Annotated in this window: 52 protein-coding genes and 2 rRNA genes; 15 read left to right on the plus strand and 39 right to left on the minus strand. The window is 72.5% G+C overall.

Annotated elements, in window-relative coordinates:
• Positions 1-118 precede the first annotated feature (118 nt).
• Positions 119-772, plus strand: coding sequence for an HAD family phosphatase (locus AOM46_RS24445; protein ID WP_062215010.1), 654 nt, complete (start codon positions 119-121; stop codon positions 770-772).
• Between the two features lie 470 nt (positions 773-1,242).
• Here the strand turns inward: AOM46_RS24445 and AOM46_RS24450 are convergent, their stop codons facing one another.
• The 7 genes from AOM46_RS24450 to AOM46_RS24480 form a co-directional block, all read right to left on the minus strand.
• Entirely contained in the window at positions 1,243-2,151 is a 909-nt protein-coding gene (locus AOM46_RS24450) for a pentapeptide repeat-containing protein (protein ID WP_078857165.1), read from the minus strand.
• A gap of 5 nt (positions 2,152-2,156) precedes the next feature.
• Positions 2,157-2,948, minus strand: coding sequence for an urease accessory protein UreD (locus AOM46_RS24455; protein ID WP_062215012.1), 792 nt, complete (start codon positions 2,946-2,948; stop codon positions 2,157-2,159).
• On the minus strand, positions 2,945-3,655 hold the full coding sequence (gene ureG / locus AOM46_RS24460) for an urease accessory protein UreG (RefSeq protein WP_062215014.1): 711 nt from the start codon (positions 3,653-3,655) through the stop codon (positions 2,945-2,947). The genes AOM46_RS24455 and ureG overlap by 4 nt, the downstream gene beginning before the upstream one ends.
• Before the next feature lie 39 nt (positions 3,656-3,694).
• The gene (locus AOM46_RS24465; RefSeq protein ID WP_062215016.1) at positions 3,695-4,372 is read right to left on the minus strand and encodes an urease accessory protein UreF; all 678 of its coding nucleotides are present in this window, start codon (positions 4,370-4,372) and stop codon (positions 3,695-3,697) included.
• Between the two features lie 14 nt (positions 4,373-4,386).
• The gene (locus tag AOM46_RS24470) at positions 4,387-6,120 is read right to left on the minus strand and encodes an urease subunit alpha (protein ID WP_062215018.1); all 1,734 of its coding nucleotides are present in this window, start codon (positions 6,118-6,120) and stop codon (positions 4,387-4,389) included.
• Positions 6,113-6,445 carry an urease subunit beta gene (locus AOM46_RS24475; RefSeq protein WP_062215020.1) on the minus strand — a complete coding sequence of 111 codons (333 nt, stop codon included), beginning with the start codon at positions 6,443-6,445 and terminating at the stop codon, positions 6,113-6,115. Before AOM46_RS24475 ends, AOM46_RS24470 begins: the two co-directional genes overlap by 8 nt.
• Before the next feature lie 67 nt (positions 6,446-6,512).
• The gene (locus AOM46_RS24480) at positions 6,513-6,815 is read right to left on the minus strand and encodes an urease subunit gamma (RefSeq protein WP_062215022.1); all 303 of its coding nucleotides are present in this window, start codon (positions 6,813-6,815) and stop codon (positions 6,513-6,515) included.
• 226 nt (positions 6,816-7,041) lie between these two features.
• Here AOM46_RS24480 and AOM46_RS24485 point away from each other — a divergent pair, with 226 nt between their 5' ends.
• Positions 7,042-8,070, plus strand: a complete 1,029-nt coding sequence (locus AOM46_RS24485) for an aspartate-semialdehyde dehydrogenase (RefSeq protein ID WP_062215024.1) — start codon at positions 7,042-7,044, stop codon at positions 8,068-8,070.
• A 74-nt stretch (positions 8,071-8,144) separates the two neighbouring features.
• Here AOM46_RS24485 and AOM46_RS35945 read toward each other — a convergent pair whose 3' ends face one another.
• The 4 genes from AOM46_RS35945 to AOM46_RS24505 form a co-directional block, all read right to left on the minus strand.
• Positions 8,145-8,489 (minus strand): chaplin, encoded by a 345-nt coding sequence (locus AOM46_RS35945; protein WP_062215026.1) that lies wholly within the window; start codon positions 8,487-8,489, stop codon positions 8,145-8,147.
• A gap of 125 nt (positions 8,490-8,614) precedes the next feature.
• Entirely contained in the window at positions 8,615-9,760 is a 1,146-nt protein-coding gene (locus AOM46_RS24495; RefSeq protein WP_062215028.1) for a DUF5685 family protein, read from the minus strand.
• Between the two features lie 140 nt (positions 9,761-9,900).
• Positions 9,901-10,986 carry a S1 family peptidase gene (locus tag AOM46_RS24500; RefSeq protein WP_062215030.1) on the minus strand — a complete coding sequence of 362 codons (1,086 nt, stop codon included), beginning with the start codon at positions 10,984-10,986 and terminating at the stop codon, positions 9,901-9,903.
• A gap of 500 nt (positions 10,987-11,486) precedes the next feature.
• The gene (locus AOM46_RS24505) at positions 11,487-12,404 is read right to left on the minus strand and encodes a S1 family peptidase (protein WP_062215032.1); all 918 of its coding nucleotides are present in this window, start codon (positions 12,402-12,404) and stop codon (positions 11,487-11,489) included.
• Between the two features lie 363 nt (positions 12,405-12,767).
• On the opposite strand from AOM46_RS24505, the gene AOM46_RS24510 reads away from it, so the two are divergent.
• Entirely contained in the window at positions 12,768-13,211 is a 444-nt protein-coding gene (locus AOM46_RS24510) for a cell division protein SepF (RefSeq protein WP_062215034.1), read from the plus strand.
• Between the two features lie 799 nt (positions 13,212-14,010).
• Here AOM46_RS24510 and AOM46_RS24515 read toward each other — a convergent pair.
• On the minus strand, positions 14,011-15,210 hold the full coding sequence (locus AOM46_RS24515) for an acyl-CoA dehydrogenase family protein (RefSeq protein WP_062215036.1): 1,200 nt from the start codon (positions 15,208-15,210) through the stop codon (positions 14,011-14,013).
• A 47-nt stretch (positions 15,211-15,257) separates the two neighbouring features.
• A complete protein-coding gene (locus tag AOM46_RS24520) occupies positions 15,258-16,838 on the minus strand; it encodes an MFS transporter (protein ID WP_062215039.1) in 1,581 nt (526 codons plus the stop codon).
• Between the two features lie 346 nt (positions 16,839-17,184).
• On the opposite strand from AOM46_RS24520, the gene AOM46_RS24525 reads away from it, so the two are divergent.
• A complete protein-coding gene (locus tag AOM46_RS24525; RefSeq protein WP_062215041.1) occupies positions 17,185-18,135 on the plus strand; it encodes a phosphatase PAP2 family protein in 951 nt (316 codons plus the stop codon).
• A gap of 33 nt (positions 18,136-18,168) precedes the next feature.
• Here the strand turns inward: AOM46_RS24525 and AOM46_RS24530 are convergent, their stop codons facing one another.
• Positions 18,169-18,384, minus strand: coding sequence for an I78 family peptidase inhibitor (locus AOM46_RS24530; protein WP_062215043.1), 216 nt, complete (start codon positions 18,382-18,384; stop codon positions 18,169-18,171).
• 397 nt (positions 18,385-18,781) lie between these two features.
• On the opposite strand from AOM46_RS24530, the gene AOM46_RS24535 reads away from it, so the two are divergent.
• Together AOM46_RS24535 and AOM46_RS24540 are read left to right on the plus strand one after the other, a co-directional pair.
• Complete coding sequence (locus tag AOM46_RS24535) at positions 18,782-19,564, plus strand: hypothetical protein (RefSeq protein ID WP_107080164.1); 783 nt, start codon at positions 18,782-18,784, stop codon at positions 19,562-19,564.
• A 189-nt stretch (positions 19,565-19,753) separates the two neighbouring features.
• Positions 19,754-20,008 (plus strand): hypothetical protein, encoded by a 255-nt coding sequence (locus AOM46_RS24540; protein ID WP_067226530.1) that lies wholly within the window; start codon positions 19,754-19,756, stop codon positions 20,006-20,008.
• Between the two features lie 19 nt (positions 20,009-20,027).
• Here the strand turns inward: AOM46_RS24540 and der are convergent, their stop codons facing one another.
• The 13 genes from der to AOM46_RS24605 all read right to left on the minus strand — a co-directional run bounded on the left by der (position 20,028) and on the right by AOM46_RS24605 (position 35,146).
• Positions 20,028-21,518, minus strand: a complete 1,491-nt coding sequence (gene der / locus AOM46_RS24545) for a ribosome biogenesis GTPase Der (protein WP_062215045.1) — start codon at positions 21,516-21,518, stop codon at positions 20,028-20,030.
• 147 nt (positions 21,519-21,665) lie between these two features.
• On the minus strand, positions 21,666-22,313 hold the full coding sequence (locus tag AOM46_RS24550; RefSeq protein ID WP_062215047.1) for a 1-acyl-sn-glycerol-3-phosphate acyltransferase: 648 nt from the start codon (positions 22,311-22,313) through the stop codon (positions 21,666-21,668).
• A complete protein-coding gene (gene cmk / locus AOM46_RS24555) occupies positions 22,310-23,005 on the minus strand; it encodes a (d)CMP kinase (protein WP_062215253.1) in 696 nt (231 codons plus the stop codon). Before cmk ends, AOM46_RS24550 begins: the two co-directional genes overlap by 4 nt.
• 205 nt (positions 23,006-23,210) lie before the next feature.
• Entirely contained in the window at positions 23,211-24,296 is a 1,086-nt protein-coding gene (locus AOM46_RS24560) for a prephenate dehydrogenase (RefSeq protein ID WP_062215049.1), read from the minus strand.
• Between the two features lie 57 nt (positions 24,297-24,353).
• Positions 24,354-25,511, minus strand: a complete 1,158-nt coding sequence (locus AOM46_RS24565; protein ID WP_062215051.1) for a pseudouridine synthase — start codon at positions 25,509-25,511, stop codon at positions 24,354-24,356.
• Positions 25,511-26,197 carry an SMC-Scp complex subunit ScpB gene (gene scpB, locus AOM46_RS24570; protein ID WP_062215053.1) on the minus strand — a complete coding sequence of 229 codons (687 nt, stop codon included), beginning with the start codon at positions 26,195-26,197 and terminating at the stop codon, positions 25,511-25,513. Before scpB ends, AOM46_RS24565 begins: the two co-directional genes overlap by 1 nt.
• Positions 26,194-27,243, minus strand: coding sequence for a segregation/condensation protein A (locus AOM46_RS24575; RefSeq protein WP_062215055.1), 1,050 nt, complete (start codon positions 27,241-27,243; stop codon positions 26,194-26,196). The genes scpB and AOM46_RS24575 overlap by 4 nt, the downstream gene beginning before the upstream one ends.
• Positions 27,244-27,293: 50 nt before the next feature.
• Complete coding sequence (locus tag AOM46_RS24580) at positions 27,294-27,890, minus strand: hypothetical protein (protein ID WP_078857153.1); 597 nt, start codon at positions 27,888-27,890, stop codon at positions 27,294-27,296.
• The gene (locus AOM46_RS24585; RefSeq protein ID WP_370592760.1) at positions 27,875-29,041 is read right to left on the minus strand and encodes a ParA family protein; all 1,167 of its coding nucleotides are present in this window, start codon (positions 29,039-29,041) and stop codon (positions 27,875-27,877) included. The genes AOM46_RS24580 and AOM46_RS24585 overlap by 16 nt, the downstream gene beginning before the upstream one ends.
• Before the next feature lie 351 nt (positions 29,042-29,392).
• Positions 29,393-30,505, minus strand: a complete 1,113-nt coding sequence (ald, locus tag AOM46_RS24590; RefSeq protein ID WP_062215256.1) for an alanine dehydrogenase — start codon at positions 30,503-30,505, stop codon at positions 29,393-29,395.
• 141 nt (positions 30,506-30,646) lie between these two features.
• Entirely contained in the window at positions 30,647-32,767 is a 2,121-nt protein-coding gene (locus AOM46_RS24595; protein ID WP_234313952.1) for a tetratricopeptide repeat protein, read from the minus strand.
• A 46-nt stretch (positions 32,768-32,813) separates the two neighbouring features.
• Entirely contained in the window at positions 32,814-33,458 is a 645-nt protein-coding gene (locus tag AOM46_RS24600; RefSeq protein WP_062215061.1) for an NUDIX hydrolase, read from the minus strand.
• Between the two features lie 5 nt (positions 33,459-33,463).
• The gene (locus tag AOM46_RS24605; protein ID WP_062215063.1) at positions 33,464-35,146 is read right to left on the minus strand and encodes a CTP synthase; all 1,683 of its coding nucleotides are present in this window, start codon (positions 35,144-35,146) and stop codon (positions 33,464-33,466) included.
• 361 nt (positions 35,147-35,507) lie between these two features.
• Between AOM46_RS24605 and AOM46_RS24610 the strand changes: the two genes are divergently transcribed.
• The 4 genes from AOM46_RS24610 (at position 35,508) to AOM46_RS24625 (ending at position 40,292) form a co-directional block, all read left to right on the plus strand.
• Complete coding sequence (locus AOM46_RS24610; RefSeq protein WP_062215065.1) at positions 35,508-37,313, plus strand: glycoside hydrolase family 15 protein; 1,806 nt, start codon at positions 35,508-35,510, stop codon at positions 37,311-37,313.
• A gap of 433 nt (positions 37,314-37,746) precedes the next feature.
• The gene (locus AOM46_RS24615) at positions 37,747-38,487 is read left to right on the plus strand and encodes a hypothetical protein (RefSeq protein ID WP_062215067.1); all 741 of its coding nucleotides are present in this window, start codon (positions 37,747-37,749) and stop codon (positions 38,485-38,487) included.
• 297 nt (positions 38,488-38,784) lie between these two features.
• Positions 38,785-39,243 carry a MarR family winged helix-turn-helix transcriptional regulator gene (locus AOM46_RS24620; protein WP_078857167.1) on the plus strand — a complete coding sequence of 153 codons (459 nt, stop codon included), beginning with the start codon at positions 38,785-38,787 and terminating at the stop codon, positions 39,241-39,243.
• Positions 39,244-39,356: 113 nt separating this feature from the next.
• Positions 39,357-40,292, plus strand: coding sequence for an LLM class flavin-dependent oxidoreductase (locus AOM46_RS24625; protein WP_234313953.1), 936 nt, complete (start codon positions 39,357-39,359; stop codon positions 40,290-40,292).
• A gap of 15 nt (positions 40,293-40,307) precedes the next feature.
• Here the strand turns inward: AOM46_RS24625 and AOM46_RS24630 are convergent, their stop codons facing one another.
• Positions 40,308-41,405, minus strand: coding sequence for an NAD(P)/FAD-dependent oxidoreductase (locus tag AOM46_RS24630; RefSeq protein ID WP_062215071.1), 1,098 nt, complete (start codon positions 41,403-41,405; stop codon positions 40,308-40,310).
• A 212-nt stretch (positions 41,406-41,617) separates the two neighbouring features.
• Between AOM46_RS24630 and AOM46_RS24635 the strand changes: the two genes are divergently transcribed.
• A complete protein-coding gene (locus tag AOM46_RS24635; RefSeq protein ID WP_199824055.1) occupies positions 41,618-42,643 on the plus strand; it encodes a LacI family DNA-binding transcriptional regulator in 1,026 nt (341 codons plus the stop codon).
• Positions 42,644-42,689: 46 nt separating this feature from the next.
• Here AOM46_RS24635 and AOM46_RS24640 read toward each other — a convergent pair whose 3' ends face one another.
• On the minus strand, positions 42,690-43,232 hold the full coding sequence (locus AOM46_RS24640; protein WP_062215073.1) for a DUF1707 domain-containing protein: 543 nt from the start codon (positions 43,230-43,232) through the stop codon (positions 42,690-42,692).
• Between the two features lie 100 nt (positions 43,233-43,332).
• Between AOM46_RS24640 and AOM46_RS24645 the strand changes: the two genes are divergently transcribed.
• Complete coding sequence (locus tag AOM46_RS24645; protein ID WP_199824056.1) at positions 43,333-43,686, plus strand: hypothetical protein; 354 nt, start codon at positions 43,333-43,335, stop codon at positions 43,684-43,686.
• Positions 43,687-43,698: 12 nt separating this feature from the next.
• Here AOM46_RS24645 and AOM46_RS24650 read toward each other — a convergent pair whose 3' ends face one another.
• The 6 genes from AOM46_RS24650 to AOM46_RS24675 form a co-directional block, all read right to left on the minus strand.
• A complete protein-coding gene (locus AOM46_RS24650; protein WP_062215075.1) occupies positions 43,699-44,865 on the minus strand; it encodes a glycosyltransferase family 4 protein in 1,167 nt (388 codons plus the stop codon).
• 204 nt (positions 44,866-45,069) lie between these two features.
• A complete protein-coding gene (gene recN, locus AOM46_RS24655; protein ID WP_062215085.1) occupies positions 45,070-46,860 on the minus strand; it encodes a DNA repair protein RecN in 1,791 nt (596 codons plus the stop codon).
• A 41-nt stretch (positions 46,861-46,901) separates the two neighbouring features.
• The gene (locus AOM46_RS24660) at positions 46,902-47,816 is read right to left on the minus strand and encodes an NAD kinase (protein ID WP_062215087.1); all 915 of its coding nucleotides are present in this window, start codon (positions 47,814-47,816) and stop codon (positions 46,902-46,904) included.
• Positions 47,813-48,634, minus strand: coding sequence for a TlyA family RNA methyltransferase (locus tag AOM46_RS24665; protein WP_062215089.1), 822 nt, complete (start codon positions 48,632-48,634; stop codon positions 47,813-47,815). Before AOM46_RS24665 ends, AOM46_RS24660 begins: the two co-directional genes overlap by 4 nt.
• A gap of 7 nt (positions 48,635-48,641) precedes the next feature.
• On the minus strand, positions 48,642-49,043 hold the full coding sequence (locus AOM46_RS24670; RefSeq protein ID WP_234313954.1) for a hypothetical protein: 402 nt from the start codon (positions 49,041-49,043) through the stop codon (positions 48,642-48,644).
• Between the two features lie 120 nt (positions 49,044-49,163).
• Positions 49,164-50,222, minus strand: coding sequence for an HAD hydrolase-like protein (locus AOM46_RS24675; RefSeq protein ID WP_062215270.1), 1,059 nt, complete (start codon positions 50,220-50,222; stop codon positions 49,164-49,166).
• Between the two features lie 43 nt (positions 50,223-50,265).
• On the opposite strand from AOM46_RS24675, the gene AOM46_RS24680 reads away from it, so the two are divergent.
• The 3 genes from AOM46_RS24680 to AOM46_RS24690 are packed head-to-tail and all read left to right on the plus strand — an operon-like array spanning position 50,266 to position 53,999.
• Entirely contained in the window at positions 50,266-51,558 is a 1,293-nt protein-coding gene (locus tag AOM46_RS24680; RefSeq protein ID WP_062215091.1) for a DUF1015 family protein, read from the plus strand.
• A 45-nt stretch (positions 51,559-51,603) separates the two neighbouring features.
• Positions 51,604-52,188 carry a GNAT family N-acetyltransferase gene (locus tag AOM46_RS24685; RefSeq protein WP_062215093.1) on the plus strand — a complete coding sequence of 195 codons (585 nt, stop codon included), beginning with the start codon at positions 51,604-51,606 and terminating at the stop codon, positions 52,186-52,188.
• Positions 52,185-53,999 (plus strand): IucA/IucC family siderophore biosynthesis protein, encoded by a 1,815-nt coding sequence (locus AOM46_RS24690; RefSeq protein WP_062215096.1) that lies wholly within the window; start codon positions 52,185-52,187, stop codon positions 53,997-53,999. The genes AOM46_RS24685 and AOM46_RS24690 overlap by 4 nt, the downstream gene beginning before the upstream one ends.
• Here the strand turns inward: AOM46_RS24690 and AOM46_RS34785 are convergent.
• The 4 genes from AOM46_RS34785 to AOM46_RS24710 form a co-directional block, all read right to left on the minus strand.
• The gene (locus AOM46_RS34785; protein ID WP_062215099.1) at positions 53,981-54,682 is read right to left on the minus strand and encodes a hypothetical protein; all 702 of its coding nucleotides are present in this window, start codon (positions 54,680-54,682) and stop codon (positions 53,981-53,983) included. The two genes, AOM46_RS24690 and AOM46_RS34785, sit on opposite strands and share 19 nt — an antisense overlap.
• Positions 54,622-55,290: a hypothetical protein gene (locus AOM46_RS34790; protein ID WP_199824057.1), complete on the minus strand. Its 669-nt coding sequence runs from the start codon at positions 55,288-55,290 to the stop codon at positions 54,622-54,624. The genes AOM46_RS34785 and AOM46_RS34790 overlap by 61 nt, the downstream gene beginning before the upstream one ends.
• Before the next feature lie 245 nt (positions 55,291-55,535).
• Positions 55,536-55,652: ribosomal RNA gene (rrf, locus tag AOM46_RS24705) — 5S ribosomal RNA — on the minus strand.
• Positions 55,653-55,745: 93 nt separating this feature from the next.
• Positions 55,746-56,502 (minus strand): 23S ribosomal RNA (locus AOM46_RS24710); the annotation flags it as partial.

Here is a 56,502-nt window from a genome sequence, read left to right on the forward strand (position 1 = left end):
GAAGAACCATCGCGGAATCCGACAGCGCGACAAAACTAATTTTTCGACGGGTTCCTCGTCGGTCGGTCCCCGGCCGACGCCATGCTCGCTGTCACCCGGACAGGTTAGGGTTCCTGGCGTGGCTACCCCCTTTGACCTCGTGATCTTCGACTGTGACGGCGTGCTGGTGGACAGCGAGCCGCTTGCCCTCCGGGTCTGTCTCGACCTGGGGGCCGAGCTGGGCTGGCCGCTGACCGAGGGCGAGGTGGTGGACCGCTTCCTCGGCCGCTCCGAGCGGGCGGTCCAGGAGCAGATAGCCGAGCGCCTCGGCGCGGCGAAGGCCGCCCGCTGGGGCGCGGAGTACCAGCGGCGCCTGGCGCTGCTGGTCGACGCGGAGCTGACGGAGGTGGACGGCGTCTCGGAGGCGCTGGACGCGCTCACGGTGCCGCTGAGCTGCATCGCCTCCAGCGGCGGCCACGAGAAGATGCGCCGCACGCTGGGCCGCACCGGGCTCCGCGAGCGGTTCGAGGGCCGGATCTTCAGTGCCAGCGAGGTGGCCAGGGGCAAGCCGGAGCCGGATCTCTTCCTGCACGCCGCCGAACGGATGGGGGTCGCCCCGGCGCGCTGCGCGGTGGTCGAGGACAGCCAGTACGGGGTGCGCGCGGCCCGCGCCGCCGGCATGTACGCCTTCGGCTACGCCGGCGGCCTCACCCCGGCCGACTGGCTGGCAGGACCCGACACCACCGTCTTCGACGACATGCGCAAACTCCCGTCCCTGCTCGGCGGCCACTGACCCCCCGGGGCCCAAGCCGCCCGAACGTCAAGCCGCGTGCGGCGGGCACCCCCACCCGGGGAGCGCGGACACAGCCCACCACGGGCGCCACCGACCCGCAGCCGGCAACGCCGCCGAACACGCCACCGGCGAAAGGCCGCCGACGACGCCGGCCCGCAGCCGGCGACCGGGCTCTGGCACGCGTCCGCCACTCCGTGTGCACCAGGGAACATCACCGACCGGCCCGGCGCCGCAGGCCGTCGGCCGCGCCCCTACGATCCCGGGCCGCCGGGGCCGGGGCCTTCGCGACGCGCACCGACGGCGGGCTGGACCCCGTGGAAACCCCGGGGCCGGTCGAGCCGGCGGTACGGGAAGCGGAGTCCGTCGTGGGCACCGGCGATATCGCGGCCGGCCCGCAGCCGGCGGCGGCGCCCCTGTGTCCTGGGGGCGGGCCCGGCGGCGGCCTGCGCGGAGGGGGGCGCTGGCCGTTCTCACCGGCCGGGGCGGTTGGTGGCTTCTCGGCGTCGGGGTTGGCGTGTGCGGCGGGGGCGCGTGCCGGTGGTCCAGTGGGTGGGGCGGGTCAGGCCCTCGGGGATGGTGGTGTCGGCGTCGCCCCTGGCGGCGGCGAGTTGGGGCCGGGTGACGAAGAGCGCGTCGGCGAGCCGCGCGCCGCGCAGGTCCGCGTCCCTGAGGTCGGCGCCGATCAGATCGGCCCGCCCGAGGTCGGCCTCGCGCAGATCGGCCGCGATCAGCAGCGCGCCCCGCAGGTTGGCGCCGCGCAGATCCGCCCGCCGCAACCGGGCGCCGACCAGGTCGGCGCCCCTGCCGTACCGGTCGCGGGCCGGCTGCCCGGCCCTGGCCAGTTCGCTGGCGCGCAGTAGCAGCGTGTTGGCCTCGGCCCGGTGCGCGGCCACATCGAGGGCGAGCAGCGTCTCGGCGTCCGCCGCGACCAGGCGTTCGGTGGCGGCGACGGCCTCCTGCAGCGCGGGGCGCAGCGGGCCGGCGGCGGGCAGTTCCTCGGCCTGGGTCAGGTACCAGAGCAGTTCGTGCAGGTGCCGCTGCACGGGGAAGACGGCGAACATCCGGCGCGCGGTCGCGGGATCGTCGCGCCAGTCCCGGCCGGCGAAGGTGCCTCGGGAGATCCGCTGCCCGGCGCCGAAGCAGTCGAAGACCGTGCATCCCGCGTAGCCGCTCTCCCGCAGCTCCGCGTGGATCCCGCAGCGGGAGTCGGCGCCCAGCCGGGGGCAGGGGTGGCCGGCGTCCTTGCTGTGGGCGAAGTCGGCGGAGGCGGTGAAGGGCAGCGCGACACAGCACAGGCCCTGGCAGTCCCCGCAGTCGCCCACCAGGTCGAGCCGCCGACGGGCCCCCGCCGCGACCCCTGCGGTCCGGTCCGCCGCCATGACGTTCACTTCCCCTCGGTCGCCACCGATTCTCCCAGCCGCCGCCCCGCCCCGACCGGCAGGGCGCCGGCGGCCAGCGCCCGGTGCAGGGTCAGCGCGTCGGGCGCGACCGCGCTGGTCAGGGTGGCGGGGCCGGCCAGCGGCGCGCGCACCGCGCCCTCGCCGAGCAGTCGCGGCTCGGCCGGCGGATCGTCCGACGCCGGGTCGACCACCAGCAGTTGGCCGACCGCGCGGTTCCCGTGCAGCACCGCGCCCCCGTCCCAGCCCGGCGCGTCGGGGCCGCAGCGCAGTTCCTGGTCGAGCAGCGGACGGCCGTCCCGCAGCACTGTCAGCCGGCTGCTCAGCCGTCCAGGCTCCTCGTCGGCGCGGCCCAGCACCAGGCTCTCCCGCAGCCACAGCCGGGCGGTGGGCGCCAGTTCGACGCGGGTCAGCTGGCGCAGCTCGCTGCCCGCCGCGGAGATCAGCGGCTCCGGCAGCCAGTGCAGGGTGGCGTCCGCGCCGACCCGCAGGGTGATCCGGTAGTGCGCGGGGACGGGATCGCGTCCGGGCAGCGCGATGGTGGCGGCAGCCGAGGTGACGCGCAGCGCGGCCCCCGGCAGCAGCTCGACCGTCAGCTCAAGCCGGTCCCCGCCGAGCGGCGCGCTCATCGCCCCCACCAGCGTGACCTGGCTGAACGAGGGATCGTCCGCGCGGGTGCGGCGCACGGCCAGCGGCCCGTCGCCGGCCAGCACCGGCAGCGCGCCGCCGGGCGCGGCGACGATCCTGGCGTGCGCGGCGACGCCGGCCCTGCCCGTCACACCCCGGCCCCGGCCAGCGGCGCCGACTGCCAGGCGGCGAGCCGTTCCCGCACCCAGGCGGCGATCGGCGCGACCCCGTCCTCGGCGGTCAGGGAGGTGAACACCACGGGCAGCGCGCCGCGTTGGGCCCTGGCGTCGCGGGCCATGGCGGCCAGATCGGAGCCCACATACGGGGCGAGGTCCGTCTTGTTGACCACCAGCAGATCGGCCGTGGTGATCCCGGGCCCGCCCTTGCGGGGGATGTCGTCGCCCGCCGCCACATCGATGACGAAGATCTGCGCGTCGACCAGGCCACGGGAGAAGGTGGCGGTCAGGTTGTCCCCGCCGGACTCGACCAGCACCAGATCGAGCGGTCCGGTGGCGGCCTCCAGCTCCTCGACGGCCTCCAGATTGGCCGAGATATCGTCCCTGATCGCGGTGTGCGGGCAGGCGCCGGTCTCCACCGCGCTGATCCGCTCGGCCGGCAGCACCGCCTCGCGCAGCAGGAAGTCGGCGTCCTCCCGGGTGTAGATGTCGTTGGTGACCACCGCGATGGAGAGCCGTTCGCGCAGCGCCCGGCAGAGCGCGGCGACGGTGGCGGTCTTCCCCGAGCCGACAGGTCCGCCGAGCCCGACGCGCAGCGCCCGCCGGCTGCCGTCGGGGCGGCGGGGATCGGCGGACCGGTAGGTGTGGCGCTGGGGGAAGCTCTCGGGGTGGTCGCGGTGCATGGCGAACTCCTTGACAGGTCGGGGGCGTTGGGGCGGGTCTCAGGAGGCGAAGAGGCGCACCGGCCAGTCGGCGTGCTGTTCGGCGGCGATCTCCAGCAGCGGCGCCGCGCCGGCGGGCAGCGCCTCGGCGCCCAGCGTCGGGTACGCGTCGGCGGCCCGCACCGCCCGTGCGGCGACCTCGTCCATCTCGTCGGCCAGGTCGGCGAGGGTCGCGGTGGCGTCGAAGGGGTCGAGGCCGAGCAGCCGCACCACGGCGGTGGCCGGCGCGCTGACCGCGTCATAGCAGGCGGCCAGCGCCACCTCCCCGGGGCCGAGCCCGGCGGCCCGGCCCGCGAGGCCGAGCACCACCGGCTGGTGCAGGCCGCCCGGGTGGGCGGCGGCCAGCGTGTCCCACGCCTCGGCCGGCCAGGTGGCGCGGGCCGCGCGCAGCAGCTGGCGGCCGAGCCGGCGGGCGACCGCGCGCAGCGCGGGCGACGGGGTGCGGGCGTCCGCCGCCGCGTCCAGCTCGGCCGGGTCGGCGCCGGCGTCGGCCGCGGCGGCCAGCGCGGCGGCGATCTCCCCCGCCGTGTGCAGGCGGCCCCGGCAGAACGCGGTGAGCGACGCGGGATCGCTGATCCGCCCGGCGCGCACCGCCGCCTCCGCGCCCCCGGAGTGGGCATGCGCGCCGGCCGGGAACCGGCCGTCGGCGAGCAGCAGCAGGGCGGCGCGCGCGCTCATCGTCCCCGCCCCGCTCAGAAGAGGAAGTAACGCTGGGCCATGGGCAGTTCCTCGGCCGGCTCGGGGGTGACCGGTTCGCCGTCGACGGTGACGGTGAAGCTGTCGGGGTCGACCCGCACCTCTGGCCTGGCGTCGTTGAGCCGCATGTCCGCCTTGGTCAGCCGCCGGGTGTCACGGATCGGCACCAGCGCCTTGCCGACGCCGTACCGTTCGGCCAGCCGCCGGTCCAGGCCGTCCTGCAGGGCGAGTTCGGTGACAAAGGTGACGGAGTTCCCCGCCGGCGCCCGGCCGAGCGCGCCGAACATCGGCCTGGCCAGCTGGGGTTGCGGGGTGGGGATGGACGCGTTGGCGTCGCCCATCTGGGCGTAGGCGATCTGGCCGCCCTTGAGCACCAGCAGCGGTTTGACGCCGAAGAACGCCGGCTCCCAGAGCGCCAGATCGGCCAGCTTGCCCGGTTCGACGGAGCCGATCTCGCCGTCGAGCCCCTGCGCGACCGCCGGGTTGATCGTGTATTTGGCGACATAGCGACGGGCCCGCAGATTGTCCGCCGGACCGTCGCCCGGCAGCGGGCCGCGCCGCCGCTTCATCACGTGCGCGGTCTGCCAGGTGCGCAGCACCACCTCGCCGACCCGGCCCATGGCCTGCGAGTCGGAGGAGATGATGGAGATCGCGCCCAGATCGTGCAGCACGTCCTCGGCGGCGATGGTGGACGGCCTGATCCGCGATTCGGCGAAGGCCAGGTCCTCCGGCACGGACGGGTTGAGGTGATGGCAGACCATCAGCATGTCGAGGTGCTCCTCGACGGTGTTGACGGTGTGCGGCCGGGTCGGGTTGGTGGAGCTGGGCAGCACATGCGGTTCGGAGACCACCGTGATGATGTCCGGCGCGTGCCCGCCGCCGGCGCCCTCGGTGTGGTACGCGTGGATGGTCCGGCCCGCGATGGCGGCCAGGGTGTCGCCGACGAAGCCGGCCTCGTTGAGGGTGTCGGTGTGGATGGCCAGCTGGGCGCCGGTGGCCTCGCAGACGGTGAGACAGGCGTCGATCGCCGCCGGGGTGGCGCCCCAGTCCTCGTGGATCTTGAACCCCACGGCGCCGCCCCGCAGTTGGGCGCGCATCGCGTCGGCGGAGACGGTGTTGCCCTTGCCCAGCAGGCCGATGTTGAGCGGCAGCCCGTCCAGCGCCGCCAGCATCCGCTCCAGATGCCAGGAGCCGGGCGTCACGGTGGTGGCCTTGGAGCCCTCGGCCGGCCCGGTGCCGCCGCCGACCAGGGTGGTGATGCCGGAGGCCAGCGCCTCGTCGGCGATGCCGGGCGCGATGAAGTGCACATGGGCGTCGATCCCGCCGGCGGTGACGATCCGCCCGTTCCCTGCGATCACCTCGGTCTCGGGGCCGATCACCAGATCGGGGTGGACCCCGTCCATGGTGTCCGGGTTGCCGGCCTTGCCGAGCGCGGTGATCCGGCCGTCCCTGATGCCCAGGTCCGCCTTGACGATGCCGGTGTGGTCCAGCACCACCACGCCGGTGATCACGGTGTCGGGGGTGCCCTCGGCGCGGGTGGCGCGGGACTGCCCCATGGACTCCCTGATCACCTTGCCGCCGCCGAAGACCGCCTCGTCCCCGGCCCGTCCGGGGCCGCCGCTGAGGTCGTCCTCGATCTCGATCAGCAGATCGGTGTCGGCCAGCCGCAGCCGGTCGCCCGTGGTCGGTCCGAAGAGATCCGCGTAACGCGCTCGGCTCAGCTCAGCCATGGTCTGCCTCTCTCGCGTCGTCCAGGGGGCCACCGGCCGCGCCGCGCAGCCCGGGCACCACCCGCCGGCCGGCCAGCGGGACCAGCTCCACCTCGACGGGGATGCCGGGCTCGAACCGCACGGCGGTGCCGGCCGCGATGCCGAGCCGCTGCCCCCAGGCGGCCTCGCGGTCGAACGCCAGGCCGGGGTTGGCCTCGGCGAAGTGGTAGTGCGAGCCGACCTGTACGGGCCGGTCGCCGACGTTGCGCACGGTGAGGCGGGTGACGGGGGCGCCCTCGTTCAACGGCACCGGCGTCTCCGCGAAGACGATCTCTCCTGGGATCACGTCGATCGGCCCTTCTCCCGGCCCTGGAACGGGCCCCGGTCGGATACGAAAGCCACCGTCGGCGGCGTCAGCTGATGGGCTCGTGCACGGTGACGAGCTTGGTGCCGTCCGGGAAGGTCGCCTCGACCTGCACGTCGTGGATCATCTCGGGCACCCCGTCCATCACCTCGGCCCGGGTGAGCACCCGCCGGCCGGACTCCATCAGCTCGGCGACGGTGCGGCCGTCCCTGGCGCCCTCCAGGACATGCGCGGTGATCAGCGCGATCGCCTCCGGGTGGTTGAGCCGCAGCCCACGCCCCCGGCGCCGCTCGGCCACGTCGGCGGCCACATGGATCAGCAGCCGCTCCTGCTCGTGCGGGGTCAGTTGCACGCTTCCACCTCACCGTCGTAGGGGCCCCGGACGGCCCGGCCACCTGGCTGTTGGAGGTTAGATCGAGCGCGTTACGGCGGCGTTACTTCCCTTCAGAACTTCCATCCAGAAGTAACCAGGACCCGCCGAGGAGTGTGACCAGCGTCAAACAGTTGGCTGCCACGTGTTCGACCGGGCAGGGTAGGAGGTAACGGACGGGACGTGAGCAAACGAGGTAAGGAGCCCCATGAAGATCGGGATCGTCGGAGCCACCGGGCAGGTCGGCACCGTGATGCGCGGGATTCTGTCCGAACGGAAGTTCCCGGTGGAGCGGCTTCGTCTGTTCGCCTCCGCACGGTCGGCCGGTCGCACCCTGCCCTGGCAGGACGGCGAGGTCACCGTCGAGGACGCCACCACCGCGGACTACTCGGGCCTCGACGTGGTGCTGTTCTCCGCCGGCAAGGGCACCTCCAGGGCCCTCGCCGAGAAGGTCGCGGCGGCCGGCGCCGTGGTGATCGACAACTCCTCGGCCTGGCGGATGGATCCCGAGGTGCCGCTGGTGGTCTCCGAGGTCAACCCGCACGCGGTGGCCAACCGCCCCAAGGGCATCATCGCCAATCCGAACTGCACCACCATGGCGGCCATGCCGGTGCTCAAGCCGCTGCACCGGGAGGCCGAGCTGGTGGCCCTGGTGGCCACCACCTACCAGGCCGTCTCCGGCAGCGGCCTGTCCGGGGTCGCCGAGCTGAACGGCCAGGTCAAGGCCGCCCTGGGCCAGGACCCGACGGCGCTCACCTTCGACGGCACGGCCGTGGAGTTCCCCGCCCCCGAGCAGTATGTGCGGCCCATCGCGTTCAATGTGCTGCCGATGGCCGGGTCGATCGTGGACGACGGCCTGGAGGAGACCGACGAGGAGCAGAAGCTCCGCAACGAGACCCGCAAGATCCTGGAGATCCCCGGGCTGCCGGTCTCCGGCACCTGTGTGCGGGTCCCGGTCTTCACGGGGCACTCGCTCCAGCTCAACGCCCGTTTCGCCCGCCCCCTCCCGCCCCGTCAGGCCCGTGAGCTGCTGGCCGACGCGGAGGGAGTGGCGCTCTCCGACATCCCGACCCCGCTGCAGGCCGCCGGCGGTGACGTCAGCTATGTCGGCCGGCTGCGCCGGGACGAGACGGTGGAGAACGGCCTGTCCCTCTTCGTCTCGGGCGACAACCTCCGCAAGGGCGCCGCGCTGAACGCGGTGCAGATCGCCGAGTTGGTCGCGGCCGAGCGCGGCTGACAAGCGGCGCACACGGCGAAGGCCCACCCCGCCGGGGTGGGCCTTCTTCGTTCCGTCAGATGCCGTGCGTCAGCTCACTTGTTGACGCAGGTGTTGCCGATGGCCGGGTTCAGCAGGCCGATGACGTTGATGCTGTTGCCACACACGTTGACGGGGATGCTGATCGGGACCTGGATGACGTTCCCGGAGAGCACGCCGGGCGAGCCGGCCGCGAACCCGACGGCGCCGATCTCGGTGTCGCCGTGGTGACCGCCGCCCTTCCCCTTCTTGTCGTCCTTGTCGTGCTTGTCACCCTTGTGGTGGCCCTTGTCGGAGGACTGGGGCTGGACGGGCAACTCGGAGGCGACCGCGGCCGAGCCGGCGCCGAGAACGACGGTGCAGGCAACGGCGGTGGCAGCCGCAGCGGTGCGAAGACGCATGGGTGTACCCCTCGGTAAGGAAGAACTGAACGGGAAGATCACACCCTGTTCGCCCGCTCCGACCTGGGCATTGCTCCACAAGGAGGCGTGTCGGTTGCCGGGGGGTCACGGCCGGTGGGCGCGGCTCAGCAGTCACAGGAGCAGCAGTCACAGGAGCAGCCGTTGCCGCCCTCCCCCTGCCCACAGCACCGGCAACAGTCGCAGCAGTCACAGCAGTTGCCGCAGTCCCCCTTGCGGCACCAGCCCTCGCGCCGCTTGCCGTTCCAGGGATCCTCGTACTCGCGGCGACAGCAGATCTGGCAGCTGCAGAAGAGGCCCGTCCAGACGGCGCAGCCGGCCTGCGGACCGCGCCGGACCGGGGGCGGCTCCACCGGCGCGCCGAACGCGGCCGAGGCGCCCGGCGGCGCGTGCCCGCAGCCGGCGCCGAACGTCCGGTCCACCGCCTGGGCCAGCTCGTGCACCAACAGCGCGTGCGCCAGCCGACCGTCCGTGAACTCCGCCTCGGCCAGGGCCAGTCGCACCCCGTGCACCGCGTCGTCGCAGAGCCGACGCACCTCGGGGAGCGGGGTGCCGGTGATGTCGATCGGGTTCCACAGGCCGGCCGACCGGTCGGCCTCAAGATCCTCCACCGCGTCCAGCAGATGGGCCAGCCGACCGAAGAGCCGGCCCGCCTCGGCCAGCACGGTCGCGTTCTCCGGGCGGCCGGCGAGCCGGGCGGTGTGCGCGAAGACCGCGCCGGTGGCCGTCTCGGTCGGCTCGGTGACGGTCAGCAGCGGGCTGCCGAGCCCGGCGAGCGATTCGACGGACTGCTGCCGGCTGACGGCGTCCACCAGCACCGCCGTGTCGAATCCGGCCCGCGCGCCGCCCCGGGCGCCCGCGCCGTCCCAGCTCCTGGCCACCCGGGTGGCCGCGGCGGCCAGCGTGCGCCGGCGCAACAGGCCGTCCCCGTCCTGCACATGGTCCCTGATCTTGGCGGAGGCCAGCACCAGCGAGACGGCCGCCGCCAGCCGGGCGCCGTCGCCGGCGGCCACCCTGGCGGTGCGCATCCCGCGCAGCGGACAGGGCCCGGCGGTGCGCCGATCGCCCCCCGGCGCGGCGGTCTGCGCGTCGTGGAGCACCGATATCAGCAGGCCGTCGTAGTTGGTCGCGATCCTCGCCGCCTGCCCGTGGGTGCCGCGCAGCGCCAGGCAGAGCCCGCACAGATGGCCAAGCCACTCCTCGCGCAGCCGCGACGAGAGCCGGTGCTGACAGGGTCTGATGATTCCGAACACGCGTAACTCCCCCTGGAAACGCTGCACTTAGCGCTCGGAGCCCTGTCGACGACGTCAGGGCCCCCGACCGGGTGAGGTCGGGGGCCCTGACCGCGTCGCGGTGCTCCCGGCCGCCTCGGCGGCCGGGCCGTGCGCTCTCGTTACGGGATGCTAGCGCCCACCGCGGCCAGCGCGTCCGTCACGGGGTAGAAGAACGTGACGCCGCCCGAGGAGCAGTTGCCGCTGCCGCCCGAGGTGAGGCCGATCGCGCTGCTGCCGGCGAACAACGCGCCACCGCTGTCGCCCGGTTCGGCGCAGACATTGGTCTCGATCGTGCCGTAGACCGTGCCCTGCGGGTAGCTGACGGCGACATCGGTCGCGACCACGGAACCACCGTGCAGGCCGGTGGTGGAGCCGGAGCGCTCCACCGACTGACCGACGACCGCCTCGGCGGCGCCGGTGATCTGCTGGGTGGTGCCGTCGTAGCGGTTCACCTCGCTCGGGTTGTCCACGCTGGTCGAGTACTCGACCAACGCGTAGTCGCCGCCGGGGAACTCGCCCTGGGTAAGGGTGCCGACCGCCGAACCGCCCGACGAGGCGGCCCAGGAGCTGCCGACGCTGCCGCAGTGGCCGGCCGTGAGGAAGCCGTCGGTGCCACCCGCGGTGACGTTGAAGCCGAGCGAGCAGCGCGCGCCCGAGCTGTAGATCGCGTCACCACCGGCGAGGAAGGGCTGGAACTCCCCCGCCACGGTGTTGAGTTCGGCCAGCTCGCCGAGTTCGGCGACGCCCCGCTCGATCTCCGCGAGGTCCCCGGCGGCCACGGTGGAGTCCACCTTGACCTGGACCGCGTTGCTCAGCGGGTCGACGGACCAGGACGTGCCCGGCACGGCGAACGCCTCCACCTCGGTCATCACCCCGTTCAGGGTGTCCAGGCTGTGCTCGACCAGCCGGGCCTCGGCGCCGGACGCCGTGACGACGGCCGCCGCGCTCTCGTCGAGCACGTTGACCACCAGGGTCCCGGACTCGGCGTCGAAGTAGCTGCCGGCGGAGGCCGATTCGCCCAGCTCCTCGACCAGGGTGGTGGCGAGCGTTCCGGCCTCGGCCGAGGACAGCACGCTCGGGGCGGCGGTCTCGGCCGCCGCGGGTTCGGCGCTGGCCTGGGCCACCGCGAACGAGCCGGCGAACAGGGCCGCCGCGCCGGCGGCGGCGATGGTAACGCGCCGGGTTGACTTGCGTCGTTGTGTCACGCTTTTTCCTCCTGTGGGGGTTGGAGCCTTCGCTCCGGAGAGAGCACCGACGCGGTCCGGACCATTGGGCGGCCCGTCACGTCCATGCCAAGCGGTACCGGCGAGTATTCCCAGCACACCCCGGGCCACACAAGGACAAGTTCCTGCCCCGACCAGATCATCACACCGGTGCGGGTAATGCGCGTAAACCGGCCAGAACACTCCCCATTTCCCCGACGGGAGACGCCCAGTCAGCGCAACGGGGGCGCGCCACACCCGCGCACGGAGTGACGTTCACGACCCGAGGAGTGGAGTAGACCTGTCCGAAAAGCAGCGCTGACACCTCGCCAGCTCCGCACTGTGGTCACCTTTTAGCAAGCGCGTAACAAAGAACCGTCCACGCGCGCCCCCCGAATGCCTCACTGCCCCCACCCGATCCCGGGTGGGGGCAGTGGTCAAGCGTCCCGCCATGGCCATCAGGGGATGCTCCCCTGATGGCACGGGCAGGGATGGGGAACGACTCAGAGGATGGTCGCCCCGTAGTCGTTCAGGGCCTCGACGACCGGCTGGAAGAACGTCGTGCCACCGATGGAGCAGTTGCCGCTGCCACCCGAGGTCAGGCCGATCGCGGTGTTCCCGGCGAAGAGCGGGCCACCGCTGTCACCGGGCTCGGCGCAGACGTTGGTCTGGATGAGACCGGAGACGATGTCCCCGCCGCCGTAGTTGACGGTGGCGTTGAGACCGGTCACCGTGCCGCCGCTCAGGCCGGTGGTGCTGCCGCTGCGCTGCACGGACAGCCCGATGGTGGCGTTGGCCGCACCGGTGATGTCCCGGGTGGTGCCGTTGTACAGGTTCACCACGCCGGGGCGGGGGACGGAGGAGTCGTAGCGCACCAGGCCGTAGTCGTCACCCGGGAAGCTGGCGTCGATGCTGGGGCCGATGTAGGTGCTGAGGCTGGAGTTGGTGTACCAGCCCGGCAGGCCCTCGGTGCAGTGACCGGCGGTCAGGAAGTAGTCGGCACTGCCGATCCGCACGTTGAAGCCGGCGGAGCAGCGCCAGCCGGCACTCGCGTAGATGGCGTCGCCACCGGCCAGCAGGCGCTGGATCTTGCCCTCGGCGCGCTCGAAGGTGATCGCGGTCGACAGTTCGCCGGCGCGCTCGCTGATCTTCGCGATCTCCGCGGCCGAGACGGTCTCGTCCACGGTCACGCGCAGGGTGTTGGACTCGTGGTCCACCAGCCAGGCGGTACCGGCGACGTCCGCCGCCAGCACGGCGTCGCTCGCGACCGTCAGCTCGGCGCTGGAGAAGACCCGCGCCTCCTCGGCCTGCGCGGAGCCGGGCAGGGCGAGGGCGGTGGCTGCCAGCAGCCCCGTGACCGCGGCGAGAAAACCGACGCGACGGGACTTGCGGCTGTGGGGGTTGGTGCGCTTCAAACTCACGTACTTCCTCCAGTCAAGGAATCGATGGACCCGCTGGGTGAACGGGTCCGTGAGGCGTGGTCAGGAACCACGGTTTTTGCCATGACCCTGACAAGCGCTGGTCGAATCTTCTTCACATACCGGCCGGTTGCCAAGAACGCTTTTCAGCCACGAGGCTGGAGATCACCCGTATGGCCGCCGGAGACGAACTTACTCTCCGTCAGTCGTCAGTTACCACAACATCGCTGATGAGACGCCACGTCGAATGCACCAGAACCGTCACGAAACTCGTAACAGGCAGGTATCCACATGGCACAACATCCGCATCATGGACGACGATAGGCATGCGGATGGGTACAGGCCGCGTCAGGAGAGGAGGCGACCATGGGATCGGTACGAAAGGCCAGCGCCTGGCTGGGCCTCGTCGATGACCGCGAGATGCGTTACTACGACGACGAGTACGCCGAGGGGCCCGAGACCGGGAACGGCCCCGCGCCATGGACGACCGACCCGCGTCTGCGGGTGGCGGCCAAGGCGGCCGAGGAACAGGGCAGCCGTATCGCGATGGTCACTCCGGAGAACTTCCGGGACGCCCGGCGCATAGGCGAACTGTTCCGGGACGGCATCCCCGTGGTGATCAACCTCACCTCCCTGGAGACCGCCGACGCCAAACGCGTGGTGGACTTCGCCGCCGGCCTCAACTTCGGCCTGCGCGGCACCATCAAACGGGTCGCCAACCGCGTCTTCCTGCTGACGCCCGACACCTACGACGTGGTCACCGAAGACCCCAGACGCGCCCACGACGACGGCTTCTTCAACCAGAGCTGACCCCTGCGCGGGGGGCGTCACGCGGCGACGCGTGTGTGGCGGGGGTGACGGCGTTCCCGCCGTCACCCCCGCCACACACGCGCGCTCGGCCCGAGCGCTTCGCGGGCCTGGGCCCGGGTCGACACCGGACAAGCCGACTCGGCGGACGCGGAGTCAGCCCTCCGGGGAGACCCCAGAGACCGCCGGCGCAGGAGCCCCGCTCGGTCTCCGTCCGACCGCCGGCCCCCTCTGCGGAACGCCGCCACGCGGCCCCCACCCCCGGGCCGATGCCGAGGGAAGCCCCACCGGGGCAGGCACAACCCCAGGGACCGCAGAGCAACGCCACCGCGCAGCGGGGCGGGCCCCTTCCCCAGGGTCTCGTCGAAACACCGCCGCGCGACGGCTTGCGTCTTGCGGGCCGGTGCCTCGACACCACCCCACCGGACGCACACCGCGCAGCGGCCAACACCTCGCCAACCGACCCGGGCCGACTCCGGAAGAACCCCACCGGCCACAGGCCCGGCCTCGGCCGACGCCCTGGGAAGCTCCCACCGGAGGCCGGCTCACCCCGGGGACACCGGAAGAACGCCGCCGCGCGGCGGCTTACGTCTCGTGGGCCGGTGCCTCGACACCGCCCCACCACACGCCGCGCCCAACACCCCACCAACCGGCTCCGCCGGCTCCGGAAGAGCCCCACCGGTCGCAGGCCCTCCCCCCGGGATACCGGGAGAGCGCCGCCGGGCGGCGGCTTGCGGCTCTGGTGGGGTCCCCGGGCCCCTGGGCCCGGGGCGGCGCGGCCGCGCGGTCAGCGGATGCGCGGTCAGCGGAAGGCGTCGAGGTCGGTGAGGGCCTTGCCCAGGATCAGTTGGTGCATTTCGCTGGTGCCCTCGTAGGTGAGGACCGACTCCAGGTTCGCCATATGACGCATCACCGGGTACTCCAGCGAGATCCCGTTGGCGCCCAGGATCGTCCTGGCCTCCCGGCAGATCGCCAGCGCTTCGCGGACGTTGTTCAGCTTGCCGAAGCTGACCTGTTCGGGGAGCAGCCGGCCCGCGTCCATCCGGCGGCCCAGGTGCAGCGCGAGGAGCAGGCCCTTGTGCAGTTCGAGCACCATGTCGGCGAGCTTGGCCTGGGTCAGTTGGAAACCGCCGATGGGGCGGCCGAACTGCTCGCGGGTGCGCGCGTACTCCAGCGCCGTCTCCACACAGGAGCGGGCCGCGCCCAGCGCGCCCCAGACGATGCCGTAGCGGGCGTGCGCCAGACAGCCGAGCGGGGCGCGCAGCCCGCGCGCCCCGGGCAGCGCGGCGTCCGCCGGCAGCCGGACCCCGTCCAGCACCAGTTCGCTGGTGACCGAGGCACGCAGCGACGCCTTGTGCCGGATGTCGTGGGCGGTGAAGCCCGGCCGGTCGGTCGGCACCACAAAACCCTGGATGCCGTCCTCCGTCCTGGCCCAGACCACCGCGACCTCCGCCAGCGAGCCGTTGGTGATCCACATCTTGCGGCCCGTCAGCACCCAGTCGTCGCCGTCCCACTCGGCCCTGGTGCGCATCCCGGCCGGGTCGGAGCCGTGGTCGGGCTCGGTCAGCGCGAAGCAGCCGATGGCCTCCCCGGTGGCCATCCTCGGCAGCCAGCGCCGGCGCTGCTCCTCGGAGCCGAACCGGTGGATCGCGTACATGGCCAGGGAGCCCTGCACCGAGACCAGGGACCTGATGCCCGAGTCCGCCGCCTCCAACTCCAGGCAGACCAGGCCGTACTGGACCGCGGAGGCGCCGGCGCAGCCATAGCCGTCCAGCGTCATGCCCAGCGCGCCGAGCGCCCCCAACTCGCGTGCCAGGCCCCGGGGATCGTCGGGCGCCCCGCGTTCGAACCACTCGGCCACCCGGGGTGTCACCCGCTCGGCGGCCCAGCGCCTGACGGTGTCCCGCATCGCGAGATCGTCGGGCGCGAGCAGTTCGTCGAGCCCCAACGGGTCGGCGGGGTCGAACGCGACGGGTGGCGGGGACGGTTGGTCGTTCGGCATCTTCGGCTGCGGCCCTTCGCTGCGGGTGGAGGCGAGCGCCGCCGACGTTACGGGCGGGTAACCCGAGTCGGCAAGGGCCCGCCGCCGGCCGCGTCGGCGTCGTCCGCCGCCCCCGCCGGCGACCGGGGCAGCCGGAGTGCCGCGAGCGCGCCGACCAGCAGCAGCGCGGCGCTGGTCAGCAGCGTCATCCGCATTCCGTGCACAAAGGCGTCCCTGGCCGAGGCGCGCAACGCCTCGGCGACCGGGCCCTCCAGCCGGTCGGCCACCCCCAGCGCCTCGCCCAACGAGTGCCCCGCGGCCTCCGCATCGGCCGGGGCGACCCCGTCGACGCTGCGGACCGCCGGGCCGTAGAGCGCGTTCATCACGCTGCCCAGCAGCGCTATCCCGATCCCGGCGCCGAACTGGTAGGCGGTCTCGCCGACGGCCGCCGCCTCTCCCGCCTGGACCGCCGGGGCGTCGCTGAGCAGGGACTCGTAGGAGCCGAAGAGGGTGGTCTCCAGGCCGAAGCCGAGCAGCACGAAGCCGACGCCGAGCAGCAGCGGCCGGTCCGTGTCGTCCAGTCCGGTCAGCAGGAACACGGCGAGCGCGGTCAGCGCGAAGCCGCCGGCGACCATGGCCCGTGGCCCCAGCCACAGCAGCATCCGGGAGCCGAGCAGCCCGGCGGCGATGGCCGCCAGGCTCAGCGGCAGCAGCCGCAGGCCGGTCTGGAGCGGGGAGAGGCCGAGGACCAGCTGCAGGTACTGCGCGGCCACCAGGGCCAGGCCGACCAGCGCCAGCACCGTCAGCACCACACAGCCGACCGAGGCGCCGAACGCGGGCCTGGCGAACGCGGACAGGTCCAACAGCGGGCGTTCCGCGGCCCGTTGCCGCCGTACGAAGGTCACCAGGAGCGCGGCGCCGAGCGCGGCGGCCAGCAGCGTGCCGGGCGTCACGAGGTCCCCGCCGCCGGCCCGCTTGACGGCCAGGATCGCGGAGAAGAGACCGGTGGCGGCGAGCAGCGCGCCCGTCACGTCGAAGGGGCCCGAACCGTCCCCGGTGGACTCGGGCACCAGCAGTCGGGCCACCGGCAGGCAGACGGCCATCAGCGGAACGTTGACCAGGAAGACCGAGCCCCACCAGAAGTGTTCGAGGAGCAGCCCGCCGAGGAGCGGGCCGATCGCCGCGCCCACCGCCGCGACCGCGCTCCAGATCCCGATGGCCAGCGCCCGCTCCCGCCGATCGGGGAAGACCTGCCGCAGGATGGAGAGCGTGGCCGGCATGATCATGGCCCCGCCGGCGCCGAGCAGCGCGCGGGCCACGATCAACGCGAGGGGTCCTCCGGCGAACGCGGCGAAGGCGGAGGCCAGTCCGAAGCAGGCGCAGCCGAGCAGCAGCACCCGGCGACGGCCGATCCGGTCGCCCAGGGAGCCGAAGAGGATCAGCAGCGAGGCGCAGACCAACGGATAGGCGTCGACGATCCACAGCAGTTGGACGCCGTCGGGCCGCAGATCCTCGCTGACCGCGGGCACCGCCACATGCAGCACCGTGGCGTCGACGGCGACCAGGAACAGGCTGACGCACAGCACCACCAGGACCGTCCAGCGGTTCCGCTCGGTGGCGGGGGATGCGGGCTGGGGAACCCCGGACATCCACGCCCCTCCCGTCTCATCCGTCGCGCGGCGACACACCCCTCACGGCCACGGGGGAACCCCGACGTCGCGCGGGCGCGGGCGTGGTGCGGAGGGCAGACGGGGGGACAGCCTACGGCAGGCACCGCCGGCCACCCGAGGGCGCCGGTCCCGTTCACCGTTCGACCCCCGGGAAAAGCAGATGAACGGACTCCGGAAAAGCCGGATGACGGCTTATCCGATGACGCGGGAATTCGTAAACCGGGGAGAAAGTCGGAGGCTTGCTCGGTCCCGATCACATCACATCGCCATTACGAAGGCGGGCCACGGGAGGAAGCCAGGTATCACTGGCGGTAATCTTGCGAGAGTGCGCATCGACCGATTCTTCGCCCGCCTCGAACAGGAGGCACGCCCGCCGGACGTGCCGCCCCCTGTTATGAGCCCCACGCGCCTGGGCGTGCTGTGGCTCACCGCGAGCATCTACGCGGCCATCGTGGCGGCGGTCTGCACCACCTCCTGGCTGGTCCGGCTGGACTGGCAGGTCATGCTCTTCCGGCCCTACAAGCAGTGGCCCGAGATGCACGCCTTCCTCGACTACTTCGTGGTGCTGGGCCAGCGCGGCCCCACCGCGGTGCTGATCGCGGCCTGGCTGGGCTGGCGCTGCTGGCGGCAGCGAACGCTGCGCCCGCTGCTGGTGATGGCCACCGCGCTGCTGCTGCTCAATCTCTCGGTGGGCGCGGCCAAGCTGGGCATGGGCCGGGAGGGCCCGCACTACGCGACCTCCATCGGCTCCAACGAGATGTGGCTGACCGGGGATATATTTCCCTCCGGTCACACCGCCAACGCCGTGGTGACCTGGGGCATTCTCGCCTATCTGGCCACCACCCCGACCGCCCGCAGGACCCTCTCGGTGATCGCCTCCGTCTTCGCGCTCGGCGTCGGCGGCACCACCGTCTACCTGGGCACCCACTGGGTGAGCGACGTACTGCTCGGCTGGGCGGCCGGTCTGCTGATCCTGCTGGCGCTGCCCTGGTGCGAGCCGCTGATCATCAAGGCCGACGCCACCCTGCTGCGGTACTGGGACGGGCTGCGCCGCGCCCGGCCGAAGCCGACGGGGCTGCCCACCTTCGAGGTGCGCCCGACCGTGCTGAGCGCCGCGCCGCGCGGGGACGAGGAGCCTCGGCCGCGCGTCGAACCGGCGGTCGCCGGTCGGCCGGGCGCCGGGCGGCCGGCCAAGGTGGGGCTGCGCGCCCCGGGCGCCACCCGGCCGCATCCCGCGCATCCGGAGCAGCCGGTCGGCCCGGCCAGCCGGCGCTGAGCCGGCCGGGGCGAGGCGTTCGGGCGTCGGGGCTCAGCCGCGCCAGCAGCGCACCACCGAGCCGTCCTGGACGGCGAAGTTGATCCGGCCCGGCATGAACTCCATGGTCACCATCGCGTCGGGGGCCAGCCGCCGGACCGTGCGCCAGCCCCGCCCTCTGGCACGTTCCTCGGCCTGGTCGGCACCCAGGCCCACATAGGCATCGGGCTCGTCGTCGGGGGACCTGGGCGGCTTCGGAAGGGATGGCATGGGCACACCGTACGGCCTGCCCGCCACCACCCGGAAGTCCCACGGGGATCGGCGAACTGTCACGCTTGTGTCACAGCCGCCCGCCCTTTCGTCCCTTCAGGGGAACGATCCGTCGGGCTTTTGACCGGCCGTCGGGAATTACCGGTGACGCCGCCTCGGCGGGTTATCGGTCCGCTTTTCCGACGACCCGAAGGACGGTATTCAGGACACGCGGAATTCACGCCCCAGGTGAACCTCGGTGAACGCCGGGTTTATGTCGGCGGTGCGGGAGGCGCCCCCGGGGCCGGCGGGGCGATCCCGCGGATTCACCACAGCCGCGTGACCCGGGCGCGTCTCGGGCCGTTGTGCACGGGGCACCCGCCGTGACGGCGGGGAGAACCCGAACCGAGGAGCGACCGTGTCCCCCTTGCTCGACGTCAGCGACGACGTACGCGCCGAGATCGGCGACGAAGAAGCCGAACGGCTGCTCGCCGGCGAGAACGCCCCGGGCGCCTACGACTGCACCTCCTGCCGCACCCCCGGCAACACCTCCCAGGAACGCACCAGCACCGTGCTGTTCGTCGGCGGCGAGACCGCCGTGCTGGCCTTCGCGCACGCCTCCTGCATCCCCTCCCAGGTGGTCTCCGTCTCGGAGGAGCAGCTGCGCGGCGCCGTGCGCTCCATCACCGGCGAGACCCAGCCCGGGCAGAGCGGCGAGGCCACCCGTGGACAGGCCGTGCTCGGCGTCACCTGCGGCCAGATCCTGATCGACGACGAACTCTTCCCGGCGATCGTCGTGGAGCCGACCGAGCCGATCGTCCGGCCCGGCTCCCAGGGCCCGGGCGACGACTTCCTGCCGCTGCTGATCGAGGGCGGCTTCATGCCGGTGTCGGATGTCGCCAGGGCACCGAGCATGCTGGGCGGCTGGTCCGTGCTGCTGGCCATGGGCAAGCTGCACGCGGTGCTGCAGAACGATCCGGCGGGCGGTGACGCCAGCGCCTGGTGGCAGGCGCACGAGCCGCTGTCGGTCACCGACGGCTGGCGGGCCAGCGCCAACCAGCGCCATACGGTGTTCGTCTACGCGGCGCCGGCGGGCACCATCGGGCAGCAGCCGCGCGAGGACCTGCTGCGGGAGGCGCTGGAGAAGGCGGCGGCCGGCGGGCTGCTGGTGGCCGCGGCGATGCCGCTGGCCGGCACCTGACGGGCCAGCCGCGGGGCCCCCGGCGCCCCCGGTGGGGCGCCGGGGGCCCGGGCGTTCCTGAGGCGATCGGGTTCCCGGCGGGACGGGGCCGCATCCGGCGCCCCGGCCGGTCGTTGGTTGGGCGTGCACCCTTATGAGCCCCAGCGATCCGCGCAGTCCCTCCGTCCCGCGTCCGCCGCCATCCCCGGGATGCGGGCCCCCTACGAACGGGCGGGCGGTGGTTCGCCCACGCCGATCTACGACGCGCTGTGCGCCGAGTACCGCCGGCTGTTCCGGGCGCTGCCCGGCGACCGCAGCGGCGAGGAGGAGCTGGGGTTCGTCGGGTTCAACACCATCAGGGGCGTGGGGCTGAGCAGTTGGCGGCAGCTGGACTACCGGTCGCTGCCCGCCACCCGGGCCGAACTGCCCGCCGGCTCGCCGGCCGAGCCGCACAACGAGCGCTGACCGGCCGGCGAGCCCGACGTCACTTGTTCCGGCCGCGCTTCTCCCGTACCCGCACCGACAGTTGGATGGGCGTCCCCTCGAAGCCGAACTCCTCGCGCAGCCGCCGCTCGATGAAGCGGCGGTAGCTCGCCTCCAGGAAGCCGGAGGCGAAGAGCACAAACCGGGGCGGACGGGTGCCGGCCTGGGTGCCGAAGAGGATCCTGGGCTGCTTTCCGCCGCGCACCGGGTGCGGGTTGGCGGCCACCAGCTCGCCCAGGAAGCCGTTGAGGCGCCCGGTGGGCACCCGGCTCTCCCAGCTGGCCAGCGCCGTCTCCACCGCCGGGACCAGCTTCTCCATATGCCGCCCGGTGCGCGCCGAGATGTTGACCCGGGGCGCCCAGCGCACCCGGACCAGCTCCTGCTCGATCTCCCGCTCCAGGTAGTAGCGGCGCTCCTCGTCCAGCGTGTCCCACTTGTTGTAGGCGATCACCAGGGCGCGACCGGCGTCGACGGCCATGGTGATGATGCGGGTGTCCTGCACGCTGATCGGCTCGTTGACGTCGATCAGCACCACCGCGGCCTCGGCCTTCTCCAGGGCCGCTGCGGTGCGCAGCGAGGCGTAGTAGTCCGCGCCGCCCTGCAGGTGCACCCGGCGCCTGATGCCGGCGGTGTCGACAAAGCGCCAGGTCCGGCCGCCCAGCTCGATCAGCTCGTCGACCGGGTCCCTGGTGGTGCCGGCCTCGGCGTCCACCACCACCCGGTCCTCCCCCGCCACCTTGTTCAGCAGCGAGGACTTGCCGACGTTGGGCCGGCCGATCAGCGCGATCCGGCGGGGGCCGCCGACCAGATCGCCGAACGTCTGCTCGGGTGCCTCGGGCAGCGCGTCGAGCACCGCGTCCAGCATGTCGCCCGTGCCCCGGCCGTGCAGCGCCGACACCGGATGCGGCTCGCCCAGGCCGAGCGACCACAGATAGGCGGCCTCCGCCTCCATGTTGGGCCCGTCCACCTTGTTGGCGCAGAGCACCACCGGCTTGCCCGCCTTGCGCAGCAGCTTCACCACCGCCGCGTCGGTGTCGGTGGCGCCGACCGTGGCGTCCACCACCAGCACCACGGCGTCGGCCGCCTCGATGGCGAACTCGGCCTGGGCCGCCACGGACGCCTGGATGCCGAGCACGTCCTGCTCCCAGCCGCCGGTGTCCACCACCTTGAACCGGCGCCCGGCCCACTCGGCCTCATAGCTGACGCGGTCCCTGGTGACCCCTGGGCGGTCCTCGACGACCGCCTCACGGCGGCCCAGGATGCGGTTGACCAGCGTGGACTTGCCCACGTTGGGGCGGCCGACCACGGCCAGCACGGGCAGCGGCCCGGACGCGGCGGCGGCCAGCTCGCCCTCGATCTCCTCGGCCTCGAAGCCCTCCCGCTCGGCCAACCGCAGAAACTCGCCGTACTCGACGTCGCCGAGCGCGCCATGCCCAGCCGCCTGCCCGTCGCTCGGCCCGTCCACGGCGCCTGGGGGGTTCTGGTCGTTCATGGCGTACGTCTACCTCGTCCGTCTGTCGTCCTGTGTCGCTGATGGTGTCGTTGATGGTGTCGTTGGTGATGGTGTTGCCGAATGCTGTCGCTGGTGCTGTCACCGCCGGGCCCGTCCCGCGTTCGGGGGCGGGCCGTCCAGTGTCCCTCACCGGCCGGTGGCGTGCCGTGCCTCCCGCAGATGGGCCGCGAGACGCCGCTGGATGACGGTCGTCGCCTCGTCCAACGCGGCCCGTCCGCGTCTGCTTCCCCCGGGCGCGGCGACCGTGAAGGGCTCGCCGAAGACCACGTCCAGGCGACCGCGCAGCGGGGGCAGCGCGGGGACCAGCCGGCTCGCCCGCTCCGCGCCGCCCAGCACGGCCACCGGCTGTATCGGCGCCCCGGTGCGCAGGGCGAAATAGGCGACGCCGCCCCGCACCGAGGCGAAGTCGCCCTGGCCGCGCGTCCCCTCGGGGAAGACGCCCAGCACCTCGCCTTCGTCGAGCACCCGCAGGGCGCCGCGCACGGCGCCCAGGTCGATCTCGCCACGCGCCACCGAGAGCTGCCCGATGCCGCGCAGGAACGAACCCAGCGGACCGACGAACGCCTCCCGCTTCACCAGGAAGCGCACCGGGCGCGGGGAGCTGCCCAGCAGCACGGGACCGTCCACGTTGTGCGTGTGGTTGACGGCCAGGATCAGCGGGCCGGCCGGCGGCATCCGCCAGGCGCCCAGCACCCGGGGGCGCCACACGGTGTGCACCACGCCGAGCGCCAGCCGGCGCCCTGCCACGGCGCCGCGGGCGCCGGATGGGGTCATCGTGGCTGCCGCCCCCGCTCCTCGATGAGGGTGACCACGCACTCGATGACCTGTTCAAGGGTCAGCTCGCTGGTGTCCACCTCGGTCGCGTCGTCGGCCTTGGCCAGCGGCGAGGTGGTGCGGCCCGAATCGGCCGCGTCCCGCTTGAGCAGCGCGGCCCGGGTGGCGGCCACCTCGGCGGCGGCGCCCGGCTTGCCCGCCAGCTCGGCGCTGCGCCGGGCCGCCCGCACCTCGGGGGACGCGGTCAGGAAGATCTTCACCTCGGCGTCCGGCAGCACCGTGGTGCCGATGTCCCGGCCCTCCACCACGATGCCCTCCACCGCCTCGGCGGCGATGGAACGTTGCAGCTCGGTGATCCGGGTGCGCACCTCGGGCACCGCGCTGACCGCGCTGACCGCGCCGGTGACCTGCTTCCCCCTGATGGGCGCGGCGACATCCGTGCCGTCCACGACGATGGTGGGCGCCAGCGGGTCGGTGCCGGAGACGATGGTCGGCTTGCCGGCGGCGGCGGCCACCGCGTCGCGGTCGTCGACGTCGATCCCGGCGTTCAGCATCCACCAGGTGATGGCCCGGTACTGGGCGCCGGTGTCCAGATAGCGCAGCCCCATGCGCGCGGCCACCGCCTTGGAGGTGCTCGACTTGCCGGTGCCGGAGGGGCCATCGATGGCGACGACGACGGGAGTTGCAGCCACGGCGGTGGACACCTTTCGCAGGTTCGGGACGGGACGGGAGCCTCGGGCTCCTCGGCGTGCTGGGGGCGGCTGGCCCCCGGCAGCGCGCTGGTGGAGGCGGCGCCACCCTGGATGCCTGCGCCGACCCACCCGGAGAAGGGTACCGGCCCCCGGCCGCCCGCCGACCAGCCGCCCGGGCTCTGCCGGAGGATCCGGGAGACAGGCGCTACCGCCGGATCGTCCAGCCCCGCTCGCCGAGCGCGGCGGCCAGCGCCGGCGCCGCCGACGGCTCCACCATCAGCTGCACAAGACCGGACTGCTGCCCGGTGGCGTGCTCGATGCGCACATCCTCGACGTTGACCCCGGCCCGGCCCGCGTCGGCGAAGATCCTGGCCAGCTCGCCGGGACGGTCGGTGATGGAGACGGCGACCGTCTCATAGCTGGTCGGCGCGGCACCGTGCTTGCCCGGCACCCGTTCCCGGCCGGCGTTGCCGCGCCGCAGCAGCGCCTCGACGCCCGCGACGCCCGCCTCCCGTTTGGCCTCGTCGGCGGATTCGAGGGCGCGCAGCGAGCGGACCGTCTCGTCCAGATCGGCGGCCACCTCGGCCAGCACGTCGGCGACCGGGCCCGGGTTGGCCGACAGGATCTCCACCCACATCCGGGGGTCGGAGGCGGCGATCCTGGTCACATCCCTGATGCCCTGGCCGCAGAGCCGCACCGCGGCCTCATCGGCCTCCCGCAGCCGGGCCGCCACCAGGCTGGAGACCAGCTGCGGGGTGTGCGAGACCAGCGCCACCGCCCGGTCGTGCGCCTCGGGCGCCATCATCACCGGCACGGCGCGGCACAGCGCGGCCAGCTCCAGCACCAGGTTGACCACCTCGGTGGCGGTCTCCTGATGCGGGGTGAGCACCCAGGGCCGGCCCTCGAAGAGATCGGCGGTCGCGGCCAGCGGCCCTGACCGCTCCCGTCCGGCCATCGGGTGCGTACCGAGGTAGCTGGTGGGGTCGCCGCCCAGCTCCACCAGCTCCCGCGCGGGGCCCGCCTTGACGCTGCCCACGTCCACATAGGCGCGGGCCGCGCCCCGCCGCTGCAGTTCGGCGACGGTGGTGGCGATCTGGGCGGGCGGGACGGCGACCAGGGCCAGCTCGACGGGACCGGTCGGCGGGTCCTCGCTGCCGGCGCCCAGCGCGGAGGCCGTGCGGCGCTGGTCGGGGTCCCGGTCGACGAGATGCACCCGGACGCCACGGGCGGTGAGCGCCAGGGCGGCGGAGGTGCCGATCAGGCCGCAACCGATGACGAGGGCGGTGCGCATCCCATCAGCCTAGCCGCCGGAACGCGCCCCGTTCGATCGGCCTCGGGGGCCGCCGGCTCACAGCCCGACCTCCCGCATCAGCCGGCCGACCTCGGTGTTGGTCATCCGCCGCAGCCAGCCCGACTTCTGGTCGCCCAGCACGATCGGCCCGAAGCCCGTGCGGACCAGTCGATCGACCGGGAAGCCGACCTCGGCCAGCATCCGCCGCACGATGTGCTTGCGCCCCTCGTGCAGCGCGACCTCGACCAGGTAGTTGCGCCCGGTGTTCTCGACCACCCGGAAGTGGTCGGCCTTGGCGTAGCCGTCCTCCAGCTCGACGCCGCTCTTGAGCCGCTTGCCGAGATCGCGCGGGATGGGCCCCTGGATCGCGGCCAGATAGGTCTTGCGCACGCCGTACTTGGGGTGCGTGAGGCGGTGCGCCAGCTCGCCGTGGTTGGTGAGCAGGATCAGCCCCTCGGTCTCGGTGTCGAGACGACCCACGTGGAAGAGCCGCGTCTCGCGGTTCTGCACATAGTCGCCGAGGCACTGCCGCCCGTCCGGGTCCTCCATCGAGGAGACCACCCCGGCCGGCTTGTTGAGGGCGAAGAAGAGGTACGACTGGCTGGCGACGGTGAGCCCGTCGACCTTGATCTCGTCCGTCTCCGGGTCGACCCGCCGCCCCTGGGAGGTGACGATCTCGCCGTTGACCTCGACCCGCGACTGGTCGATCAGCTCCTCACAGGTCCGCCGGGAGCCGAGACCGGCCCTGGCCAGCACCTTCTGCAGCCGTTCGCCCTCCGGCTCGCCGAACGTGGTGGGCAGCCGCACCGACGGCTTGTCGTGCCGCTCGCGGTTGCGCTCCTCCAGCAGGGCGTCGTACTCGCGGGACCGGCCGGGCGCCGGACGCCGCCGGGGACCGCCCTTGCCCTGGCCACGGGGGCCGCCGCCCTGACCACGCGGGCCACCGCCCTGCGGACGGCCACCGCCACCCTGGCCCCGGGGGCCACCGCTCTGGGGACGGCCGCCGCCCTGGCCGCGTTCGCCGCCGGGCGCGCCCTGGCCCCGGCGGTCGCCGCCTCCGCCCTGGCCGCCGCTCTGCCCGCCCTGGCCCTGGTTGTAGCGGCGCTCCTCGGGACGTGGCCGACCCGCGCGCTGTCGCCGGTCGTCGCGGTTGTCGCCCGCGCCCCGGTTGTTCCGGCTGGTGTTCCGGTTGGTGTTCCTGCCGCTGCTTCGCATCAATGATCCGTTGGGGAGTCGCCGCTGTCGTCTGCATCTACGTCGAACGACGGCACCCCCTCCTGGCTCTCCCCCTCGATCTGGTCCGCTTCGGGTAGGAAGGGCGCCAGCTCGGGAAGCTCGTCCAAGCCGCGCAGGCCCATCCGCTCCAGAAAGTAGTGCGTCGTCCCATACAGGATCGCACCTGTTTCGGGTTCGCTGCCCGCTTCGGCCAGCAGCCCCCGCTGGAGCAGGGTCCGCATCACGCCATCACAGTTCACGCCACGGATCGCGGAGACCCGGGAACGGCTCACCGGCTGCCGGTAGGCGACCACGGCCAGGGTCTCCAACGCGGCCTGGGTGAGCCTGGCGTGCTGGCCGTCCAGCACGAAGCGGTCCACGACCTTCGCGTAGGCGGGCCGGGTGTAGTACCGCCAGCCGCCGGCGACCAGCCGCAGCTCGAAGCCGCGCCCGTCCCTGGTGTACTCGTCGGCCAGCTCGCGCAGCGCGTCGGCGACGTCCCGGCGGCGGTGGCCGAGCACCTTGGCGAGGTGTTCCTCGCTCGCCGGCTCGTCCACCACCATGAGCACCGCCTCAAGGGCCGGCTTGAGCAGGGTCGGCTCCTCGGCGGCCCCGGCCGCCCCGTCCGTGCCGGCAACCCCGTCCGCCCGGCTTGTCGCCGCCTCGCCCGCCGCTGTCTCGGTCATTCCGCCTCCTCCGTGGGACCCGGCGTCCCGTCCTCGGGACCGTCGGGATCCCCGGCGGCCCGGTCGAACTCGTCGCTCACCCGCGCCCGCCCCGGGTCGACGCCGCTCCAGCGGACCGTCAACGGGCCCAGTGCCTCGTCCTGTTCGAGCGCGACGACACGTTCCCGGTACAGCTCAAGCAGGGCCAGGAAGCGCGCCACCACGGTGAGGGTGTCGGGGGCGTCCGCCGTCAGCTCGGCGAAGGTCGCCGCGCCCAGCTCCCGCAGCCGGGCGATCACCACCTCGGCCTGCTCGCGGACGCTGACCAACGGGGCGTGGATGTGCTCGACATACACCTCGGGCTTGGGCTTGGGCAGCATCGCCTTGGCCGCGAGCCGGGCGAAGCCCTCGGGCCCGATGGTGATCACCACCTCGGGCAACAGCTCGGCGTGGTGCGGTTCCAGACCCACGGTACGGGGGTGCCGCAGGGACTCGTCGGCCAGTCGCGCCGAGAAGATCTCGGCCACCCGCTTGAACGCGCGGTACTGCAACAGCCGGGCGAACAGCAGGTCGCGGGCCTCCAGCAGGGCGAGGTCCGCCTCGTCCTCCACCTCGGCGGTGGGCAGCAGTCGGGCGGCCTTCAGATCCAACAGGGTCGCGGCGACCACCAGGAACTCGGTGGTCTGGTCCAGGTCGCCGTCCGGGCCCATCGCGCGGAGATGGGCGAGGAAATCGTCGGTGACCCGGGACAGCGCGACCTCGGTGACATCGAGTTTGTGCCGCGAGATCAGCTGGAGGAGCAGGTCGAAGGGCCCCTCGAAGTTCTCCAACACCACCCGGAACCGGCCGTCCTCGGCCTCCGCCGCCGCCTCCCCGGCCTCCCCCGCCGGTGCCGCCTCCGGTTCGGGGGCGGCGTCGGGCTCGTCGCGGTCCGCCTCGGCGGGCCCGGCGGGTTCGACGGGCGCCTGGGGCGGGTCCGGCGCCGGCGTGGCGTCGGTCGACGCGCCCTCCGGGGGCCTTGCGGGGCCGGTTCCCAGAGGGCGACGTGGTCGGGTGGGCGGGGTCATCGCCGGGCAGGTTACTCCCCGGCGCGCCGGCGCCGGGGCGCGCCGCGCGGTCAGCGACCGCGCAGTCGGCGCACCAAGATGCTGGCGTCGCCCCGGGATTCGAGGTCGGCGAGCACCACGGCGACGGCCTCGCGAACGATCCGGCCGCGGTCGACGGCGAGGCCGTGTTCGCCGCGCAGTACCAGCCGGGCGTGCTCCAGGTCCATCAACTCCTCGGCGGAGACATAGACGGTGATCTTCTCGTCGTGGCGCTCGCGCCCGCTGGGCCGGCGCCCGGCGCCCCGCCCCTTCCGGGGCGTCGCGGGGGCCCCGCCCCGCGCGCCGGCGTTCTTGCCGGCGGGCGGAACACTGGGGCGGCCCGCGCCGTCCCGCTGGGGTTGGCCCGGGACCTGGGGCTGCTCACGCCCCGACCGTTCCCGCGCCGGCCCGGCGCCCGGCTCACGCGCCGGGCGCGCGCCCCGGGCCCCCGCGCCCTCGTCGGACGCGGGGCCCGCCGCCTGGGCCGACTGCTCGGCCCCGGCGGTCGGTTGGCCATCGGGCCCCGGCTCGCCCTCGGTGTGCTCGGGAGGGGTCGACGGCTGTACCGCCGCCCCACCGGTACTACGGAACAGTTCGTCGGCCGCCGGAAGGCTCACTCGGCGTGGCACCGGGCGAGCACCTCCCTGGCGAGCTGCCGATAGGCCGCCGCCCCCACGGAGTTGGAGGCGTAGGTAGTGATCGGCTCCCCCGCGACGGTGGTCTCGGGGAAGCGGACCGTGCGGCCGATGACCGTGTGGTAGACGCTGTCGTCGAACGCCTCGACGACCCGGGCGAGCACCTCACGGCTGTGCACCGTGCGGGAGTCGTACATGGTCGCCAGGATCCCGTCGAGCCGCAGGTCGGGGTTGAGCCGCTCCTGCACCTTCTCGATGGTCTCCGTGAGCAATGCGACGCCCCGCAGCGCGAAGAACTCGCATTCGAGCGGCACGATCACCTTGTGCGCCGCGGTGAGCGCGTTCACGGTGAGCAGGCCGAGCGACGGCTGACAGTCGATGATGATGAAGTCGTAGTCGCTCAGCAGCGGTTGGAGGCCGCGCTGGAGGGTCGACTCGCGCGCCACCTCGCTCACCAGCTGCACCTCGGCGGCGGAGAGGTCGATATTGCTCGGCAGCAGGTCCATGCCCGCCACGGCCGTCTTGAGCAGTACCTCATCGGGGGCCATGCCCCGTTCCATCAACAGGTTGTAGATGGTGAGGTCCAGCTCCATGGGGTTGACCCCCAGTCCGACCGACAGGGCGCCCTGGGGATCGAAGTCCACCAGGAGCACCCGGCGTCCGTACTCGGCCAGCGCCGCGCCCAGGTTGATGGCCGAGGTGGTCTTGCCCACCCCGCCCTTCTGGTTGCACATGGCGATGACCTTCGCCGGTCCGCGCTCGGTGAGCGGGCCCGGGATGGGGAAGTACGGCAGCGGGCGGCCGGTCGGCCCGATGCGCTCCCGGCGTTGCCGGGCCGCGTCGGGGGCGATCGTGGCCGCGTATTCGGGGTCGGGCTCGTATTCCGCGTCCGGGTCGTAGAACTGCCCGTCGGGGATGTCTTCGTAGTCGGGATAACGGTCGGTCTCGCCGGCCGTTCGGTTCGCTGTTACGGCACTGGCCTCGTGGCCGTCCGTGCTCTGATGCGCTGTCATGCTCGGTTGGCTCTGGTGGGTTGCGAAGGTATGAACAGCGACGGAGCCGATGCCCGTCGAATCCGAGGCGCTCTGACGCCGCTCCGGGACCCCTGGCTGTGCTCCCCTGGGAGTAATTATCGACTCATTCACAAGTCGTCTTACCTCCTTGGGGACCAGGAAACTTCTAGACAGAGTCAGCGTTGCACCATGCCGACGTTTGGCGACTCTATGGCGTGTCGGCGGTCCGCAGCAACACAATCCACCGGACCGGCACGGATGTGTCGGCCATCGAACAATCGCTTGTCAAGGGCCCATGCTTCGCGAGACGGGCGATTCCCACCCCTTCCCAGACGGCTAAACGGCGACGTTAGCGACGAGTTGGGGGCTTCTCGGGCGTCTCGACGAGCCGCCCGAGTGGCTGAATCGACACGGTGGTCGAACGCCCCGATGTGACATTCCCGATGTTGACGCGAGGAGTTGACCCGGTGGGGGGACGCTCCCTCAGGCAAGGACCTCGGACGGTGCGACAAACGGCAGTTGGTGGGCCTCGGCGACGGGACTGTTGGTCACCTGACCCTCGTGTGTGGCGAGCCCGGCCGCCAGCCCCTCGCTCGCCCGCAGCGCGGAACGCCAACCGTGCGCGGCGAGTTGGGTGATGTAGGGCAGGGTGGCGTTGGTCAGCGCGTATGTCGAGGTACTGGGCACGGCGCCCGGCATGTTGGCCACGCAGTAGAAGAGCGAGCCATGCACCGGAAAGGTCGGCTCGGCATGGGTGGTGGGCCGTGAGTCGGCGAAGCAGCCACCCTGGTCGATCGCGATGTCGACAAGGACACTTCCCGGCCGCATCCGGGACACCAGCTCCCCGCTCACCAGACGAGGCGCCCTGGCACCCGGGATCAGCACGGCGCCGATCACCAGGTCCGCGTCGAGCACGGCCCGCTCCAGGGCGAACGCGTTGGAGGTGACGGTGCGCACCCGGGTGCCGAACACCCGGTCGAGATCGCGCAGTTTGGCGGTGTCCTTGTCCAGCACGGTGACCGTGAAGCCCAGCCCCACGGCGATCTGGGTGGCGTTCCAGCCCGCGACCCCGGCGCCGATCACCACCGCGTGGCCCGCCGGGGTGCCGGGGACGCCGCCGGGCAGCACGCCACGGCCGCCCACCGGGCGCATCAGGTGATAGGCGCCCACCTGGCTGGCCAGCCGGCCGGCCACCTCGGACATCGGCGCCAGCAGCGGCAGGGCGCCGCCGGCCGTCACCGTCTCGTAGGCGATGGCGGTGGTGCCGGCGGCCACCAGCGCCTCGGTGCACTCCCGGGAGGCGGCGAGGTGCAGATAGGTGAAGAGGGTCAGGTCCTTGCGCAGCCGGTGGTACTCCTCGGCCACCGGCTCCTTGACCTTGAGCAGCAGGTCGGCCTCGGCCCAGACCTGGTCGGCGTCGGCCAGCACGGTGGCGCCGGCGGCGACGTACTCCTCGTCGGGGATGGCGGAGCCACGGCCGGCGCCGCGCTCCAGATAGACCTGGTGGCCGCCGCTGACGAGCTCGTGTGCGCCGGCCGGGGTGATGGCCACGCGGAACTCGTTGTTCTTGACCTCGCGGGGGATGCCAACCTTCATGTCGATCACGGTCCTTGGGTCGCGAAGCTGAGTCGCGGAGCTGCGGCGCGGCCTCGGGTGGAGACCTCCGTCACAACCTGCCGCAAAGGATGCTTTGACCATTTTAAGCAAGGAGAGAACGCTGTCTACCCTTGGTTTCAGTCAATCATCTCCGTGCTTCATCTGCGTTTCATAAGTGTGTCCCTCTGGGGAGACAGAGGATTCCACCGCCGGCCCCGGCCGCTCCAGCACCGGGACCGGCTCGTTGAGCAGCGTCTGCGCCACCGCTCGGTGGACGGCCGCCCGCTCCGCGTGGCCGAGCCGTTCGGCGGCGTCCGCCAGCCGCAGCCGCAGCGCCGCCTGGAGCCGGCGGTCCCCGGTGCCGGCGGCCAGCCGCAGCGCCTCCTTGCCGGTGCGCTCCGACTCCTCGTACTGCCCGGCGTACTCCTGGATGCGGGCCGCCTCGGTGAGCGAGCGCGCGTGCGCCTGGACATCGCCCCTTCTGCGGTGCGCCGAGGCGGCGGCCCGCCAGGCGCGCAGCGACTCGTCCAACTGGCCGTCATAGGCGAGCACGGCGCCGATCCGGCCGTGCAGCCGGGCCTCGCCGGCCAGATCGTCCCTCGCCTGGGCCAACGCGACGGCCCGGCCGTACCAGTCGGCCGCCCGCTGCCAGTCGCTCAGCTCCGCGTAGGTGCCGCCGATGGACTCCAGGGTGCGGCCCACGGCCAGCGGATCGGCCGCGTCCCCCTCCGCGCGGGCCTCCTCCAGGGCCGCCCGGTAGCGGGTCAACGCCTGCGGCAGCCGACCGGTGCGCGCGTCCAGGTCCCCCAGGTTGAGCAGCGCCGCGGCCTTCTCCCTGGTCAGCCCGAGGCGGGTGGCCACGCCGAGCACCAGCTCGTGCAGCTGGTACAGCTCGGGCGCCGCCTCGTCAGGTCCCCGGTGCGCGATCAGCGCTCGGGTCAGGGCCGCGATCAGCCGCCTGGCCAGGGTGTCCAACTCCCCGTCGGAGACGGCGACCCGGGCGGCGGCGAAGAGCGCGGGCAGCCGGGCGGTCAGCCAACGACCGGCGGCCCCCGGGCTCTCGAACCGGAGCGAGCGCGGCAGCCCGGACAGCCACTGTCTGGCCGGCGAGCCCGACGGCTCGGTGGTGGCGTGGCAGGCGCGCAGCAGCCGCACCGTCCGCTCCAGCGTCCTGGCCCGGGCCAGCAGCGCGTCGCCCGGCCGCTCCTGGGCGCGCAGCAGCGCCCCGAGCAGCGGGTCGAGGCAGCCCGGCACCCGGTACTGCGGGCCGACGCCTGCGACGGGCGGCTCGGCCAGCGGGCGGAGCAGCCCGAACGCGGCGAAGTCGGTGAGCAGGGTCTCGGCCAGTCCGGTCGGGCAGCCGGCCAGGGCTGCGGCGACATGGGCGTCGACCAGACCGCCGGGGGCCAGCGTGAGCAGCCGCAGCATCCGCGCCGCCGGCGTCGGCAGCGCGGCGTAGACCAGGCCGAACGCGCGGTGCAGCGGCAGGTCCGCCGGATCGGCGGGACCGCTGTCGTGCAGCGGCAGATGGTCGGCCCCGGCAGCGATGCCGCAGACCGCGTCGGCGATGGTGTGTTCGGGGTGCAGGGTGAGCCAGCCGGCGGCCAGCACCAGGGCGGCCGGCAGATCGGCGCAGAGCTCGGCGAGGCTGTCGGCGGCCCCCGGGTCGACGGTGCCCCGGACGGGCCCGCCGCCGCGCGCCAACAGCCGGACGGAGAGCGGCCGTTCCAGGCCGCCCAGGACGCAGGGCCGCACGTCGGGGACGCCGGTGAGCGGGCCGCCGGCGACGGCCAGCACCAGACAGTCCCGGTTGTCGGGGACCAGCTCGGCCAGCTGGTCGGCGGTGGCGACATCGTCCAGCAGCAGCACGGCCCGCCGGTCGGCCAGCGCCTCGCGCAGCAGATCGGACAGCTCGGCGTCGTCGCCCCCAGCGGGGGCCGGCACGCCGAGCCGGGCGAGCAGTTCCCTGGCGGTGCGCGCGGTGGGCACCGGAACGCCGCCCGGGTCGGTGAGCCGGGCGTGGCAGACGCCGTCCGGATAGTCGCCCGACCCGGCCAGCTCGGCGGCCAGCCGCTCAGCCAGCGCGCTCCTGCCGGAGCCCGGCCGGCCGGCGACCAGCAGGACCCGCCCGCGCGGCGCCGGCCGGCCGGCCAGGGTGTCGAGTCCGGCCCGCTCGATATCGGCGCGCAGGGTGGCCAGCTCGCGGCGTCGGCCGAGAAAACCCCCGCCGTCGGTGACTGTCTGTTCCGTCACATCCGTCACGGGCCGAGCGTATGCCAACGCCCCGGGGAGGCGAGGTCAGGACACGTCAGCCGGGGAACGGGCGGGCCGGCCAGGGGGCGTCGGCCGGGCGCAGCGCGTCGAGCCCGTCCCCGGCGCCGGCCGCCTGGTAGGCCAGCACGCCGAGCGCCAGGCAGCTGTTGTGCAGCTCCCCGGCAAGCACCCCGCGTACCAGGTCGGCGACGGGCACCCGGGCGTGCCGCATGTCGGCCTCCTCGGCGAACACCTCGAACCGCTCGCCCTCGGCGTCCGAGAGCCCGCACGCGAGGAAGATCCGCACCGCCTCGTCGGTGCCGCCGGGCGAGGTGTAGACGTCCGTGAGCACCCGCCACTCGTCCGCCTTGACGTGAGCCTCCTCGTACAGCTCCCGCTGGGCGGCGTGCAGCGGGTTCTCGCCGGGGACGTCGAGCAGGCCGGCGGGGATCTCCCACAGCTTGTGGCGCACCGGATGCCGGTACTGCTCGATGACGACCGCCCGGCCCTGCTCGTCCAGCGCCAGCACCGCGACCGAACCGGGATGGACCTGGTAGTCGCGGTGCACCTGGCCGCCGTCCGGCAGGGTGATCCGGTCGGTGCGGACGCTGGTCTTGTTTCCGGTGAACGGGGTCTCGGTGGCCGTGACGGGCCACCGGGACGGGGAGTCGACGACGCGTTCCGGGGACTGTTGGGTCATGCCCCTCAGTTTCCCCCGCCCGCCTCGCCCGCGTCCGCGCGCCCCTCGGCGATCCGGCGCACCGCGGCGCCGACCAGACCGGCGAAGAGCGGATGCGGCCTGGTGGGCCGGGAGCGCAGCTCCGGATGCGCCTGGGTGGCCACCAGGTACGGGTGGGTCTCGCGCGGGTACTCGACGAACTCGACCAGCCGGTTGTCCGGCGAGGTGCCGGAGAAGACCAGACCGGCCTTCTTCTCCAGCTCCGCGCGGTAGGCGTTGTTCACCTCGTAGCGGTGCCGGTGCCGTTCCTCGACATAGGCCTCGCCGGCGTACGCCTCGCGCACCACGGAGCCCTCGGCGAGCTTGGCCGGGTAGAGGCCGAGCCGCATGGTGCCGCCCATGTCGCCCTCGCCGGCCACGATGTCCAGCTGCTCGTCCATGGTGGAGATCACCGGATGCGGGGTGGCCTGGTCGAACTCGGTGGAGTTGGCGTCGGGGATGTCGGCCAGCTCGCGGGCCGCCTCGATGACCACGCACTGCAGGCCGAGACAGAGGCCGAGCAGCGGGACGCCGTTCTTCCTGGCGTAGGTGATCGCGGCGATCTTGCCCTCCACGCCCCGGTCGCCGAAGCCGCCGGGGATGCAGATGGCGTCGCAGTCGCCCAGCTGCCGGGCGGCGCCGCCGGGCGGGCGGCAGTCGTCCGAGGTGATCCACTTGATGGCGACCCTGGCGTTGTTGGCGAAGCCGCCGGCGCGCAGCGCCTCGGTGACCGAGAGGTACGCGTCGGGCAGGTCGACGTACTTGCCGACCAGGCCGACGGTGACCTCGTGTTCGGGATGGTGCACCCGGCCCAGCAGATCGTTCCACTGGGTCCAGTCCACGTCCCGGAACGGCAGGTCGAGGCGGCGGACCACATAGGCGTCCAGGCCGCCGGCGTGCAGCACCGGCGGGATGTCGTAGATGGACTTGGCGTCGATGGCGGCCACCACGGCGGCCTCCTCGACATCGCACATCAGCGAGATCTTCCGCTTGATCGCGGTGGGCACCTCGCGGTCGGCGCGCAGCACGATGGCGTCCGGCTGGATGCCGATGCTCCGCAGCGCGGACACCGAGTGCTGGGTGGGCTTGGTCTTCAGCTCACCCGAGGGGCCGATATAGGGCAGCAGCGAGATATGCACCACGAAGACGTTGTCCCGGCCGACCTCGTGCCGCACCTGGCGCACGGCCTCCAGGAACGGCAGCGACTCGATGTCGCCGACGGTGCCACCCACCTCGGTGATCACCACGTCGACGTCGTCGGTGGCCATCCGCCGGATGCGGTGCTTGATCTCGTTGGTGATGTGCGGGATGACCTGCACGGTGTCACCGAGATACTCGCCGCGCCGCTCCTTGGCGATCACCGTGGAGTAGATCTGCCCCGTGGTGACGTTGGCGCTGCCGTCGAGGTCGACGTCGAGGAACCGCTCGTAGTGCCCGACATCCAGATCCGTCTCGGCGCCGTCGTTGGTGACGAACACCTCGCCGTGCTGGAACGGGTTCATCGTGCCGGGGTCGACGTTGAGGTAGGGGTCCAGCTTCTGCATGGTGACGCGCAGGCCACGCGCCTTGAGGAGGGCTCCCAGGCTGGAAGCGGTGAGCCCCTTGCCGAGCGAGGAGGCGACCCCGCCGGTGACGAAGATGTGCTTGGTCGTCGTGGTGCTGGGCGGCATGGCCAAGTGGGGGCTCCCGTGGTCGCGAGGTCGGATACGCGAAGGCCCCACGCGGTTGCTTCCGGGGTGCCATCGTTGGTGTTCGAAGGTCTGTCGCTGCCTCCGGTCCACGGGCTACCAGGGTAACAGCGGCAGGACCGACCAGGGCGCCCGAGGACCCCTACCGGACCAGTATCGGGCGGGTAGCGGACGAATCGATATGTACTGACGAATGGCAACAAGGGCACCCGGGGCGAACGACGGGTTCGCCACGCGTCCAGCGGAACGCCGAACGGCGTCGTATCCTGCCTGGACGCCGGAATGGGCGAGGAAATTCCGCACGTCCCACGGGGGGCGGAGCGCTGTTCGACTGGAGTGGCAAGTGGCCGGGCGCATCGAGGACTACGCACTGGTCGGCGACATGCAGACCGCCGCGCTCATCTGTCGGGACGGGACGGCCGACTGGCTGTGTCTCCCGCGTTTCGACTCCCATGCCGTCTTTGCCGGGCTGCTCGGCACGGAGGAGCACGGGTTCTGGCGGGTGGGTCCTGCCCATGGCAAGGACATGCCGCCACCGCCCGCCAACCGCCGCCGTTACGTCGGGGACTCGCTGATCCTCGAATCCGAGTGGGACACCCCAAGAGGCACCGTGCGGGTGACGGATTTCATGCCGCCGCGCGGCGTGGACGCGCCCCAGCTGGTGCGGATCGTCGAGGGGGTCAGCGGACGGGTCCCGATGCGTTCGGCGCTGCGGATGCGGTTCTCCTACGGCTGGGTGGTGCCGTGGGTGCACAAGGTGGACGACCGGACGGTCGCCGTCTCGGGGCCCGACTCGGTCTGGCTGGACACCACGGCCGACACCTACGGCAAGGACCTCACCACGTACTCGGACTTCACCGTCGCCCAGGGCGACCGGGTGGCGTTCACCATCAGCTGGCAGCCGTCGCACAAGGAGCCGCCGCCGGTGGCCAACCCGGCGGAGACGCTGGCCGCCACCGAGGAGTTCTGGAGCGAGTGGGTCGCCCAGTGCACGTACCACGGGCCCTACCGGGAGGCCGTGATGCGCTCCCTGATCACCCTGAAGGCGCTGACCTACGCGCCGACCGGGGCCGTGGTGGCGGCGCCGACCACCTCGCTGCCCGAGGAGATCGGCGGCTCCCGGAACTGGGACTACCGCTTCACCTGGCTGCGGGACGCCGCCATAACGCTCTCCTCGCTGCTGCGCACCGGCTACCACGAGGAGGCCAGGGCCTGGCGCGAGTGGCTGCTGCGGGCGGTGGCCGGCGATCCGCAGAACCTCCAGATCATGTACGGCATCGCCGGTGAGCGCGAGCTGGCCGAGGCCGAGCTGAGCTGGCTGCCCGGCTACGAGAACTCCCAGCCCGTCCGGGTCGGCAACGGCGCCGCCGGCCAGCTCCAGCTCGATGTCTACGGCGAGGTCACCGAGGCGCTGCATCTGGCCCATATGACGGGCCTCTCGCGCAACGACCACGCCAACCTGCTCCAGCTCAAGCTGATCCGCTATCTGGAGGACCACTGGGACGAGCCGGACGAGGGCATCTGGGAGGTGCGCGGTCCGCGCCGGCACTTCGTGCACTCCAAGGTGATGGCCTGGGTGGCCGTGGACCGTACGGTCAAGCTGATCGAGTCGGGCGAGGTGGACGGCCCGCTGGAGCGCTGGCGCGAGCTGCGGGACGAGATCCACCGCGCGGTCTGCGAGCACGGCTACGACGCGGAGCGGAACACGTTCACCCAGTCGTATGGCTCCAAGGAGTTGGACGCCTCGCTGCTGCTGATCCCGCAGATGGGTTTTCTGCCGCCCGACGACAAGCGGGTGATAGGCACCATCGAGGCCATCCAGCGGGAGCTGTCCACCCTGGACGGCTTCATCCTGCGCTATCCGACGTCCGGCGACGAGGCGGGCGTGGACGGTCTGGAGGGCGACGAGGGCGCGTTCCTGGCGTGTTCGTTCTGGATGGCGGACGATCTGGCGATGATCGGCCGGGTGGACGAGGCGCGCAAGCTGTTCGAGAAGCTGCTGGCGCTCCGCAACGACCTGGGGCTGCTGGCGGAGGAGTGGGATCCGCGCCGGATGCGTCAGGTGGGCAACTTCCCGCAGGCGTTCAGCCATGTGCCGTTGATCGACACGGCGTTGCGGTTGACGGCCTCCGGCGCCTTCGGCGGCTGATCCTGTGGGATCCCGGATCCCCTGTCCTCTCCCACCGGCGATGTCCACCGCGTGGCCGACAGGACAGGGGGATGGGATTCATGCCCCTGAGCGCGTGGTTCCGCTCGTTGTGTACGGGACCGCCCCGGTCGGCGTCTGCGTGCGTGGCCGGGGCAGGACCCCGGCGTTCGGCGGCCGACGGGGCCGCCTCGGGAAACGCGGGGTTGGTGGTCCGACGGATACAGCGGTGGCCACTGCACGACGCACTCGGATCACGGGTCGAGAGAGATCCCGGCCAGGACGCGGTCGGTGCCGCGGTCGACGGTGAGCGCTGCGCGCCGACCGATCTCCGCGGCCTCCACGACCTCCGCGAGCACAACGGCCAACTCCCCATCCCTCCGCCGATGCTGATCGCCCGTCAGTACTCACGAGATCACCGAACGGAGAGAACCCCATGCTGCCTGCTCACCAAAGGGATCAGGTCCGTGAGCGCCTGCTCGACCTTGCCAGGTCCGACGGTGCCGTCACAGGCGCCGCACTCACCGGCTCGCACGCTGCCGGACAAGGTGACAACTGGTCGGACATCGACCTGGTTCTCGCCGTCCGCGGCGATCTCGCTCCGGCCGTCGATTCCTGGACCAAGCGGCTCTACGACGAGTTCGGCGCACTGCACCACTGGGACCTGGCATCGCCGCCCAGCACCGTCCGCGTCTTCCTCCTGCCCGACTGGCTGGAGATCGACCTCACCTTCTCCCCGGAGGCCGCGTTCGGCCCGCGCGGCCCTCAATGGCACACGGTCTTCGGCCGGACAGCGGACCTCGAAGCCTTCGCCGCACCCGACCCGGACACGCTGATCGGGCTGTCCTGGCACCATACGCTGCACGCCCGGACCTGCGTCGCCAGAGACCGGTGGTGGCAGGCCGAGCACTGGATCAGCGCATTACGCGACCACCTCATCACCCTGGCCTGCCTCCGGCTTGGCCACCCCACCGCCTACGCCAAAGGCGCCCACCTGCTGTCCGACGACCTGACCAGGCCGCTGGAAGCGACGCTTGTGCGCTCGCTCACCGCGCGGGAACTTCGCAGGGCGCTCAAGGCAACGGTCAGCCTGTTCTCCGCCGAGATCGAACTCTGGGACACCGCACTCGCGCACCGACTCCAACCGGCGCTCCTCCAGCTCACCGAGACCGAGTGAACGGGACAGCTCCGAGGAAACGGACGCCCCCGTGCAACAAACCGTGGACAAACCACCGGGGCCGGAGTCGGAACGCACAGCTCATGGCACAGCCGGTGGCCGGCGGCGAAGGGAACCCGCAGATCCCGATCCCCTGGGGCACGGCGGCCGTACCCCCTGTCGCACCCCTGGGGCACGGCGGCCGTACTGCCTGTCGCACCCCGGGGGAACGGCGGCCGTGGGCCGGATAGTTCGTCTCGCGAATGTGCGGTGTCCCGGTGTTAGTGTGACCCGGTGGGTACGCGAGAAGAGGGCGCGCTGGGGCTGGTGCCCGCCCTGGTCCGCGCCACGTTTCTGGTCAACGCGGTGTATGCGGAGTCCAGTCGGGAATTCGGCCTCACCCCGCAGCAGGGGAAGCTGCTCTGCGTGTTGATGGCGCAGCCCTACGGCATGAGCGAGTTGGGCGGCACGCTGGGGCTGGCGAAGTCGAGTCTCACCGGACTGGTGGACCGCACCGAACGCAACGGTCTGGTGCGGCGGCAGCCCGATCCACGGGACACCCGCGCGGTGCGGGTCGCTCTCACCCCCAGGGGAAGCGATCTGGTGGAGCGGTTCTACGCCGAGACCTGCCGCCGGGTCGAGCGGCTGTCGACCGGGCTGAGCGCGGCCGAACGCGATCTGCTCGCCGGGCTGCTCGGCCGGGTCGTGCTGGACAACGAGGTCCCCGTGGTCTTTCTCGAACTGGACGAGGACCGGCCCGCCGCCCACGACTCCTGACCCCGGCAACTGTTTGAAGTTCGTGGCACGAACCAATAGAGTTCGCACCACGAACTGCTCTTGTGCTGCCTGTCGGCATGTTCGCCGACGGCCTCCGGACGAAAGGCGGCACCTTGTCGGAACAGCGGGCATCCTCGGTACCGGACGTCGCCTTCGGCTTCGGCTCGCACAGCACCGTCGACCAGGGCCCCGAGCTGCGGCGCGCGGTCGAACAGGCCGACCGCGACGGCCTCGACCTCTTCAGCCTGTCGGACCACCCCTATACCGGGGAGAACCTGGACGCCTACGCCGCCGTCGGCTTCCTCCTCGGCGCCACCCGGAGCATCACCGGCCTGGTCAATGTAACCAACCTCCCGACCCGCCCCCCGGCCATGCTGGCCCGCGCCGTGACCTCGCTCTCCGCGCTCTCCGGCGGCCGCATCGTGCTCGGCGCCGGCGCCGGCGGGCGGTGGGACCGGATCGCCGACCTGGGCGTGCCCCGGCTCTCCCCCGGCTCGGCCGTCGAGGCGTTCGAGGAGGCGATCGTCCTGATCCGGAAGCTCTCCGGCGGCGGCCCCCCGGTCACCTTCGACGGCCGGCACCACCGCGTCAGCGGGATCACCCCGGCGCCGGTGCCCGCGCCCCCGGTGTGGACGGGATCGGTCGGCGCGAAGTCCCTGGCCGCCACCGGCCGGGTGGCCGACGGCTGGATCCCGGGCCACGCCGCCGACTGGCTCAGCGAACGTTTCCGCACCTCGCGCCCGATCGTCGACGAGGCGGCGCTGGCCGCCGGCCGCGAGCCCGGCGAGATCCGCACCGTCTTCAACCTCCCGGGCCGGATCAGCTCCCGCCCCTCGGCCAACCCCCGAGACGAGAACGGCCGTTGGCTCGGCGGCTCGACCGACCAGTGGATCGAGGAGCTGACCGGCGCCGTGCTGACACACGGCGCCGGCGGCTTTGTCCTCTTCTCCTCCGGCGGCGGCGCGCCGAACACGCGCTCCCTCGGCTGCTGGGCCGGGGAGATCGCCCCGGCGGTCCGCGCCGCGGTGGCCGCCGAACGCCACGGCTGAACCATGGAGCGGCGGTCAGGCCGCCGTGGGGCCGAACTGCTCGGTGAACCTGGCGGTGAACAGATCGGCCCCCTTGTACTCGGCGACCATCTCCGCCGTGGCGGTCACCGGCCCCTCGGGCGACGGCAGTTGGCCGACCCCGCCCCGGGTGCCGAGCGGCAGCAGGACCACCGGATGCGGCAGCGGCCGGTATTCGGCGGTGGGCCGCTCCCCCCGCAGCTGCGCGCCGATGTTCTCGGCCACCACCTCCGCGTGCCGCATCGCGAAGCCGGCCATCTTGGCCTCGGCCACATCGGTGAGGTCGCCGACCGCGTACACACGCTCGTGACCGCGGACGTTGAGGCGTTCGGTGACGGGGACCCGGCCGTTCTCCGTGCGGGTGACGAGCCGGCCGTCGGCGAGATAACCGCTGTTGACGCTCTCCCCGTGGGCGCGGAACCAGATATCGGCCCCGATCTCCTCGCCGGTCGTGGTGGTGACGGTGAACTCCCCGGCGCGGCAGGGCTCCGTGCCCGGCGCCTCCCGCAGCCCGGCGCCCAGCCGCAGCTCGACGCCGAGACCGTCGAGCTGACGGCGCAGATCGGCCACCAGCTCGGCTCCGAACCCCGGCAGCAGCTCCTCGGCCGGATCGACGACGGTCACCCGCTTCTCCGGCCAGACCTCCTTGATCTCCCCGGCCAGCTCCAGGCCGACGGGCCCGGCCCCGAGGATCAACACCCGCTCGGCGCCGCGCAGTTCCTTGTGGGTCCGCAGGAAGTCGTCGCGCGCCTCCCGGACGGTGACGGCCGCCGGCTTGCCGGGGTGGGGATAGTCGGAGCCGGTGGCCAGCACCAGGTAGTCGGCCGCCACCCGCCCGCCCGACGCCAGGGCGACCCCGGTCGGGTCGACCGAGACGGCGCGGTCGCGCAGCACCCTGCCCCGGGTGAGCAGCCGGTCGAAGGGGAAGAACATGTTGCCCGCCCAGTCGGGCCTGGTCAGCGCCCGAAGCGCCCCGGCGGCATTGACGAACGCGTCCCTCGGATCGATGAGGACGACATCCGCCTCGTCCTGCAGCGCCTTGGCGACCGCGGCGCCCCCGTAACCTCCACCGACGATCGCGACGGTAGGGCTCATAACACACACTCCAGAACAGAGAGAGTTTCCATTAGTTCGCACCACGAACCATAATCATTCGTGATGCGAACTTCAATGCCCAGCCGGGGGCGGGGCCGGGCGGGGCGGCGACAAAGCGCATTTTTCCGGACGAGTGAGAGCGCTCTCATGCCGCGCCCCTGCCCACTGTCGTCGCTTGCCTGTACGGTCGGGGTGTCACGAACAAGAGGGATGTGAAGGTGTCCGCTGCCCACCCCACATTGGAGGCCGTGGCGGCCCACGCCGGAGTCTCCCGCGCGACCGTCTCACGGGTCGTCAACGAAACCCCGGGCGTCCGCCCGGAGTTGCGTGAGCGCGTCAAGCGCTCGGTGGCCGAGCTGGGTTATGTGCCCAACAGCGCGGCCCGCAGCCTGGTCACCCGACGGACCGGCGCGGTCGCCGTGGTGATCGCCGAGCCGGAGACGCGGGTCTTCGCCGACCCGTTCTTCGCCCGTCAACTACGCGGTATCAGCCGGGAGTTGTCGGCGAACAACCTGCAACTGCTGCTGATGCTGCTGGAGCAGGACGCGGACTACGAGCGGGTGGCCCGCTATCTGGCCGGCGGTCATGTCGACGGCACGCTGATGTTCTCGCTGCATACGGACGATCCGCTGCGCGGCATCGCCTCCGCCTCCGGGCTGCCCACCGTCTTCGGCGGCCGCCCCTGGTGGCCCGGCTGGGAGAGCGACGATTCGCTGCTCTATGTGGACACGGACAACCGGGACGGCGCGCGCCAGGCGGTGCGGCATCTGCTCTCGCTGGGCCGCCGGCGGATCGCGGTGATCAGCGGCCCGCTGGACCAGACCTCGGCGGTCGACCGGCTGGCCGGCTACTGCGACGCGCTCGGCGTGGAGCGGCCGGCGCGGGAGCTGCTGGCCCACGGGGACTTCACGGTGGAGGGCGGCATGGCGGCGATGGCGGAGCTGATGCGCCGCTCCCCCGCCCCGGACGCCGTGTTCGCCGGCAACGATCTGATGGCCACGGGGGCGCTCCGCGCGCTGCGCGCCGAGGGGCTGCGGGTCCCCGAGGATGTGGCCGTGGTGGGATACGACGATCTGGAGCCCGCCACCTGGTCGGATCCGCCGCTGACCACGGTCCGCCAGGATGTCGCCCGGATGGGCGAGATCATGGCCGCGCTTCTCCTCAAACGACTCAACGCCACCGAGCCGCCGACCCCGGTGATCATGCCGGTTCATCTGGTGGTGCGCGACTCCGCGTAGCCCGTGCCGGGGCCGGTCCGGCGGATCGTCGACCCGGGGGGGCGCCTCAGCGCCTGGCGTGGCGGATCCTCAGCCGCCCGAACCCCATGGCCCCGGAGATCCGGATGCTCGGTCCGCCCGGTCGAGGATGCCGAGGGACCCGGTAGTGCCAGTCCTTCCAGCCGGTGCTCAGTTCCTCGACCTCGACGGTCGCGTCGCGTGGCACGGTGATCGTGGCCCGGCCGGTGCCGAGCCGCAACTCGATGTCGACGACCGGGTGTTCGATGACCGCCCGGGACAGGTCGAGACGCACCCGGCCGAACGCGGACTCGACCTTGAGGCGCCGAGGCACCCGCCAGGCGCCGCGCCGCCGGATCCGTCCGGCGGCGGCCGCGATGGTGACGGTGCGGTCCGGCGTCTCCTCGGGGAGCGAGGCCAGGGCCGCCGCGAGCTCGTCGTGCGTCCTGACGGTGAGCACCTGGCGAAGGCCCTCGTCCAACTCCTCGTGCGCGATATGTCCTTGGGCGTACGCCTCCTGAAGGCGCCGCACAGCCGTGTCGCGATCGTCCGCGCCGATCAACGACGGCCGGGCCGCCTGCCTGTCGGTCATCCGGCCACTGTACTGCCGGGCGACACGCCGCGAGGAGGCTCGGGCGCCGGGCGATGTGCCCCTCGGCCCTTCCCGTTCCGGCCGGGTGGAGGATGGTGCGGTGAGCTTCGATCTGGCGGTTCTCGCGATGGACGAGGCGGCCGACGTCGCGGCCGCGCGAGCGATGTTCGAGCGGTGCACGGCCGGCCGGCACGACGAGGGTGAGCCGGACGAGCGGGTGGTCGCGTTCTACGAGCGGTTGCGCGCGCGGTTCCCCGATTCCTCGCCCACGCCCGTGGACTCACCCTGGATGTCGACGCCGCTGGCGATCGGCGTCGACCATGTGATCATGAGCCTCGGTCACTCGTCGCGGAGCGATGCGGCACTCCGGGCGATCGAGGCACTGGCCACGGAGTTCCGTCTGGTCCTCTGGGATCCACAGGCCGGCAACGCCACGCTGCCCGGCCCGGGTTGACCGTTCACCCCGTCAACGGCCGCGCCCGGCGGCGCCCCGGCCGCCCGTCAGTTCGTCGTAGACGCTCAACACCTGGGCGACGGTGGTGTCCTCGGTGGGCCAGGTGCGGGCGCGGGCGGGACCGGCCTCGGCCAGCGCCGCGCGGCGGTCCGGGTCGTCCAGCAGCGCGTTGACCGCCGAGCCGAGCGCGGCCGGCTTGCCGTAGGGGACCAACACCGCCGCGCCGCCCACCACTTCGGGCACCCCGCCGACGGCGGTCGCGACCAGCGGTACGCCGCGCCGCAGCGCCTCGTCGACCAGGGGCGCGCGGCCGGCCCAACGCGCCGCCAGAACGGCCAGATCGGCGACGGGCAGCAGCTCGGTGGCCTCCTCGCCCGGGCCGAGCAGCCGCACGGGAAGCCGCTGTCGGGCGATGCGGCGGCGGATCACGGCCCGATCCGGGCCCTCGCCGGCGATGACGAGCAGGGGTTGCGGGCGCCGGTCGAGCCAGTAGCGCGAGGCGTTGAGCAGCAGATCGAGGCCCGGATCCCGGCCGAATCTGGCCGAGGCGACCAGCAGCGGCCGGTCGGCGGCACCCAGATCGGCGCGGAGCTTGTCACGGTGCGCTGCGGCGAGACCATCCCCACCGGCGAGCCGTTCCCCGCCCGCGACGCGGCGGGGCGCGGAGAGCGCGACGGGCGCCAGGCGCGCGTCACGCGCGCCCCGTTGGCGCGCCCGATCCACCAGATCGGAGGTGGCGCCGAGCACCACGGTGGCCGTTCGGACCACCAACCGTTCGGTCAGCCCACGGAGTTGGGCGCCGGGGCCGAGGGTGGCCGAGCGGGCGTGCCAGGTCACCACCAGGGGAGCGCGCCGGCCGCGGAGCGCCAGCGCCGCCAGCAGTCCGGCGCGTATGCCGTGCGCATGCACCAGATCGGCGTCGGCGCAGGCCAGCCGCAGCATCCGGGCGGCGGCGACGGCGGAACGAGTCGGCACGGGGACAAAGCGGGCGCCGGCGGCGACCAAGCCGTACCGGCTCTCGGCCGAGGCGGCGCCGCAGACGGTGACCCGCAGGCCACGGGCGGCGAGACCGGCGGAGAGGGAACGCACATGGGTGCCCGTCCCCACGCTGCCGCTGCCCAGGAGTTGCACCACGTGCAAGGGCGCGCCTCGGCGCGGTGGTGGGGGCGTGCTGCTCACGGCAACCTCTCGTTCGCTGGTCTGCGGTGGCGATGCCTCTCGGCATCCGCGCTGCCGCCGGGCCATGCCGCCGCTCCCCCAGCGTACGTCGTCGCGCACAGCGACCCTCTGCTGGCGGGGAGTGGCAGCGCACACCAGGATGCCAGCCATCACCCGGATCGCGGTAGCGTCCGCCACCCGCACGGGCTAGGCCCGAGCCGGGGGTCAGCGCCCCCGCTCGCGGAGTTGCGCCGCGGCGGTCGCCAGCAGCTCCTCGGCGTGCGCGCGGGCCAGTTCGGAGTCCTCCTGGCCGGCGAGCATCCGGGAGAGTTCCCTTACTCGTCCCTCGCCGTGCACCGAGCGGACGCCCGAGCTGGTCACCGTGCCGTCGTGGGTCTTCTCCACCACCAGATGCCGGTCGGCGAAGGCGGCGACCTGCGGGAGGTGGGTGACCACCACCACCTGGGCGGCGTCGGCGAGTCTGGCCAGCCGGCGGCCGACCTCGACGGCCGCCTTGCCGCCGACCCCGGCGTCGACCTCGTCGAAGAGGTAGGTGGGGACGGGGGCGACATCGGCGAAGACCACCTCGACGGCCAGCATCACCCGGGACAGCTCGCCGCCGGAGGCGCCCTTGGCGATGGGCCGGGGCTGGGCGCCGGGGTGCGGGGCCAGCAGCAGCTCCACCTCGTCGGCGCCGTGTGGCCCGAAGTGGACGGGCCGGCCGTGGAGTTCGATGATGTCGTCGGCCGAATCCGGGCCGCCGGCCGCCTCGGTCTGGCGGAGCGCGACCTGAACGCGGGCGTGTGGCATGGCGAGTTGGGTCAGCTCCTCGGTGACCGCGTCGGCGAACCGCTTGGCGGCCTGCGCCCTGGCCTCGCTCAGCGCCAGCGCCAGCTCGGTCAACCGGTGGCGCAGCCCGTCGCGTTCCTCGGTCAGCTCGCCGATGCGGTCGTCGTCGCCCTCCAGCTCTGCGAGCCGGGCGGCGCCGGCCTCCGCCCAGCCCAGCACGGCGCCGGCACCGTCGGCCGAGCCGTCGCCGTACTTGCGGACGAGGTGGTTGAGGGTGGCACGGCGCTCCTCGACGGCGGCCAGCCGACGCGGGTCGGCCTCCAGGCCGTCGGCGTAGCCGGCGAGTTCGCCGGCCGCGTCGGAGAGCAGGATGCCGATCTCGCCCAGCCGGTCGGCCAGTTCGGCGAGGGACCGGTCGTGCTGTCTGACCGCCTCAAGCGCCCGGTGCGCACCACCCACGAGGGTGACGGCGTCCAGGCTCTCGGGGTCCGCAGGATCGCCGGCGAGCGCGCCATGGGCCTGCGCGGCGGCGCCGGCCAGCGCCTCGACATGGCCGAGACGCTCGGCCTCGGCGGCCAGTTCGACGTCCTCGCCCGGCCGTGGCTCGGCGGCGGCGATCTCGTCCAGGCCGAACCGCAGCAGATCGGCCTCCTGGGCGCGTTCCCTGGCCCGGGTGGTGAGTTCGGCGAGTTCGCCGGCGACGGCGCGCAGCCGGTGGTACGTCTCCTGGTAGTCGGCGAGCGGGCCGGCGACGGGCTCGCCGGCGTAGCGGTCCAGGGCCTCCCGCTGCCGGGCGGGCCGCAGCAGCCCCTGCTGGTCGGTCTGGCCGTGCACCGCGACCAGGTCCTCGCCCAGCTCGGCGAGCAGCCCGGCGGGAACGGCGCGGCCGCCGACATGCGCGCGGGAGCGGCCCTCGGCGGAGATGGTGCGGCTGATCAGCAGCGCCCCGTCGTCGAGTTCGGCACCCGCCTCCTCGGCCCGGCGGGCGGCGGGGCCGCCGGCGGGGACGTCGAGCCGGCCCTCCACCACGGCGGACGAGGCGCCGATCCGCACATAGGCGGCGTCGGCCCGGCCGCCGAGAAGCAGGCCGAGACTCGTCACCACCATGGTCTTGCCCGCTCCGGTCTCACCCGTGACCGCGGTGAACCCGGAGGACAGCTCGACCACGGCGTCGTCGATCACGCCAAGACCCTTGATCCGCATTTCCTCCAACACGGATACGACCATACGAGGTTAACCGGGCCCCTGGCGACGACGGGGCCCGAACATCAGTGCGGAGCCCCGCGCCAGCCGGCGACCGGCAGCGCGAACTTGGCGACCAACCGATCGGTGAACGGAGCCTTGTGCAACCGGGCGAGACGCACCGGCACCGCGCCCCGCCGCACCTCGATCCTGGTACCGGCCCGCAGGTCGAAGCTGCGCCGCCCGTCGCACCACAGCACCCCGGGGAAGGTATGCGCCCCGACCTCCACGGCCAACACCGAGTCCGGCGCGGTGACCAGCGGCTTGGCGAACAGCGCGTGCGCCGAGATCGGCACCATCAGCAGCGCCTCCACCTCGGGCCACACCACGGGACCGCCGGCGGAGAAGGCATAGGCGGTGGAGCCGGTCGGGGTGGCACAGACCACGCCGTCCCCGCCGAACCCGGACACCGGACGGCCGTCGACCTCGATCACCATCTCCAGCAGCCGCTCCCTGGCTGCCTTCTCCACGGCGGCCTCGTTGAGCGCCCAGTCCGCGTGCAGCAGATCGCCGTCGGCGTGCACGGAGACGTCCAACGTCATCCGTTCCTCCACCTCGTAGGCGCGCGCCACCACCCGGTCCACCAGATGTTCCAGATCGTCCCGCTCGGCCTCGGCGAGAAAGCCGATGCGGCCCAGGTTCACCCCCAGCATCGGCACCCCGGACGCCCGGGCGAACTCGGCGCCGCGCAGCAGCGTGCCGTCCCCGCCCAGGACCACCAGCAGCTCGCAGCCGTCCAGCACCCGACCGTCGCAGTCCGCCCTGGCGACCCGCTCGACCTCAACCGGCAGCGCCAGATCGTCGGCCTCGTCGGCCAGCACCCGGACCCCGATCCCCTGCCCGAGCAGTCCGGCGACCACCCGCTCGGCACTGCGCACGGCGGCGGGCCGGCCGGTGTGGGCGAGCAGGAAGACGGTGCGTGGCTTAGCGGTACTGGTCACTGTGGGCCTTCCGACACGGCACGGTGGACATCGGCCGGATCCAGCGCGGGAGCCCTGGCGCGCAGCCAAAGGAAGTATTCAACATTGCCCGACGGCCCAGGAAGCGGGCTCGCGACGATGCCCAGGACGCCAAGGCCCAGCTCCGCCGCCCGCGCCGCGACCCCGGTCACGGCCTCCTCCCGCAACGCCGCCGAACGCACCACACCACCGCTGCCCAACCGCTCCCGGCCGACCTCGAACTGCGGCTTGACCATCAGCACCAGATCGGCGTCCGGCTTCGCGCAGCGCACCAACGCCGGCAGCACCAGGCCCAGCGGAATGAACGACAGATCCCCGACGACCAGGTCGACCGTCCGCCCGTCGATCGCCTCCGGCGTCAACTCCCGTACGTTGGTACGGTCCTTGACGGTGACCCGCTCGTCGGCCCGCAGCGACCAGGCGAGTTGGCCGTAGCCGACGTCGACGGCGATCACCCCGGCGGCGCCGGCCCGCAGCAGCACATCGGTGAAGCCGCCCGTGGAGGCGCCGGCGTCCAGCGCGAGCCGGCCCTCGACCCGCAGCCCGCGCGGGGTGAACGCGGCCAGCGCGCCGGCCAGTTTGTGACCGCCGCGCGAGACATAGTCCGGATCCCCGTCGTCCTCCCGCACCACCAGCGCCGCGCTGGTGGCGACCTGGGTGGCCGGCTTCCCCGCGACCGATCCGTTGACGGTCACCCGGCCCGCCTCGATCAACGCTCTGGCGTGCTCCCGGGAACGGGCCATCCTGCGGCGCACCAGTTCCGCGTCGAGCCGGGCGAGCCGTCGCTGTGTCGCTGCCACGGGGCGTTCAGCTCCTGGAGGGGTGAGGGGCGCCCGGCACGGGCGGCCCGGTGGGCTGGTCGAGCGCGGCCAGCGTCTGCCGCAGGCCGTCGTGGACATCCTCGTACACCTCCGGATGCCCGCCGACACCGAGTCGGTCCACGTCCGCCAGCCGCGCCAACACCGCGTCCACCGGCCCGTGCCCGGTCTCCCGCACCACCAGGCCCAACGGCTCGGGCTCGTCCGACGCTCCGTCCCCGCCGGCGCCGCCGGCGGGCCCGTCACGTTCGGCGGACTCGCCGGGCACGGCGAACTCCCCGGACTCCCCGGACTCGCCGGACCGGACGGGCTCGACGGGCTCGACCGGCTGGTGCGCCGCGGTCCCTGCGTCCTCTGCCGGCTCGACCGGCTCGCGCTCTGCGGGGTACATGGGCCCGACGCTACCGGGTGCCCCCGCCACCCGACCGGCACGCCGGGCGCGCGCCGCCGAGCGGACCGGCGGTCGACGCCAACCCGCCACGCCCCGGGCCCCGTTGCCCGGAGAGGCGGCTCAGAGGCCGAGCGGGCCCAGCGCCTCCGCCGCCCGCGCCCGGTCGTCGAAGCCGCCCGCCGTCCAGGCCGCCGCGCAGAGCGCGCGCAGCCCGTCCAGCGGATCGCCGCCGTCGCCACCGTCCACCGCGCGCACCGCGAGCCGCCCCCCGGGAGCGGCCGTCGCCAGCCAGCCGCCGCAGCGGAACCCGTCCCCCGCCGGCAGCACCTCGGGATGCGGCGTCAGCAGCCCCCGCAGATCGGCCGCCAGATAGGTCGGCCGGTGCTCGGGCACCGCCGTCAGCAGCGTCACCGCGTCGGTCACCCCGGTGAACACCAAAAGCGAGTCGACGCCGCCGGCATGGGCGCCCTCGATATCCGTGTCGAGACGGTCCCCCACCACCAGCGGACGCCGCGCGCCGGTGCGCAGGATCGTCTCCCGGTGCATCGGCGGCAGCGGCTTGCCCGCGACCACCGGATCCTTGGTGTGCCCGGTGGCGATCCGCACCACCTCGACGGCCGCCCCGTTCCCCGGCGCGATGCCCCGCCCGCTGGGGATGGTGAGATCCGTGTTGGAGGCGAACCACGGCACGCCCCGGTTGACCGCCAGCGCGGCCTCGGTCAGCACGCCCCAGGGCAGTTCGGGGCCGCCATAGCCCTGCACCACGGCCGCCGGCCGGTCCTCGGCCGAGTCGACGGGCGTCAGCCCGCGTTCGGCCAGCGCCACCCGCAGGCCCTCGCCGCCCGCGCACAACACCGGCGCACCGGCCGGCACCCGCTCGGCGATCAGCCGGGCGACGGCCTGCGCCGAGGTGACGACCTCCGCCGCCTCGGCCGGCACCCCGAGTCGCGTCAGATGCTCGGCCACGGTCCCGGGGGTACGTGCCGCGTTGTTGGTGACATAGGCGAGCCGCATCCCCCCGTCCCGCGCGGCCCGCAGCGCGTCCACCGCGTGCGGAACGGCGACGCCGCCCGTGTAGACCACGCCGTCCAGATCCAGCAGCGCGGTGTCGTAGTCCTCGCTCAACGCCTGGGCGGAGCCTGCCGGACGGGTCCGTGGGAGTTTCGTCGCATCAGCCATCGCCCCGATCATCCCCCACCCCGTTCGGGCATACGATGCCAGGATGCATGTAGCGGGTCTCACCCTCGCCCCGTTCCACGCCGTGCGCTACCAACCGCGTCGCGTCGCCGACCTCGCCGCCGTCACCTCACCCCCGTACGACGTCGTGGTCAAACCGGATGGACTGCACCGCCTGGAGACCGCCGAACCCCACAACGTGGTGCGGCTGATCCTGCCCAAGGGCGCCGATCACCGCGCGGCCGCCCGGCGGCTGCGCCACTGGCGCGCCTCCGGCGTCCTCACCGCCGACCCCCGCCCCGGCCTCTATGTCTACGAGCAACGCCGGGGCCCCGACACCGTGCTGCAACGCGGCCTCCTCGGCACGCTCGCGCTGACCCCGCCCGAATCCGGTCTTGTGCTGCCGCACGAGGACGTGATGCCCGAGGTGGTCGCCGAACGAGCGGCCCTGACCCGCGCCACGGCCGCCAACCTCGAACCCCTCCTCCTCTCCTACCGCGGCGAGCCCGAAGGACCGGCCGCCCACGCCGTGGACGCGGCCACCGAGGGCGAGCCGCTGCTCGCTACCACCACGCCCAACGGCATCGAACACCGGATCTGGGCGATCCACGATCCCGCCCGACAGGCCGCCGTCAACGCGGAGTTGGCCCACCACCGGGCCCTGATCGCGGACGGCCACCACCGGTGGGCCACCGCCCGACGCCTCAACGAGGAGCACCGGGGGACCCCGCCCTGGGACCGCACCCTGGTCCTGCTGGTCGACACGGCGCGCTTCCCGCTGCGGGTGCAGGCGATCCACCGGGTGCTGCCCTGGCTGCCACCCGCCGCCGCCGTCGACCGCCTCGCGGGCGCCTTCCGGGTCCGCCCGATCCGCGCCACCCCGCTGCCGGACGCCCTGGAGACGCTGCGGACGACCGCCGGCCCCGCCTTCCTGCTCGCCGGCCAGGACGAGGAGTGCTGGCATCTTCTGGACCGCCCGGCCCCGGAGTTGATCGAACGCACCGTGCCCCACGACCGGCCGCCGCTCTGGCGCGGACTGGACGCCACCGTGCTGCACGCCGTCCTGCTGAACGGTCTCTGGCGACCCCGCCCCGAGGACACCGGCCCCACCAACCCCCGCTATCTCCATGACGCCCCGAGCGCCCTGGCCCAGGCCCGGCAGTCCGGCGGCAGCGCGGTACTGCTGCGTCCGGTCGCCGAGGCGACGGTGCGTCAACTCGCCGAAGCGGGAGTGACCATGCCTCAGAAATCCACGTCCTTCGGACCCAAACCGGCCAGTGGCCTGGTGCTCCGCGATCTCTCCGACGAGGCCGAAGGCCCAATTGCCGATGAAACTTAGGCTAGGCTAACCTCGCTCCAGTCCCCCTTTGTGACTTGGAGTCCCATGCGCGGTCAGACCTTCGCCCGACGCCATCCACAACTCGGCGAGTTCACCGTTCGCCCCGTCGACCCCGCCGTCGACAGCCCCCTGCTGCACCAGTGGCTCACCCACCCCAAATCGGCCTTCTGGCTCATGGGCGACGCCCAACTGGCCGATGTGCGCAAGGAATACGAGACGATCGACGGAGACCCGCGCCGCGCCGCCCATCTCGGCTACCACGACGGGCTGCCCACGTTCCTGGTCGAGAGCTACGACCCCGCGGCCGATCCGGTCGGCGAAACCTACCCGGTGCGGGAGGGCGATATCGGGATGCACTTCCTCGTCGCCGCCACGGAAACCCCGCTCCCGGGCTTCACCCTCGCCGTGATCGACACCGTGATGCAACTCCTCTTCTCCGACCCCGCCAACCGACGCGTGGTCGTCGAACCCGACGCCCGCAACCACGCGGTCCACCGGCTCAACGAAGCCGTCGGATTCGCCGTCGAGAAGACCGTGCGACTGCCGGACAAGGAAGCCAAACTGAGCTTCTGCACCCGCGAGCAGTACCTCGCGACCACCAGCCAACGACTCCCAGGAGCGGACCGATGACCCCCACATCGCCTCAGCAGACGCCCGCCCATCTCAACCCCGAACACTGGGCGCGGGCCAACCGCCTCCTGATACGCAAGGCGCTCGCCGAGTTCGCCCACGAGCGCCTGATCACCCCCAAACAGCAGCCCGACGGCCGCTACGCCGTGCACAGCGACGAGGGCACCGTCGCCTACCGCTTCACCGCCCGCGTGTACGCCCTCGACCACTGGCGCATCGACCACACCTCGATCACCAGGGAACGCGCCGGCGAAAGCCTCCCCCTCGACGCCCTCGACCTCGTGCTGGAGCTACGCGAGTCGCTCAACCTCAGCGACGACATCCTCCCCGTCTATCTGGAGGAGATCAGCAGCACCCTGGCCAGCAGCGCCTACAAACTCGCCAACCGCAGACACACCGCCCCCGAACTCGCCGCCCAGGACTTCCAGACCGTGGAAACCGGCATGTACGAGGGCCACCCCATCTTTGTCGCCAACAACGGCCGGCTCGGCTTCGACTCCTCCGAATACCTCGACTACGCCCCGGAGACCGGCGCGCCCGTCCACCTCGTCTGGCTGGCCGCCCGCCGCGATCTGGCCACCTTCAGCGCCATCGACGGACTGGACTACGACCAGCTGATCGCGGAGGAGCTCTCCGCCGAGGAACGCGCCACCCTCGCCGACCGCATGTCCGAACTCGGCCTCGACTTCGACGACTTCTATCTGCTGCCGGCCCACCCCTGGCAGTGGCGGAACAAGATCTCCGTCACCTTCGCCGCCGAGGTCGCCCAGCGCCACCTCGTCTACCTCGGCACCAGCCAGGACCGCTACCGCGCCCAGCAGTCGATCCGCACGTTCTTCAACACCGACTCCCCGCGGAAGCACTATGTGAAGACCTCTCTCTCCGTCCTCAACATGGGCTTCCTGCGCGGCCTCTCGGCCCGCTACATGAGCGTCACCCCCGCCATCAACGACTGGCTGGGCGAGATCATCGAGGACGACGAGGTGCTGGCCCGGCACGGCTTCGGCATCCTCAAGGAGCGCGCCGCCATCGGCTACCGCCACCGGCACTTCGAGGAGGCGGCCAAGAAGACCTCCCCCTACCTCAAGATGCTCGCCGCGCTCTGGCGGGAGAGCCCCGTCCCCAGGCTGGGCGAGGGCGAACGCCTGGCCACCATGGCGTCACTGCTGCACACCGACCCGGACGGCGCGTCCTTCGTCGGCGGCCTGATCCGCGAATCGGGCCTCGCCCCCGCCGACTGGCTGCGACACTATCTCGACGTCTATCTCACGCCGTTGATCCACTGCGCCTACGCCCACGACCTGATGTTCATGCCGCACGGCGAGAACCTGATCCTGGTCCTCAGGGACGGCGTCCCGGTGCGCGCCCTGATGAAGGACCTCGCCGAGGAGATCGCCCTGCTGGACGAGGACGCGGAGGTCCCCAAGGACGTGGAGCGCATCCGGCTCCCCGTCCCCAGGGACGACATCTGGCCCCTCTCGATCTTCACCGATGTCTTCGACTGCTTCTTCCGCTTCCTCAGCCCGATCCTGGACGGCGAGGGACTGCTGGACGAGGAGACCTTCTGGGCCACGGTCGCCGAGTGCGTCCTCGCCTACCAGCGGGCCACCCCCGAGCTCGCCGAACGCTTCGAGCAGTACGACCTGTTCGCCGAGTCCTTCCACCGCGTCTGCCTGAACCGCATGCAGCTGCGGAACAACCAGCAGATGGTCGATCTGGAGAACCCGGACGAGGACGAGTCCCACCTGGTCGGCACGCTCGACAACCCGCTGGCCCGGCACCGCCCGAAGGGTCAGTCCTCCTCGGCCTGATCCGGATCCAAGGCGTCGAGGAACTCGACGCCGTCCAACTCCGCCAGCCGGTCGGAGGCGTTGGTCGTACCGCCCTGGTCCGCCTCAAGGGCCTTGGCGAACCAGTCCCGCGCCTCCGACTCGCGGCCCACCGCCAACAGCGCGTCCGCATAGGCGTAACGCAGCCTGGCCGTCCACGGATGCACAGCGGTGGACGCCAACTCCGGGCTCTGCAGGGTCACCACGGCGGCGTCCGCCTGGTCCAGATCCCGCCGGGCGCCGGCGGCGACCAGCCGCATCTCCACCTGACCCGCGCGGTCCAGCTGCTTCACCTCGGGCTCCCCTGCCATCGCCAGGGCCCGCTCGGGGCGGCCGATACCACGCTCACAGTCGGCCATGATCGGCCACAGATGCACCGAACCGGTCATCCGCTTGGCGGCCCTGAACTCGGTCAGCGCCTCACCGTACTTCTCCACCGCGTAGGCGGCGAAGCCGGCGGCCTCCCGCACGGCACCGACCCGGGAGGCCAGCCGCAGCGCGGTCCTGCTGTACAGATAGGCACGCTCGGGGTCCTCGTCCAGCAGCCTGGCGACCATCACCAGGTTCTTGGCCACATCCTCGGCCAGCGTCTTCGGCAGGCTCATCAGCTCCTGCCGCACCGACTTGTCGATCTCGGCGCCGGTGACGTCCTCGGGAATCGGCAACCGCCGCTCGCGGGGCCCCCGATCGTCGCGACGGAAGCCACCGCCGCCGCCTCCGGACCGCCCCCGGTCGTCCCGCCGGTAACCGCCACCGCCGCCGCCCTGACGCGGACGGTCGTCCCTGCGATAGCCGCCGCTACCGCCGCCCCCGCCCTGGCGCGGACGGTCGTCCCGGCGGTAGCCACCACCGCTGCCCTGACGCGGCCGGTCATCACGCCGGAACTCGCGACGCTCGCCGCCACCACCGCCACGGGGACGCTCGCCACGCGAACGGTCATCGCGGCCCCGGTCGTCACGCGGCCGATCGTCGCGCCGATAACCACCGCCGCCGCCACCCTGGCGCGGCCGATCGTCACGGGAACGGTCGTCCCTGTGGTAACCGCCGCCACCGCCGCCCTGACGCGGACGATCCCCGCGCGGACGGTCGTCACGGCCACGGTCATCACGAGAACGGTCGTCCCGCCGGTAACCACCACCGCCACCGCTACCGCCGCCCTGTCGGGGACGATCGTCACGCCGGAACTCCCGACGCTCGCCGCCGTTTTCCCGACGCGGCCCGTCATAACGAGGACGGTCACCACGGGGACGGTCGTCACGAGAACGATCGTCACGGGGGCGGTCATCACGGCGGAACCCGGAGCGCGGGCGGTCGTCACGGCGGAAGCCGCCACCACGCTGGTCGCGCCCTCGTCCCCGTTCGTCGTCCTCGCGCCGCCGCGGAGGCCGCTCGTCGGAAGAATCTGACATGGCCGTGACTCCTAGCTTTCCAAACCCGCGAAAAAATGCCGGTAAAACAAAAAAGGACCTTTGGTTCCCCAACGCTTACGCTGGGGAACCAAAGGTCCCATCAATAATTGTCCGGCGGCGACCTACTCTCCCACACGGTCCCCCATGCAGTACCATCGGCGCTGAAGAGCTTAGCTTCCGGGTTCGGAATGTAACCGGGCGTTTCCTCTTCGCCATGACCACCGGAACACTATAAGAAGTGCTCCAACGAACAAGCGCGCTGTTCAGTTGAAAAAGCACAACAAGCTTCGAAGAAAATTCACAGTGGACGCGAGCATCTATGGACAAGCCCTCGGCCTATTAGTACCGGTCAACTCCACCTATCACTAGGCTTCCATCTCCGGCCTATCAACCCTGTGGTCTACAGGGAGCCTTACCCCATCAAGTGGGTGGGAGTCCTCATCTCGAAGCAGGCTTCCCGCTTAGATGCTTTCAGCGGTTATCCCTCCCGAACGTAGCCAACCAGCCATGCCCTTGGCAGAACAACTGGCACACCAGAGGTTCGTCCGTCCCGGTCCTCTCGTACTAGGGACAGCCCTTCTCAAGACTCCAACGCGCGCAGCGGATAGGGACCGAACTGTCTCACGACGTTCTAAACCCAGCTCGCGTACCGCTTTAATGGGCGAACAGCCCAACCCTTGGGACCAACTCCAGCCCCAGGATGCGACGAGCCGACATCGAGGTGCCAAACCATCCCGTCGATACGGACTCTTGGGGAAGATCAGCCTGTTATCCCCGGGGTACCTTTTATCCGTTGAGCGACGGCGCTCCCACAAGCCACCGCCGGATCACTAGTCCCTGCTTTCGCACCTGCTCGACCCGCCAGTCTCACAGTCAAGCTCCCTTGTGCACTTACACTCACCACCTGATAACCAACCAGGCTGAGGGAACCTTTGGGCGCCTCCGTTACTCTTTAGGAGGCAACCGCCCCAGTTAAACTACCCACCAGACACTGTCCCCGATCCGGATCACGGACCCAGGTTAGACATCCAGCACGATCAGAGTGGTATTTCAACAATGACTCCACCCAAGCTGGC

Origin of the sequence: Streptomyces sp. NBRC 109706, assembly GCF_000974485.1 — a bacterium.
In the GTDB taxonomy this organism is placed as follows: domain Bacteria; phylum Actinomycetota; class Actinomycetes; order Streptomycetales; family Streptomycetaceae; genus Streptomyces.

What these genes read in the sequence shown, in the direction of transcription:
- AOM46_RS24485 (WP_062215024.1), top strand. Translation starts at nt 7,042, where the DNA reads ATGAAGATCGGGATCGTCGGAGCCACCGGGCAGGTCGGCACCGTGATG.
- AOM46_RS24550 (WP_062215047.1), bottom strand. Translation starts at nt 22,313, where the DNA reads ATGACCCCATCCGGCGCCCGCGGCGCCGTGGCAGGGCGCCGGCTGGCG.
- AOM46_RS24470 (WP_062215018.1), bottom strand. Translation starts at nt 6,120, where the DNA reads ATGGCTGAGCTGAGCCGAGCGCGTTACGCGGATCTCTTCGGACCGACC.
- AOM46_RS24605 (WP_062215063.1), bottom strand. Translation starts at nt 35,146, where the DNA reads ATGCCGCCCAGCACCACGACGACCAAGCACATCTTCGTCACCGGCGGG.
- AOM46_RS24670 (WP_234313954.1), bottom strand. Translation starts at nt 49,043, where the DNA reads ATGTACCCCGCAGAGCGCGAGCCGGTCGAGCCGGCAGAGGACGCAGGG.
- AOM46_RS24530 (WP_062215043.1), bottom strand. Translation starts at nt 18,384, where the DNA reads ATGCCATCCCTTCCGAAGCCGCCCAGGTCCCCCGACGACGAGCCCGAT.
- AOM46_RS24630 (WP_062215071.1), bottom strand. Translation starts at nt 41,405, where the DNA reads ATGAGCCCTACCGTCGCGATCGTCGGTGGAGGTTACGGGGGCGCCGCG.
- ureG (WP_062215014.1), bottom strand. Translation starts at nt 3,655, where the DNA reads ATGCACCGCGACCACCCCGAGAGCTTCCCCCAGCGCCACACCTACCGG.
- AOM46_RS24450 (WP_078857165.1), bottom strand. Translation starts at nt 2,151, where the DNA reads ATGGCGGCGGACCGGACCGCAGGGGTCGCGGCGGGGGCCCGTCGGCGG.
- AOM46_RS24690 (WP_062215096.1), top strand. Translation starts at nt 52,185, where the DNA reads ATGACCCCCACATCGCCTCAGCAGACGCCCGCCCATCTCAACCCCGAA.
- recN (WP_062215085.1), bottom strand. Translation starts at nt 46,860, where the DNA reads ATGGTCGTATCCGTGTTGGAGGAAATGCGGATCAAGGGTCTTGGCGTG.
- AOM46_RS24520 (WP_062215039.1), bottom strand. Translation starts at nt 16,838, where the DNA reads ATGTCCGGGGTTCCCCAGCCCGCATCCCCCGCCACCGAGCGGAACCGC.
- AOM46_RS24600 (WP_062215061.1), bottom strand. Translation starts at nt 33,458, where the DNA reads ATGACCCAACAGTCCCCGGAACGCGTCGTCGACTCCCCGTCCCGGTGG.
- der (WP_062215045.1), bottom strand. Translation starts at nt 21,518, where the DNA reads ATGAACGACCAGAACCCCCCAGGCGCCGTGGACGGGCCGAGCGACGGG.
- AOM46_RS24685 (WP_062215093.1), top strand. Translation starts at nt 51,604, where the DNA reads ATGCGCGGTCAGACCTTCGCCCGACGCCATCCACAACTCGGCGAGTTC.
- ald (WP_062215256.1), bottom strand. Translation starts at nt 30,505, where the DNA reads ATGAAGGTTGGCATCCCCCGCGAGGTCAAGAACAACGAGTTCCGCGTG.
- AOM46_RS24510 (WP_062215034.1), top strand. Translation starts at nt 12,768, where the DNA reads ATGGGATCGGTACGAAAGGCCAGCGCCTGGCTGGGCCTCGTCGATGAC.
- AOM46_RS24465 (WP_062215016.1), bottom strand. Translation starts at nt 4,372, where the DNA reads ATGAGCGCGCGCGCCGCCCTGCTGCTGCTCGCCGACGGCCGGTTCCCG.
- AOM46_RS24515 (WP_062215036.1), bottom strand. Translation starts at nt 15,210, where the DNA reads ATGCCGAACGACCAACCGTCCCCGCCACCCGTCGCGTTCGACCCCGCC.
- AOM46_RS35945 (WP_062215026.1), bottom strand. Translation starts at nt 8,489, where the DNA reads ATGCGTCTTCGCACCGCTGCGGCTGCCACCGCCGTTGCCTGCACCGTC.
- scpB (WP_062215053.1), bottom strand. Translation starts at nt 26,197, where the DNA reads ATGACCGAGACAGCGGCGGGCGAGGCGGCGACAAGCCGGGCGGACGGG.
- AOM46_RS24575 (WP_062215055.1), bottom strand. Translation starts at nt 27,243, where the DNA reads ATGACCCCGCCCACCCGACCACGTCGCCCTCTGGGAACCGGCCCCGCA.
- AOM46_RS24565 (WP_062215051.1), bottom strand. Translation starts at nt 25,511, where the DNA reads ATGCGAAGCAGCGGCAGGAACACCAACCGGAACACCAGCCGGAACAAC.
- AOM46_RS24540 (WP_067226530.1), top strand. Translation starts at nt 19,754, where the DNA reads ATGCGGGCCCCCTACGAACGGGCGGGCGGTGGTTCGCCCACGCCGATC.
- AOM46_RS24680 (WP_062215091.1), top strand. Translation starts at nt 50,266, where the DNA reads ATGCATGTAGCGGGTCTCACCCTCGCCCCGTTCCACGCCGTGCGCTAC.
- AOM46_RS24560 (WP_062215049.1), bottom strand. Translation starts at nt 24,296, where the DNA reads ATGCGCACCGCCCTCGTCATCGGTTGCGGCCTGATCGGCACCTCCGCC.
- AOM46_RS24640 (WP_062215073.1), bottom strand. Translation starts at nt 43,232, where the DNA reads ATGACCGACAGGCAGGCGGCCCGGCCGTCGTTGATCGGCGCGGACGAT.
- AOM46_RS24675 (WP_062215270.1), bottom strand. Translation starts at nt 50,222, where the DNA reads ATGGCTGATGCGACGAAACTCCCACGGACCCGTCCGGCAGGCTCCGCC.
- AOM46_RS24615 (WP_062215067.1), top strand. Translation starts at nt 37,747, where the DNA reads ATGCTGCCTGCTCACCAAAGGGATCAGGTCCGTGAGCGCCTGCTCGAC.